This window comes from Bacteroides sp. 3_1_23 (assembly GCF_000162555.1).
Taxonomy (GTDB): domain Bacteria; phylum Bacteroidota; class Bacteroidia; order Bacteroidales; family Bacteroidaceae; genus Bacteroides; species Bacteroides ovatus.
In genome coordinates, this window is record NZ_GG774949.1 from 2,090,953 (window position 1) to 2,148,623 (window position 57,671).

The window sequence follows — 57,671 nt, forward strand, 5'->3', positions numbered from 1 at the left end:
TTTTTTATGTCTATACGTCACCTTCAATGAAAAATATAAAATTGAAAAGACATAATGTACCACTCTCTAAAGCATAAATTAAGGAGGATTGCAGATATAGACTGATCGTTCATTACGACTGAATCTATTCATGCAATCCTCCCATTTCTTATAGTTGGATTATTCCTACTTCAAGCGATGATAAATCAAAGAGCCTTCTCTATGGCATTTTTAATCAACGGTTCCATAATATCATATCCCTCGCTCGTTGGATGAACTCCATCTTTAGTATATTGAGGATTCAAGGCCTGATTTTCGTCAACCACCATTGCCTTGTAATAATTAACAAACGGAATTTTATTTGCTTTTGCATAAGCCTCTATCCGGTCATTTAAAGATTTAATTTTCTGCGGAACATCTTTTATTTCCATTCTCCACTTAAATGCAGCAGCAGGCAATACGGAAGTCAAAATTACTTTTATTTTATTTGCTTTTGCCAGTTCCGCCATAGAAACGATGTTTCCGAATGTATAATCTTCATTATACGCTTGTGTATTTTCAGCGACATCATTTGTTCCGGCATTAATCACCACTAAAGCAGGAGAAAGATTAATCACATCTTCCCGGAACCGTAACAAGAATTGATAGGAAGTCTGCCCACTGATTCCACGGCCAATGTAACCATTTGATTTGAAAAAATCCGGATGAGTCCTTACCCATCCTTCCGTAATGGAATTTCCCATAAAAATAACCCGTTTGTCTTTCTTTGTCGCTTGTGGAAGTGCAGCATTTTCTTTTGAATAACGACGTAGATTAGCAAAATCATTTTTCTGCGCATAGCTTTCTCCTATCGAGAAACTCAAGCAAACAACAGCCAATAATATCCATTGGCCCCATCTTCTTTTATCCATGTTTATATTAAGTATTAGTAATATTATATTTCATGCAAAGATAAAAAGAAAAGCGATGCACCATACTTTGTACGGCTATTTTTTGTGCATTTCCATGCCATAATGTGCTGATAAATGTCAGACGCGAGAGATTTTTTCTGCATATTTGTTATTGTTTTCAGGTTTCCAGCAAAAATACGCCATACGCTGGGAGCTTCTAAATTCATCGGTTCTTTTCAATTGGTTTCGGTTCTAAATAGTCATATACGTTCGCATATTAATAACCTTTCTTTGGGGAAGCAAAAGTTAGAGGCTTCATTTGCCTGAAACGAAGCCTCTGAATGTATCAAACAGAGGCTCTGCCGCATGGGTTTAGAGCCTCCATTTAGGGAATAAAAAGCGCCTTTTTGCCGAACGCATAGTGGAACACTCTCCAAAGGCAGATAACTCACTATATGACAACTGGTTACGCCTTCCTAAAAAGCCCCCTTGAACACTTACCGGTATTATTATAAATATATAAATAATAAACTATATATATTAAAATGTATAGTTCGATTTTTCTATTTTTGAATCTTTATAACGCAAATCGCATGTGCTAAAATTTATTTGTAGCTTTGCTTTTTTCGAATAAATTCAGCTGTTAAATCAGTTCATAGTAATTATTAAAAAAGTTGATGAAGAAAGAAAAATGGAAGCATACGCATTTATCTGTCGTCCAAAATATCGAATAACCGTTAAGGCGAAGGTACTTTTTCTTAATCTATGTTATATAACATGCGTTTTTTCTTGGATTATTTGCTAATTTCACAACAGTCCGTATCTTTGCATTGTGTTTTTCATAGTATTAGATTTAAGGTTAACAAAGGTTGGAGCAAGGCGTTGCTCCTTTTTTTATGTCTATATGCTTGATTTCCTAAAAAAGAATGGTATTTTTGTAAAGTCACAATTATTATCCGAAACATGAAACGCAAACTACTTTATACCACTCTAATAATAGCTATTCTGTGTGTAATCAGCATACTTGTATGTAACAGGACGATCAAGAAACACACAGTCTCCAAACTATATACGGAAGTAAATACTATCCCCTCCAACAATGTAGGATTACTTCTCGGAACTTCTCCCAAGTTGAAAAATGGAAATAACAATTTATATTTCGATTATCGAATTCTTGCAACAGTAGAGTTATATAAAGCCGGGAAAATTAAATATATCCTCATCAGCGGCGATAACCGTAAAGAGGATTACAATGAACCGGAAGAAATGAAGAAAGCACTCATACAAAAAGGTATTCCTGAAAAATTCATTTATTTAGATTATGCCGGATTCCGGACTCTCGACTCTGTTGTACGTGCCAAAGAAGTGTTTGGACAGAATCGTCTGACCATCATCTCACAACGTTTCCATAATGAACGAGCGATCTATCTTGCAGAGAAAAATGGAATAGACGCCATCGGGTACAACGCACAAAATGTAAATGCTTATGCCGGACTGAAAACTAACATCCGGGAATTACTCGCAAGAGTCAAAATGTTTATAGATTTAGGTATGGATAAACAACCTCATTTCTTGGGGGAGAAAATCATTATTGGAAACAATAAATGACTAAATACAAAATGCCATGAATAAACACAAAAGATAAAACCTATGAGACATCAACAAAATAAGAAAAAAACAGCCTGGAAGAAAAGTCGCACCTTTGGTGACATTAAAGGAGGAAGAATGCGAATCAAATTAAAGGATAATATAGTGAAAAGAGAACACTCTTTATTAAAACCAACTGAATTTGATAAATGCCCCATTTATATAATGGAAAATCCGTCCAGGGATTTCTATTTTCCAATAACAATAGACCATATTGAAAGTGTATTGAATCAATTACCCGAAAAAGATGTATCATGTATAACACACATATGGCTACGCAAGCCTAATTCTAAAGTAAATTGCCAAAGTTATTTTACTACGGGTAGTGGAGTATATGCCATCATACTGTATCCATTTCCCAAAAACAACAAAATATCCATAGGAAAGAGCAAACCCAGTCACAAACTACTAACATGGTATAAAGGCTATGCATCTGAACCTGTAAAAGAACGAGATAACTGGTATATTGAATTCACAGAAGAAAATGCAAGAAGATATTATCTTGAACGTTTATTAATGCATGAAATCGGACATTGTGTCAATGTATGGTTAGTTTATAATAAAGCAGCAAACTACAAATCAGAAAATAGTGCAGATAATTATGCTTTGAATAATAAACTTGAAATAACTTATTAAATTATGGAACAACAAATTCAACTCAACGATCACAATAAGCAGGAATACCCTCCTATGCATACAGCAGAGCATTTACTCAATGCAACCATGGTGAAAACCTTTGGCTGCCCACGTTCTCGCAATGCCCACATCGAAAGAAAAAAAAGCAAATGTGACTATATACTTTCGTCATGTCCGACAGCGGAACAAATCCAGTCTATTGAAGATAGAGTGAACGAGGTAATCAGTCAGAACCTACCTGTGACTGTTGAGTTTATGACTCATGAACAGGCCAAAGATATTGTAGATTTAAGTAAGCTACCTGCCGATGCAAGCGAAACTCTTCGCATTGTCCGCATTGGAGATTATGATGCCTGCGCCTGCATCGGATTGCATGTATCCCATACTTCTGAAGTGGGTACCTTCAAAATCATTAGTTATGATTATGACGAAGAAAGGCAAACACTAAGAATAAGGTTCAAACTGATCGAGAAGAAGTAAACAGGTTATCAAATTAATATCTATCTTATATAAAATAAATAAAAACAGGATACATTTTGTCATTTATATTGCAAAAATGACATTATAAAAATGACAAATAGACAATTTTAGTCTCTAAAATCTCTTGGCATAAGGTTTGCATTTATAGAAACGAACAACGGTTCGAGAGCGGACGATGGAAGGCGGGATAACCGATACCATCGGAAGTGAAAATGCCGAAGTTCTAAATTTATTAATTGAATGTTTAACTTAAAGATAGGAGACTAAAATTATGATGCCTGTTAGAAGAACTCAAAGTTGGTTACCAAGTATCTTTAATGATTTCTTTGATAACGATTGGATGGTAAAAGCAAATGCTACTGCACCTGCAATTAATGTTTTGGAAACAGAAAAAGAGTACAAAGTGGAATTGGCTGCTCCTGGTATGACGAAGGATGATTTCAATGTTCGCATTGATGAAGACAACAACCTCGTTATCAGCATGGAGAAGAAGACTGAAAACAAGGAGGAAAAGAAAGACGGTCGCTATCTGCGTCGCGAATTCTCATACTCTAAGTTCCAGCAAACAATGATTCTACCGGACAATGTGGACAAAGAAAAAATTGCTGCATCCGTAGAACATGGTGTTTTAAACATCGAACTTCCGAAACTCTCTGAAGAAGAAGTGAAGAAGCCCAATCGGCAAATCGAAATAAAGTAATACGGTAACCACTTGCTGTTCACCGGAAACGGTGATAAGAAGTAATAAAACAGCTCTTTCCCTGAAAAGGAAACGAGCTGTTTTTATATTATTATCCTTAGTTATTCTTCCGATAACTAATCACTGCCCAACTATTAAACACTACTGCAAAAAACAACAATACTCCAAACTGTGGCAGTAAATCAAAGAAACCACTCCCCTTTAAATACACCATTCGCATCACTTCCATAAAATACCTCAAAGGATTGAGCCTGGTTATTATTTGAGCCCATTCCGGCATACTGCTAATGGGAGTAAACAAACCACTCATCAAAATTACAACCAACAAACAGAACCACATAACAAACATAGACTGTTGCATCGTTGCCGAGTAGTTGGAAATAACAAGTCCGAAACCGGACATTACCAGAACGAAAAGAACTGCGAAAAAGTAAATCAATAGAAAATGACCGACCGGCACTATGCCATAAATTAACCAAGCTAATATGAAACATACAGTCAGCACCACAAAACCAATCAACCAGTAAGGCAGGAGCTTTGCCAAAATAAAGATAAACTTCGGAACCGGCGTCACATTGATTTGCTCAATCGTTCCTACTTCCTTCTCGCTAACTATATTCAATGCAGGCAAGAAACCACAAATCAAAGTTAATAACATGACCATCAATGCCGGAATCATATAGAGTTTATAGTTCAGATTCGGATTAAACAACCCCTGTGTATCAATGCCTATCGAAGGGAAAGCACCGGAGACTGTAGCAGTTGCAGGATATTCCGAACGCAGCTCGGCTGCATAATCATTAATAATAGAAGATAGATAAGAACTCCCCAGCCCTCCTTTTGTCCCATTCACAGCATTGGCTGCTATCAGTATGTGGGTATCTTCTCCATTCATCCAATCCCGTTCCAGATGCCGCGGAATTTCCATCACAATATCCGCCGTTCCAATTTCAATATTCCGTAGGCCTTCTTCATACGAAACCGGCACTTCCACCAGACGGAAATAGGTAGAGGCGGCAATCTTATTGACTAAACGTTGTGAAATAGCCGAATGGTCATTATCCACAATATTCAGCTGTATATTCTTGATTTCCAGATTTACCGCCCAAGGCATCAACAGCATAATCATGCATGGAAATACAAGAATCAATTTCGGAAGAAACGAATTGCGAAGCAATTGTTTAAACTCTTTTTCTATCAGGAACTTTATCATAAATAATTCTTCCATTTATCAATCTGCCCATTAGCACACTGTATAGTATTCATACAACCAATTGGCATATCGACATATTATTCCAATCTATACTTAAATTTCTTGATACTGATCGTAATAAGTACCGTCGCCATCAATAACAAGATACCAATCTCTTTATACACCAATGCAACTGGTACTCCTTCAATCATCAGTTTACGCACAGCCTGTATATACCAACGTGCCGGAAGTATATCCGAGATCCATTGAAGTATCACCGGCATACTCTCTATAGGGAAAATCATGCCCGATAAAAGCATTGTGGGCATCATCAGCATCAATCCGGAAACCAGCATGGCCGCAACCTGTGTACGTGTGACTGATGAAATCAATAAGCCCAATGCCAAGGATACGAAGATAAACAGCAAAGATACGGTGATTAACCAGAACAAACTTCCTACCACCGGAACATCCAACACAAAGACCGAAAGCAAAAGGATCGTTATCAGATTGACAAACGACAGCACAAAATAAGGTACAGCCTTTGCCAAAATAATAAATAGCGGCTTCACAGGTGAAACCAATAATACTTCCATCGTGCCTGTTTCTTTCTCACGAACAATGGAAATCGAGGTCATCATGGCGCAAATCAGCATCAGGATCAAGCCCATCACTCCCGGAACAAAGTTATAAGCACTCTTCATCTGCGGGTTGTAGAGCAATTTGATATCAGGAGTCAGGCGGGCAGCCGACATATTCGGGGGAATCATCTCCTGGCCTACCATAGAAACGATTCCTGTCGCATAATTAACTTGCGAAGTCGACATATTGGGATCTGTTGCATCTACTATCAGCTGTACACGAGCATCACCCGTATAGAGATCATCCGCAAACCGTTCGCTAAAGACAATCGCCATATCAACTTCATTCTTTAGGAAAGCAGCTTCCATTTCCTGGGGCGAATGAAAACGTGCAGTAACGGTGAAATACTCACTGGCATCCAAACAATCAATTATTTTTCGCGTTACCACATCATTAGAAGGATCGAGCACCGCCAACCGAACATTCTTCACTTCCGTGCTGATAGCAAAACCGAATAGAATAATTTGCACGACAGGCATCCCCAACAAAATCAGCATGGTTCGCCGGTCACGGAAAATATGATAAAACTCTTTCTTTATAAAAGCTATAAACTGTCTCATAATCAATCTGCTTTGCGCACCGCACCGCGGGCTAATTTCTGAAAAACGTCATCCATCGTTTCCGCACCGAATTGTTGTTTCAGACGGGCAGGTGTATCAAGTGCTTTAATCTGACCGTCCACCATGATAGATATCCGGTTGCAATATTCCGCTTCATCCATATAATGGGTAGTGACAAACACGGTAATACCCTGATCAGCTGCCTGATAGATCAATTCCCAGAACTGTCTTCTCGTAGCAGGATCTACTCCACCGGTCGGCTCATCCAGAAAAACGATTCTCGGTTCATGGAATATTGATACTGAAAAAGCCAATTTCTGTTTCCATCCCACCGGAAGGCTCTTCACCAGAGTATCCCGTTCGGCAGTAAGCTCCAAACGATCCAACAATTCTTCTGTCTTCCGTTCTATCTCTTGTTCCTTCATGCCATAAATTCCGGCAAACAGACGGATATTCTCCCACACTTTCAGGTCTTCATATAGCGAAAACTTTTGGCTCATATATCCGATATGTTTCTTAACTTGTTCGGCCTCCCGGTAAATATCATATCCTGCCACCTTTCCGATGCCTGATGTCGGTTTACTTAATCCGCAAAGCATACGCATAGCTGTCGTCTTTCCTGCTCCATTAGCACCCAGAAAGCCAAATATCTCGCCTCGATTCACCTGAAAGGAGATATGATCTACTGCAGTAAAATCTCCAAAACATTTTGTCAACTGTTCCACTTCAATGACCGGAGCTACTTCATGCTTCACTTCCTCCCGCTCCAAAGAAGGAGGGCAAAGGATAGACGCAAATTGATGAAGAATACGTTCCGGGGTATCAATGCCATGAATCTGTCCATGATTGATGAAAGCAATCCGGTCACATTGCCGGGCCTCATCCATGATAGGAGTAGAAACGACAATGGTAATACCCTGTTCCCGTAAGTTTCGGAGCATTTGCCAGAATTCCTTACGCGACACGGGATCTACTCCGGTAGTAGGTTCATCCAGGAATAAAATATCCGGTTTATGAATCAAAGCACAGCTCAATGCCAGTTTCTGCTTCATACCACCTGACAAAGCCCCTGCCCTTCTTTTCCTGAACGGTTCTATCTGTTGATAGATATCTTTAATTAAATCATAATTCTCCTGAACTGTCGTATGGAACACGGTAGCAAAAAACTCCAGATTCTCTTCTACCGAAAGATCCTGGTAAAGTGAAAAACGACCGGGCATATATCCCACCTTCGTACGAATCTGTTTATAATCCGTTACCACATCCAGCCCGGCAACTATGGCCGTTCCTTTATCCGCCAGCAACAAAGTAGTCAGAATACGGAATAAGGAACTCTTACCGGCACCATCAGGCCCTATCAGCCCAAAGATTTCTCCCCGTTCCACAACGAAAGAAACGTCTTTCAGCGCCTCCACTGTTCCATAGTTCTTGCCGACTTCTTTCACAACCACTATGGGTTCTTCCTTTGCCATTCCCTTGCGTTTAATTTTTAATCTTCAATTTTTAATTTTTCAATGTCACTCCTCCGTACATGCCAATCTTCAATGCTCCGTCATTCTTCACGGCAATTTTCACTGCATATACCAGATTAGCACGTTCGTTTTTCGTCAAAATCGTTTTGGGAGTGAACTCCGAACGGTCGGAAATCCAGGTCACTACCCCCGGATAAGCTTTCTGCTCCGAGTTTCCATAATCAGCATACACAGTTACCTCATCTCCCAGTTTCACTTGCGACAACTGTTCGGAGGTGATGTAAGCCCTCAAATACATGCGATCCACTTCAGCCACTTTAAACAGCGGTTTACCTATTGCCGCCAATTCACCGGCTTCTGCATATTTTGCCAATACGGTACCTTCAATAGGCGACTGGACATGACATTTAGCTAATTGATCCTCCATCTGTGCAACTTGTATGGCAACCGAATTTCCTTGTTCTATCAGGCTGTTCGTACTATTCTGCAATGACGATTCCTGTGCGACAAGCTGCCTTTCAAGCAATTTGACTTGTGCGTCCCAGTCGTCCAACTGTTTCTGATTCGCCGCTCCAGCGGCAAGCAGGTTTTCCACGCGTTTCTTTTCACGTTCTGCTGTTGCTATTTGCTGTTTGGTAGCAGCTATCTGTTTAGCAAGATCCGGACGTTGGCTTTCCACTGATTTCATACTGGCCTCCAGTTGTAATTTCTTCAAATACAATTGCACCGTATCCACCAGCCCAATCTCCTCACCTGCTTTCAGTCTTGTTCCCTCTTCTACCTCCAGTCGCAACAGCTTTCCGGCAGCTTCGGCAGAGACTATCACTTCCGTGGCTTCAAACGTGCCGGTTGCATCATAGCCGGGTATTCCCTTACCACAAGCAGCCAACATAATCAATGCCACTCCATACATTCCTATCTTTGTCATTCGTTCCATATCTAAAGAAGTTATATTAATCATTCGTAGTATATTTCAATTGATAAATTCCCATTAACCGTTGAATTTCATGCAACGCTTTCGACTGACGTGCCAAACTCTCATTGGTCAATTCCCGAAGCATCTCGGTCACCGTCAATGTTCCATTCGCCACTTTGGCCTCTGCCGATTTGCGAATATTGGTACGCAAACGGATAATCTCATCATCATCCTGCATTTGCTTTTCCAATGATTGGATGGCCTGATCTTGTTGTGTCATCTCCAATCTTGTATTAAACAGAAACACATCCCGGTTATTATCCAATTGCCGGCGTTTATTTTCAATTACCTTCCGGTCATTCTTCAAGGTATACAAACTACCAAAATTCCATGAAAGGCGAACACCCGCAATATAGTAGGGAGAAAATTCATTTTTCAGCATATTCAATCCGGGGTTTCCATAAGCTCCCTGCACGAATAATCCGAACTGTGGAAGATGACGCACATTCAAAGCTTTCTCCTGTACTTGCAATCCTACTCCTTGCGCATTGAACAAAGATAATTCCGGACGACGAATCTCACCGACAGCCGAAATGTCATCTTGAGGAACAGGTTTCTCCAAAACCGTTTCCTGCGACAATTTCTCTCCTACCAAAAGTGAAAGCATCTTCAAATACGCCATACGCGATGAAGCCAGTTCAACTCTTTTCTGCTTTGTGTTCAACTGCTCCACTTTCACAGCATCCAAATCGGCCTGATTGGCAATGCCATTTTCTACGTAAGCAGTAATCTGGCGATAATTTCTCTCCAGTTCATCTTGCAACAATGCATTCTGTTTCAGTTGCTCGTCCAACAAAAGAATCCCAAAATAAAGGTCATTTACACGACTATTTAGCGCATACATATCCACATTCAGTTTTTCTTTCTCTATCTCCGCTTCCGCAGTCGTTTGTTTCTTCTGCATCCGGATTCCTCCACCATCCCAGATTTTCTGTTGTAACTCCAACATCACCTGATACTGATCTTTCGGCACTCCTTTCAAATCCACTCCGGGAAGCTTCACCGGAATTTCCGTTACCTCACTCTGATAAGAAGCTTTAGCCGAAAGGGCAAACTGTGGCAAATATCCTTTTGCCGCATTCTCAAGATTATATTCCTTTGTTTTCTCCACCAAGCCATACTGATGTACCAACGGATAATTTTCTTGCGTCTTCCGTTGACATTCTTCCAACGTTATCTGCGCATTTATTCCCGATACAAACAATAAAAAGGAGAAACTGAAAACCATTCTTTTCATACACATCATTTCTTTAATTTCTTCAAAAGACAAAGATAGAGGTTTCAAAGATACGTTCACATTCCGATAGTTAGTAAAAATGTTCCAATAGTTCGATAAAGAGAAAGAATAAAAGGCTATTTGCTGATTTTTATTATCTTTGGCGGAAAAAACAGATAAAGATGGAAAAGAAAATACCATTAAATATAGGTCTCGAAATCTTAGAAAATCCGGATATCGTCCGATTTAACGAATTTCGTTTCATATCTCCGCATTTCGGATTCGTAAACAGCTTCGCCAAAATAGAATCCAATCTTATCACAATAGATCAACCTTATCGTATCAAAGAGGGACGTATCGCAGTTATCAAACAGGGATATGCACGCGTATTAATCAACCTGATAGAAGAAACTTTTCAGCCGGACAAGCTACTATTAATTGTTCCGAATTCCATTCTTCAGATTATAGAAGTCTCTCCGGATTTTGATATGCAGATGGTAGCCATGGACGCGGAATTTCTTTCTATAGCCGGAAAAGACAATTTCTTCACTCATCTCTCACAGTTACAGAAAAACCTCATATTATCTCTGACCTCACATGAATACGACTTGTTTAAGAGTTATTTTGCTTTAATATGGAATATATTACAAGAACCGACGTTCCGACGGGAAGCTATTCAATATCTACTAATCAGTCTTTTGTGCAATATAGAATATCTTGTCAAAAACAACAATCAAAAAGAACAGAGCTGTCAGACACATCAGGAAGAGATTTTCCAGCGTTTCATTTCTTTAGTCAATGCTTATAGCAAGAAAGAACGTAATGTTAGTTTTTATGCGGATAAGCTATGTCTCACTCCTCGTTATCTTAATACGATCATCCGCCAAACCAGTCAACAAACAGTAATGGACTGGATAAACCAGTCCATTATATTAGAAGCTAAAGTATTGCTAAAACATAGCAATCTGCTTGTTTATCAAATTTCTGATGAATTGAACTTCCCTAATCCTTCTTTTTTCTCGAAGTTCTTTAAGCGAATGACAGGAATGACACCACATGAGTATCAATTCTCGAAATAAATTTTATTTCGAGAATTCCTTAATTCTTTGCTCTTCTTCCAGCTTGCAGATCAATAATGTGTTATCTTTCTCTGCAATGATATATCCATCCAAGCCTTGAATGACTACTCGTTTTTCTTCGCTGGCATGCACAATACAATTTTTACTTTCGTACAAACGGATATCGGTTCCTACGGTTGCATTTCCAGACTTATCCTGTGGAAGCAAACCGCGAAGTGCTCCCCATGTACCCAGATCTGACCAACCAAAAGAAGCGGGAAGTACATAAATCTCCTGTGCTTTCTCCATCACTGCATAGTCGATAGAAATGCTTTCGCAAGTAGGGAATAACTTCTTGATTGTTTCATTCTCTTTCTCTGTATAGAAATCGGGGAAAATGCGATCGAAAATTTGTGCGATGCCCGGAGCATATACACGCATCACGGAAGTAATAGTACGCACATTCCATACAAAGATTCCCGCATTCCAGAAGAAATTGCCTTCTGCCAGATACTTTTCGGCAGTCTCTTTATCCGGTTTTTCCTTAAATGCATCTACTGTATAAATCTCTTTATCTGTCTGGAGCTGATCGGCAGCAGCAATATATCCGTATCCGGTTTCCGGACGAGTTGGCCGGATACCTATCGTTACAATAGCGCTGCCATCATCTGTGAAACGAAGGGCTTTCTCCATCACTCTACGGAATTCTCCCGTATCAATGACTAATGCATCCGAAGGAGTTACTACAATGTTAGCATTCGGATGTTTTTTCTTGATCTTCCAGCAAGCAAAAGCAATGCAGGGCGCAGTATTGCGCGCACAAGGCTCCGCCAAAATATTACTTTCCGGAATTTCCGGCAACTGCTCCCGAACAATATCAATGTATTTTTCAGAAGTTACGACCCACATATTTTCCCTAGGGCAAACACCGTCGAAACGGTCTGCCGTCAACTGAATCAGCGACCGGCCACATCCCATTACATCAATAAATTGTTTAGGACATTCCGGAGTGCTCATCGGCCAAAAGCGGCTCCCTATGCCACCAGCCATTATTACAACATGATTATCCATACCTGTTATTCTCCTGTTAAAAAAATATTCTTTAAAATAGGTGTGCAAGGTACTTCAAAATGTCCAAAACAGCAAATAAAAATAAGAGTATTTGTAAGCTCCCGATAAAGTACCAATATTTATAATGAAGAAGTATTCAATATAAAAACGGAAGACAACAAAAGTGCTGTCTCCCGTTTTGAGTTGTATATTATCTAGTGATAATATCATTTCAAATATCAACGATCTTCACAGACAGTTGATATAATAGAAATCACATCGGATTTACACCGACATGAGGGCATTGATCAGGAATACACCGCCGTACATTTCCTGACCACAAAATGTAGGGTGCTTCATATGTGTAGCATGAAGTTAGGGACCTACATGTTCCATCTCACTTTTGTGTAAAGTATTAAAAGTACTCTATGACATTATTAACTTAAAAAAATCTCGATCACCAATAAAATATATATTGGCGAATTCTATGTCAAAGTTTATTAACCGCTATATTTTGGTTGAATTTATGACTCCTTGTCATGAAAATGTTCTCCATATCCATAACCGTAACCATAGCGCTTACCATAACCATAGAACTTGCCATATTTACCATAACCGTAATAATAACCGTATTTTCTTCTTTTCAGATCCAAACCATTAATTACAGTACACAGGCTAGGCAATTTATCTTTTTTAGCAAGTTCGTTGATCAAAGTATACTCGTTTTTATGAGTATAGTCTGCACGGCAGACATAAACAGACAGGTCAGCCACACGTCCTATCAACAAGGTATCAGTTACCATACCAACAGGAGCTGTATCCAGAATCACATAATCAAAATTCTTCTTAAGAGTTTCAATCGCTTTATCCAGTCCATCACGAGCCAATAATTCGGTAGGATTAGGAGGAACTGTTCCACCGGGAAGAATATAAAGATTCTTACTTACATCAGAAAGCTGTACTAAATCCATCAAGTTCTTTTCCGGATTAGCCAAATATTGAGTTATACCAACTTCTTTTCTCGGAATATTAAATACTTTATTCAAGCCCGGTTTACGAATATCAAGACCAACGATTACTACTTTCTTCCCTAATAAAGAAAGACTAATAGCAAGATTAGCAGAAATGAAAGATTTACCCTCACCACTAACCGTAGAAGTAACCAGAATCACCTTCTTGTCATTTTCAAGCATAAACTGAAGATTCGTTCGGATATTGCGGAAAGTTTCACTCATCAAGTTATTGTGATTCTCAAATACAGCAATAGTACCCTGCTTTTCATCAGTCAATGGAATATCACCAACAATAGGCACACAAGTAAGCTTTTCTACATCAGAACGACCTTCAATCTTGAATTTGGTTAATTCGAGCAGGTAAATAATCCCCACCGGAATTCCGATTCCTAACACTAAAGCAACCAGATAAATTATCTTGCCTCTAGGAGATACAGGAGTATCATCCGCTATAGCGTCATCTATAATCTTCGCATTATTGGCTGTAGCAGCCAGAGTTATCGCATTCTCTTCACGCTTCTGAAGAAGCATCAAATAAAGTCCGGCCTTTATCTCCTGTTGGCGAGCAATACTCACAAACTCACGCTCCTGACCAGGTGCCTCACGAATACGACGGGAATAACGATTCGCTTCACGATCCAAATCTGCCTTTGTAATCAACAATCCACGCAAAACCCTGTCTAAAGATACTTGTACATTCTCTTTCATGGCATGAATACTTGTATCCAAGTTTATAATGGTAGGATTATTCTCCGTTGATGTACGCAGCAAACGTTTTCTCTCAACAAGCACATCATTATAACGGTTGATGGCAGCCGCAAGATTCACATCCTGCAATCCGATATTACTAGGTAAAACCTCATAACCTTCATTTTGCATATATTTTTGCAAATCCTGCAGCAAATTAATCTGGGTTTGATTCTCCACACGCTTCTTTTCATATTCAGCACTACCCGTCAAAGCTATTTGTGCATCACTGGTCAAATCCGTAATACCCGCCCCACGTTTGAAACTTTCCAGATCCTTTTCCGTACTACCCAGTTCTTTAGAAATAATACTAATACGTTCATTGATAAATTCTGCTGTTTTCTGTGCCACTTCATTCTTATCATTATTCGTATTGATATTATACATCTCCAATAACTTATTGATAAAATCCTTGCCGCGTTGTACATTTGAGTTTTTCAATGATATGACAGCCACAGAAGTGGTCTTGGAAGTAGGCTCAATAGTCATATTTTTGCAATACCCTTTCGCTACAGCCAAAGGCTTATTAATTGTTGCTGTAATATTACGTGTAGTCTTTTCTGAATCTGTATTTTTTTCCAATATTCTTTTAGATAATACAGAATCCGGTGTCAGGAAAAAAGCCAATGTTCCTTTATCGGTAGGAAAAACAGCCGGTAACTTTTCGAAATGTTTCTGATATTCATCATCGCCAAGCTTCACATTCACATCCAGACTTCCTTGTGGTTGCAATATCATCTCCACAATTATCGGTTTCTCCAATAAATCGGCCTCCTGCGGAGTCATGCTCACTTGTACAGGTGAAGTTTTATACATATTCCTGGAAAGAAATTCATCCTCATCCGTATAAGAAATATAGAGGCCCAAATCTTCAACCACTTCTTTGACGATAGTCTTGGAACGGAGCACTTCAATCTCGTTATCAATATTCTGTGAAGAAGACATCAAACCATCCAATCCCAGACTCTCCAACCCGGAAAGCATTCCGGCACTACCTCCCTTTTTATCGTCCTTTATTAAAACCGTAGCAGATATGTTATACACAGGAGTAGCTATATACAAACAGACCCATGCTGTAATCAAACATACCACAACCGCCCCCACAAACCAAGGCCAATGGAGCAAATACTTAAACAGCAGTTCCTTGACATCTATACTTTCTTCCTTAGGCTCTTGTGTTCCGTTGAATTCTGTTTCTTTCATTGCAAATCGTTATTTTAAGATGTTTACTAATAGGCTGACAACGGATACCAAGATAGAGGTAGCGGAGAACCAGAGGCTGGTACTATTGCCCACATCAGAATTTCGAGCCTTTGCTTTATTGGGAGTTATATAAACAATATCATTCTGTTGTAACCAATAGTAAGGTGAAAGAATCGTTTCGGCATTATTTAAATCCAAAGTGACAATTTGCTGTTTGCCATTTGCGTCCTCACGAATCAGCTTCACATTATCACGAAGACCGTATACCGTCATATCACCAGCCATGGCCAATGCCTCCAATAGATTCACCTTCTCATTAGAAATAGTAAATGTACCCGGTCGAGCAACCTCTCCAATGACTGATATCTTATAATTTACCATACGTACTGTAACAATAGGATTTTCTTTCATATAAGGCTTCAATTTATCAACGATTAACTGCTCTGCCTGTTTTTTTGTAAGCCCTCCAACTGTCAGTGCTCCTAATACTGGAAAAGATATTTTCCCTTCATTGTCAACCAAATATTGTTGTAACACAGGCTGAGTAGTAGTGTACTGTATTGATAAATTAGACGGGCTGGCAATTGTCAAGTTAAAGGGTGCAGCTAGTTCCGGACTGGTACACGAAACCACAATTGTCAATAAATCTTTCGGCATGATCTTTGCATCATAAAGAGTTTCCTGCTGAGTAGCTTGATTGACTGCTTCCACGTCTTGCAAATAAGGTACCTTTTTATAAGATTGACATGCTGCTAATAAAAAAGACAACAATATCACACATATTAGTTTATTTACTTTTTCCATATTCTTATCATCTTATTCACTTTTAAAAGTAATATCATCTGTAGGGGGGTATATAAATTCAAACTCTAAAGTTCTTGCCAGCCCCTCTCCTAAAGAATAAGGAGCTTTAAAAACAGAAGAATGTATTTTAGCAGCATCAAATTCAGTTGTTGCACAAAACTTCTTCACACGCACAGAACTTACTGCCAATTTCTTACGAGTAATGCAAGCAAATATATCAAAACAATATCCTCCTATCATGCCCAACCAATAAGGGAAATGAGTAGCCGGAATATGTTTATTCATAACTTTGCTCACATGAGCCACTAGTTCATTCATTGTAAAATCCGGCTTGTCAACATAATTAAACACATTATAACCTGTCCGAACCTCATCAATCATGTATTTTACAAAAGCAACAACATTACCGACATAAGCCATTGACTTTTTATTGTTTCCAGAACCAATCATTAGAAACTTTCCACTCGCAATTTGCTTTAATAAATTGTACACATTGCCTCTGTTACGTTCTCCAAAAATGACTGTTGGACGAATAATATCAATATTCCAATCCGGATGTAACTTATACCATTCATGCAAAATTTGCTCTGCCTGCCATTTACTTTTCCCATAGTGATTAAACGGATCTGCCGGATATTCTTCATTTGGATTCTTTTTATTTAGACCATATACTGCAACAGATGAAAAAAAAATGATTCGTTTTATATTATTTTTCTCCATTGCTTTTAATGTCTTTTCTATACCACCTACATTTGTATCATAATAAAGAGATACCGGAACAACATCATCTCGATGCTGTGCTGCTAATAAAACAACACATTCAGCCCCTTCCAATTTCTTATCTAAATAATCCTGATCACGTACATCACCAATTGCTGTAACTTCTGGAAAGAAACGACTTTGTTGCAAATCAATATTCAACATCTCATATCTTTGTGCTTTTTTCAAAAGTGTAATCAAACGAGTCCCGACAAAACCTGACGCACCAATTAAAGTTATTTTCATGTTTTTTACTAATTATCTTTTTACTAACAATTTACAAATTACAGACATCTTTAAATTTCACGCATAGTTTCGCATAATCATATTTTTCGGCTGCTTTTTTCGCTTTATTACATATTGCCTGATACTCATCAGAAGGCAAGTTTTTAAGCGAAAGTATAGCAGCGGCATAATCCTGCGGATCAGTTAACTTACAGTCTATGCCGACACCCTCCTCTAATATGATACTGTATGGCATTCCCACATTACAACATAATGGTTTACCACTTGCCAGTCCCAAAAACATCTTATTCATACTGCCACCATACTTCCCGAAATTAGTAGAATAATTCAGAGCATTCACATCTGCTTTTGAAAGTATATATGGCACATACTCAGGTGATGTCCATTTTGCTTTAAATTTTACGTTTGTAATCTGTTGTTCTTCACAATAATGCTCTAAAAAAGCCCTATCCTCACCATCACCATAAATCAAGACCTGCACACTATTATTCTGCAATATTTTAGCTGAATCTATAAGCAGTTTAAGATTATTTGCCAATCGAATGCTTCCCAAATAAATAATATTGAAAGTTTTATCGTTTGCCAAATCAAAATCTTCTATTTTGTATCTTTGCATGTTAACATTAAACTCAGACAAATCAATACCATTATTTATATAATGCAATTTATTTAAATCAATTGTCCCCCCCTGATCACTATCCCATCCGTTTTCTCTCACATAATTAACTGCACCAGGCATAGAAAAAACAACGTTGTCTGCTTTACTATAAATATATCGTTCTAAACAATAAGCAATTTTCACGCATGGATTATTTTTTCCCAATAAGCCTAAGCTTACGAATGAATCAGGCCATAAATCTGTAACATCCACAATATATTTTGCTTTTACCTTTTTAGCAAGTTGATAAATTGGAATATCAAAAGGAATACGAGATGTATGAATTATCACATCCGGTTTCTCAAATTGTTTTCTATGGATGAATAATTTAACCGCAAACCTAAAATATGATATAATCCTTCTTATCCCATTAGTAGATCCACAACCTGCATTTACTAAAACAAAAGGGATATTATCATAAGTTTTCTCTTCAAATGTCTTATTAGAGTCAGACAAACATAAGTTTCTATTGTGAACATAACTAGAACAAAACAATTTCACATTATAGCCTTCTGATTGAAAATATTGTGCCAACTTTATTGTTCTCAAATGAGTGCCATAAAATTCAATAGGTGCTGCATCTTTATTTATGAACCAAATAGTCTTTTTCTTCATCATAAGATTATTACTTCCAAGCATTCAACACTTTTACAACCCTTTCAACCTCTTCCATAGATATAACAGGACTCATTGGAATACTCAATTCTTCAGCATGAATCAATTCTGTAATTGGAAAGCTAAGATCATTCCATTCTTTATAGCATTCTTGTTTATGAGGAGGAATAGGATAATGGATATTAGTTTGAATATCATTCTCTGCTAAATATTGTTGCAAGCCATCACGATCTGCACAACGAATTGTAAAAAGATGAAATACATGTGCATTCCAATCTTTCACAATTGGCAAAATAATCGCTGGATTCTCAATGTTTTCTATATAATATTTTGCAACTTCTTTTCTTAATTGTATATCATTATCAAGATAACGGAGTTTAACATCAAGAATAGCTGCCTGAATTTCGTCAAGACGACTATTACGCCCTACATATTGGAAAACATATTTCTTTGCAGATCCGTAATTAGCAACCGACCTTACTATATGTGCCAACTCATCATCATTCGTTGTCACAGCTCCTGCATCCCCTAATGCACCTAAGTTTTTACCCGGATAAAAGCTATGCCCTGCAGCATCGCCTATCGAGCCTGTCATTCTCCCATTAAATTTGCAGCCATGTGCCTGCGCATTATCTTCTACAAGCTTAAGATTATATTTTTCACATAATTCTCCTATTTTCTCAGTATACGCACACTGACCATAGAGATGTACTATAAGTATAGCTCTTGTACGAGAAGTTATAGCTTTTTCAATCTTAGAATCATCAATTTGATATGTTTCCAGATTGGGTTCAACCAACACAGGAATGAGTCCGTTCTCAGTAATGGCTAAAATAGAAGCAATATAGGTATTTGCAGGAACGATAACTTCATCTCCAGGTTTCATTATCCCCATTTCAATATAAGCACGGAAAATCCAAATCAATGCATCAAGGCCGTTAGCACATCCTATAGTATATTTAGTACCAATATATGAAGAATAATGTGTTTCAAACATTGCATTTTCTTTGCCTTGTAAATACCACCCTGAATCAACGACTCTCAATACTGCTTCATGAATCTCTTCTGCATATTTTGCAGTAACTTTCTGTAAATCTAAAAATTTAATCATATCCGTTTTATATTTTATGTTTAACTCCATTTTTATCACACATATTTAAGTCCAGGGCAATACCATCTTTAGTGATATACCCTTTTTTACATGCAGGATTACCAAACCAAATCTCATGTGCCGGAACATTTTTTGTAACAACACTTCCTGCCCCGACAAGAGCGTACTCACCAATAATCAATCCTCCCATTATTGTAGAATTGGCTCCGATCGAACAATGTTCCTCAAGTGTCGTCATTAGAAATTCACTTGGATAGACTTTTGAACGAGGAATCAAATCATTAATAAAAGAGACATTTGCTCCGATAAAAACATTATCTTTTACTCTTAGACCATCCCACAATTGTACTCCTGATTTTACAGTAACATTGTTACCTATAATAACATCATTCTCTACAAAAACATGGGCACATAAATTGCAGTTACTTCCAATAACAGCACCATTTAAGATGACACAAAATTGCCATATAGTAGTCCCGTCACCAATCAATTTACTTTGACAGTCAGCCAGTGGGTGTATCATATATTCCTCGCTTTATATATTTGTTAATACTTCAATGTATAGTTTAGCCTGACTTTCCCAGTTATACTCTTCTAAAACTGCTCGTCGACCATTTTGCCCCATCTGATAAGCCATTTCCTTATTTTCAACTAAATATTGAATAGCCTCCTTTATTTGCTGCGAATTATGTGGATCAACACAAATTCCACAATTATATTTTTCTACAATTTCACGATAGCATTTCACATCCGAAAGCAACACCGGTAACCCCGCCTCCATACTTTCAAATATTTTCAACACACCAAAAGATCCATTCGGACTGCCTGTCCGACTAAAATCCCGAAGAGTATTACTAATAGTCATTTTTGAAAAAACTGTTGATATCTCTTCTTTCTTAAACGGCCCTGCAAAATCCACATTCTTCCAGTTTGGAAAAGTTTCAAGAACATCAACATATCCTTCTTCAATCACACCTGCAACATAATATTTGATATCCGGCAATTCCGCTAAAGCTTTTAATACTTCTTTTTGACAACTAATCCAATAGACTGTTCCAATATATCCAAGAACATTTTTACGGGATAAATATTCCTCCTTGGATAAAGTAAACCTGGAAGATACAACAGGGAAATTTTTAATAACATAATGATTCTTTATTCCCCACTTTTCAAGGCGATTGTCAGTATCATCAGTTACAGTAAATACAGCATTATATTTCTTTAGAGATGACTTCAGATATTTCTCCATCAGCACTGCAATTACATTACGAGCTATTTTAGGCAAATATGCTTTATCATGAATGATGCCAGGATAAAACTCACGAAGATTAAATACAACTTTATATCCCTTATGTTTCAATTTAACCCCAAGAGATAATAGCTCCGGATCAGAAATTTGGTATACATCTGCATTTATCATCAGTGCTTTCCTATAAAGAAATTTCTTGGCATTCAGCATCCTCTCTATACGCGAGCATGGCTTATAGTTACACGAAATAAGCTCAATACCATCAATTGTTTCATTCGGTTCTAAGTCACAAACAACAATAGTAACTTTATAGCCAGCCATTGCCAATGCCTTCCCCTGACGGTCAAAGATCAATGGGTCTTTTCGAGAATAAAGCCCTGTGAGATAACAAATATGCATCATGGATTTAATTTTATATTTTCACGTTTGTCGTGCATTACTATATACATAGAAAATAGAAAGATATAATTAACAGAAAATAACCCAGGACGCTGATATAATGTAGCAAGTAGCAAGGTTATAAATATAAGAATATACCATATGGACTTTATACGATTTAAGGCATAAAGAACAAAGAAAAGCAGGTACATAATACAGACAACAGCTCCATTGGACAGAATTGCATTTCGATAACCAGCACTATCCGAGAAGTTTGCCAACTGTCTCTTATTATCTACCCCCCACCAATATTGACTTGTATCCTGAATAGAATTAAAATAACTTTTTAAACTACTATCAGCCCTATTATCCCCACTGATCATCCCTTGTGTTTTATCATATTCCAATCTATCCCAAATCAACAACCTAGTCATTGTATTTTGCATAGAAAAAACAATTAACAATGCCATTAAAGAAGAGATGAAGAATTTATATACGACCTTGACATTTCTAGAAAATAAAAAATACACTAAAAAAAATGGCAGAAAGGATATAGAAAAATAGAGACAATGAAAGAAGTCCAGAAATTAAAATAAATATATTCCTTTTATCCTTCAGATTAAAATTATCTATATACAGCATAAGTCCGGCGATAGTACCAACAACACCCGGCTCATCAAAAGGGCCACAAAATCTTAATGATTGAAAATAAACATCAAGACCTGCCCCTAAATAGTTGGGAATAACTAAAAATGGATATGTAATATAATTATATGTTTTTACAGCATTCAAAGGAGCTATTATTTTTCCAGGGACAGGAATACCAAAGAAAAGTAACAGCCATACCAAAATGGATATTCCAATTATTATAGAATATAACGTTTTGTACCTATCAAACACGTTAACCATAAATCTTTTCGATCCAAAAGGTACTGCTGCCAAAATAATCATAAAAAAGAATCCTATCAGATTACGATTTTGAGAAATAGAAGCTAACAAAAGGGTAAAAACAAAGAAAAACAGATACAGCACATTCAATCTATTCATTCTATAATTCCGCCAGAATAGAATCGCCAATGGGAAAAGAAATACAATTTGCGCATAAGACCCACTTAGACTCCAAGTAAAAAATGGCCTTAGAGTTAACAAAAGTAATATACCTCCTATAAAATAAGTTATATCATTACTTATTTTTAATCCTCATTATAATCAATCATTTTTTTCAGTTTATCAGTGCTGACAATGTAATCAGCATGTAAATCTACTGTACTATCAGAAATACCAGCTAAATACCGCATTTTAACATCGACAATATTAGCAATAGTCGAAAATATTGGAGAATAGTTTCTTATGGATCTAAAACAAATAACCTTACAACCGCTATGACAAAACAATAAATTTGTAAATGCAGCTCCAGAACCACCCACAATATAGTCAGCATTATTAAACAAGGCCATTTGCTCACAAAAAGTGTATGTTTCGGGAGCAACAACTTCAAACCCATATTCTTTAAGTATTCCCCAAACTTCAAATTCATTATAATGCCTCTTTTTTGTACTCTTCCGTGTCAGAAAAATGCGTTTCGGAGTTGCTAAATTAGACTTAAACAAGAGCAATTTATCACGCATTTGCAATGTTAAATGACAATCAAAAACAAACCCAAATAAATGATCAGGATCAGTAATATCTCTATAATGAGGTGCAATAGAATTCACAGCAGAAAGAGAATATAAAGTACCAAATTCTACTATTTCTTTTTCTCCTATAGTAATTATGTCACGTTGGGTTTCATTAAGAATCTCAAAAATCTTTTTAAAAGAATCTATTTTCATTACGATTTCATCGATTATCAACGGAGCATCTTTTGATATGTTTATTCTGTTGAAGACAAGCAGTTTAATGAGAATTTCATACAATTCATGATAGTAATTACATGAAAATTTCCCTGAAAGCATAATTCCAGACTTCAAATAACGACATTTCCCAATACCGCCATCGTTACGTAAAACAGCAACATTATTCTTTAACCGCAATAAAAGCCCATCAAACATCACATAGCGATCGTTCATATTATAACAGAAGTCGTTAATTACACACTTTTCTTTCACATTTAAGATAAAATCGGAATTTCCTTGTATTCTAACACCTTCATGTTTATAAATAAAAATATCTTGCATCGGAACTGATATCAGTTCTTTCTTCAAAGGCTCCAACTCATAGGTTAACTTACTTGTATACCCTACTCTATTAGTAATAAGTGGTATTATAGATGAAGTCAAATGCGATTTCGCATAGACATGATGACTAACAACTTCAAACGGTACAAACGAAACACAACGTAAAACCATATTATTCATCGCATATAAACAATGCCCCCAACTGTTCTTTTTTGAATGATAATAGAGTCTACATGATATACTTTCTATAGCATTTCCGATTCTTTTATTTATTGAATGTTTTATTTCGAGCAATATTTTCTTCATTATCCATCATATTAGTTTTTACGATGTAATTTGTTTATTATAACCTGCCTAATCCCTATCCTACGATCTAGTCCCGTATATGAATAATATGTCGTTAAAACTAAAAACACTGTCACCACTGCGTATCCACTCCAGCCAAACATTAATATTTTGCAGGTAAGGACTATGGCAGTGATACAAGAAAATAGTATAAATAATTTCATTATTGATCTGGTAAATTTGAGATTACATTTTATTCGACAAATGATCCATAGCTGCAAAAAATAGAATCCATATTTAATGAATGATGATATGCCAAGTCCTATTAATCCCCAATAGTAATACCCTATCATATTAAAAATTAATCCATAACAAACTGTAATAAATTCATTCCAAAAGTATACTTTGGAATCACCTTTCGCTAATAAACCATAAGACATACTCCACGCCATGGCTTTAAAAAACATGGCTGCCATTGCCCAATACATCATACCTTCAGTAGGTATAAACTTTGTAGAATAAAGTACTACTACAGCTACCCGTATATAAGCGATAAAAGCAATAATTATTGGAGCAAGCAACAGTAACGAAATCTCTGCCTGCTGATTAATCGCCCTAACAAATGAGTCATTATCCGAAGCTATCGCTGACAATCGGGGATAATAATCTGTTGCCATAGCCGTAAATACCAATCCAACATATGTGTTGACTATTGTAAACCCAGCATTGAACAACCCGACATCATCAATAGAACCCATACGACTTATGAAAATACGAATGAAATAGGAAGCTAATATTGCCAACATACCCTGAAGACTGATCAACACTCCCATCTTCAACATATCTCGCCCTTCAACTTTTATATCCGTAATGGTTATTTCTTCCTTCTCAATCTTTATTTTGCGGGCATATATATAAGACAGGATAAAAATCAAAGCATTCGAAAACAATAAAACAGGAACAATAGCATCTATCTTCCAAAAATAATATAACGGTATGATAAATATTAAACCGACTGCATTGCCAACTACATTGGCCTTCGCCAAATAACGATACTTCCGCATCCCCTGCATTAAAGCATTTTGCCCGGAAGTTAATTGCATCAATAAAACCGAGAATGAAAGTATTATAAAAGCAAAAGTAAAATCTGTATTTCCAAATGTCACTTGACTTAACAATGAAGCTGAAACCAAACAAATCAATGCACCTGTCAATCCGGTAATCCAAACCAATCTCCTAAATACAGAAATAATAAAAGCTATACGTTTAGTATCATTGGCTCCGTTAGCTTCTGCAATATTACGTACGGCACTGGTCCCTAAACCACAATTTGTAAAGGATGAAATCATTGTAATGGTAGAATTAAGCAATCCCATAACCCCCATCCCTTCAGGGCCTAATAATACTGCAGCAAATTTAGACCTGATGATTTGTATAAGTATATTAAAGATTTGACCCCCTCCAAACAATGATGTAGCTTTTAGGCTTTGTTTATACGAGTTCCTGTTTTCAGTGTCCATTGCTTCTGACATTCCTAGTATTATTGAATTAATCTTCCATAATTCTTCTCAAGAATTTTGCAGGTAACCCTACATGTATTTCAGAGTCTGGTATATCATGAGTAACCAAACTTCTTGCTCCTGCCATAGCAAAATTGCCAATCTTTCTCTTTTCTAAAACTGTAGCACCTATAGAAACATCAGCACACTTACCTATAACCACCAATGAACCGGTTATCGAACCCATTGCAAAATGACATAATGGTCCACATTTAACATCGTGTCCGATACAAGTATTGGATTTTACCATTGTCCCTATGCCCAGTTCTGTTCGAGGAGCAATATATGCATGACACATGACCACTACCCCTGGATGAAGAACCACGTTCTCTCCAATAAATGCTGTATAATGTATTATTGTTACTAATCTATCCAATGGAACATTTAGTCTCTTAAACAGTTCTTCTGTCAAGACATTTCGTCCTATCATATGTATTCCCCATATAAAATAATACCCTTCATCGACAAAATGCTGAATTCTATCAGTACCTCCCAAAACAGCATACTCATCTACATTATCTACAAAATCGTTCACAAAACCACAGATTTCAATATCTTCATCGTATCCGTTTTTCTGGTTATCTTTTATACAAGCTGCAATAACAGAACCATGTCCATTACCACCAATTATCAATACCTGCTTTTTCATTTTGTATTCTTATACTCCAAGAAATCCTTATATATTCGTATATAATCAGCTTCATCATAAGGCATTGAAGCAAGTACCAGACACACTGCTCCAGATGAAAAGTTATCCAGTTCTCTCCACATTCCCGGAACAATATATAAACCTTGATAAGGACGATTTAATGAAAAGGTACGTTTCACACTGCCATCATCAACTGTTACATTAAAACTACCGCTAGCAGCTATCACCAGCTGAAACAATTCTTTATGAGCGTGTCCACCACGCGCCTCGCCACCTGGTATATCGTATAGATAATAGGTACGTTTTACTTCAAATGGAACAGTTTTAACATTTTCAACCACAGTGATATTACCTTCATCTCTGTGATGCTTATCAAGCTCTATAATTGTGCAGTCATAGACTGTACTATTTTTACTCATAATGCAGTATTTTTGAAAGTTTCGTAATCACGTATATAATCATTTTCTCCATATGGAGTTGAAGATAATATTAAAGCTAACGAATTAGTAGAAAAATTATCCATCTGTCTCCATATCTGCTTTGGTACGTACAATCCATAGTATGAACGATTCAAATGGATTTTTCTCCTCTCTTTACCATCATCCAAGAGCACATCAAAACTACCGGAAAGTGCAATAATAAATTCCTGATTTTCTTTATATGCATGCCTCCACGTTTCTCTCCACCAGGGACATCGTATATCCAATATGTCCGTTCTATTTTAAATGGAATATGCTTAAATTCCTCGGCAAAAGAGAGATTACCTCTTTTATCCAAAAATTTTGGAAGATCAATCAACCTACAATCTGATACATTCATAACTTTTATATTTTGTACATACTTTCATAATACTTATTATACTCTCCACTCGCTATATTTTCCATCCATTCGTTATTTTCCAAATACCAGCGAACAGTTTTTTCAATACCTTCCTCAAATTGCAAAGACGGTTCCCATCCTAATTCTTTTTTCAACTTATTAGAATCAATAGCATAGCGTAAATCATGTCCTTTTCTGTCAGCTACATATGTAATCAACTTTTCGGAAGTACCGTCCGGATTACCCAATAACCGATCTACAGTTTTAATGATAACCTTAATTAAATCAATATTTGTCCATTCATTGAAACCACCAATATTATAAGTCTCAGCTATTTTTCCTTTATGAAAAATGGTATCAATAGCACGTACATGATCTACTACATACAACCAATCACGTACATTCTCACCCTTACCATAAACCGGTAAGGCTTTACCATGACGGATATTATTAATAAAAAGAGGTATAAGCTTTTCGGGAAATTGATAAGGCCCGTAATTGTTACTGCAATTGGTAACAATAACAGGCATTCCATATGTATCATGAAAAGCACGTACGAAATGATCACTACCAGCCTTGCTAGCAGAATAAGGACTATGTGGCTGATATTTTGTTTGTTCAGTGAAGAATGTTCCGTCAAAATCTAATGCACCATATACTTCATCTGTTGAAATATGATAAAAAAGTTTATGATCATATCCCGTTTCTGAAGTTTCCCAAGCCAACTTAGCTGCCTGTAATAATGAAAGAGTACCCATCACATTCGTTTGTGCAAAAATAAATGGATCTTTAATACTACGATCAACATGGCTTTCTGCTGCCAAATGTATCACACTATCAATATTATACTGTTTAAAAAGCTGTATTATTCTCTCAAAGTCACAAATATCAGCTTTTACAAAAGTATAATTCGGCTGACCTTCAATATCTTTCAAATTAGCTAAATTTCCAGCATAAGTCAACTTATCTAAATTTATAATATGATACTCAGGATATTTATTCACAAATAAGCGAACAACATGGCTTCCAATAAATCCTGCACCACCAGTAATCAATATATTCCGCTTCATCTTTCTATTTCTCTTTTAATTCATCTATTACATTCATCAAGTATTTCCCGTATTGATTCTTTAACATCGGCTGTGCCAATGCCATCATTTTTTCAGGAGTAATCCAGCCTTTCCGAAAAGCAATTCCTTCTAAACAAGCTATTTTTAACCCCTGACGTTTTTCTATCACTTCAATAAAATTACTAGCCTCTGATAAAGAATCGTGCGTACCAGTATCAAGCCATGCAAAACCACGTCCTAAAAGTTGGACTTTTAATTCTTTAGTATCCAAGAAACATTGGTTTACTGTAGTTATTTCCAATTCTCCACGTGCAGATGGCTTGCTATTCTTTGCTATTTTAACCACTTTATTGGGATAGAAATAAAGGCCCACTACAGCATAGTTTGATTTTGGGTGAACAGGCTTTTCTTCCAATCCTAATACATTACCGTTTTTATCAAATTCCGCAACTCCATAACGTTCGGGATCTGATACCCAATAGCCAAATACAGTAGCTTTGTTTTCTTCTTCAGCCATGCGTACAGCTTCTTTTAGTATATAAGTCAGCCCCTGACCATGAAAAATATTATCTCCTAGTACTAAGCAAACCGAATCATCACCAATAAATTCCTCTCCAATAATGAATGCTTGCGCAAGACCATCAGGCGAAGGTTGTTCTGCATATTCAAAACGGACACCGAAATCAGAACCATCACCTAATAATCGTTGAAAACCAGGAAGATCATACGGAGTAGAAATTATTAAAATCTCACGAATACCTGCAAGCATCAAAGCCGAAATGGGATAATAAATCATCGGTTTATCAAATATGGGAAGAAGCTGCTTAGTAACTCCCTTGGTAATAGGGTACAAACGAGTACCAGATCCACCGGCTAAAACAATACCTTTCATTTTAATATAATCTGTTTAAATGTGTGCGCTTATCTCTCACTTTATCCCACCAAAGATTTAAAGCAATCCAGGCTACAATATCTCCTATCAATATCACAGTATTATTCACCCATGGTATCAATAAAATATTTACAGCACTAAATGCACAGGATATTAATATTATAATAATCATAGCTTTACGGGGTGTAAATCCCATTGCCAAAAATTTATGATGAATATGATTCTTATCTGGTTCAAAAGGGCTCTTTCCATTACGCAAACGTACCATTACCACACGAATCACATCAAAAGCTGGAATTATTAGTGTACTAAAGGCTATAAGAAAAGTACCTTTGGTATTAGAAATTACCTCAGGATTGTTCTGACTATATTTGATAGCAAGAAAACTTAGTATATACCCCAAAGTTAAGCTGCCGGTATCTCCCATAAATATTTTCCGTGCCCGTTCTGCATTACCGAAAACATTATAATAAAAGAAAGGAACTAATACACCTAAGGTACTAAACGCAAGCATACTATACATCCACAGCCCTTTCTCTATAAACAAAAGGCCAAAGACCAAAAGCGCAACACTACTCAATCCTGATGCTAATCCATCAATTCCATCTATTAAATTAATAGCATTAGTAATGAAAACAATGGTCAATATAGTAAAAGGAATACCAATCCAATTTGGAATTGCATATATCCCCAATAACCCATATAAGTCATTTATCCAAAGCTCTGCGATAGAAAAAAAACAAGCACAGAGAATTTGTATCACAAACTTTTGGCGATAACGCACTCCAATAAGGTCATCTGTAATTCCTGTCAAATATAAAAGAGTCAACCCACAGACTAAAAACAAACATTCCAATAAAAAACAAGTTGCATGTAAATCTGAAATATAATATCCTGTTATAGTACGGAATGCCAATACCAAACAACAAGAAAATAATATCGTTGGGAAAAAAGAAACTCCCCCCAAACGTGGAATGGCACATGTATGGATTTTACGTTTATCTGGTATATCAAATAATCTCTTACGAAGAGAAATTAGTAATATGCGAGGTATGACAAATAACGCTATACAGACAGAAATAACAAAAGCTAAGATTATAAATATATAATTCATTCGAATAATTATTTCATGAATAAAGTTTAATATTAAGCCCCATTTAGTTGATGCAATAATTCATTTTTATACAGCAACTTGATTTTCAATCTTTTCCACATACCCAACCGGCATATCCGCACAAGCACACCCCAGCATATTCAACCGGACAGCAATCTTACTCCTGCCATCCACCGTGACAAGTTCTCCTACAAGACCAGTCAAAGGACCTTTGACAACACGTACTTTTTCACCACGTGCCAAAGGAGCGCTATTCATACAGATTGCCTCTTCGGAATAGTCGAGCATAAAACGGAAACGGGCCATTTGTTCATCAGGAATGATAGTCGGACTGCTCTCACCGCGCATTACCATATAACGACTAACGGTAGAAAAGGAAAGAACCTCTTTGCGTTCTTTAGGATCAGCATGTACAAAAACCATCATGGGAAGCAGCACGGATTCAACCACTTTACGGCGGTCGCTCCATTGATGTACTTCTTGCTGGACCGGTACAAAATTTTCAATCCCCATTTTGTCTAAACGTTCGGCTACCTTCTTCTCATGATGCATACGAACCAGAGCGACATACCAGCGTTTAGAGTGTGCTACGCCTTCCCCTGTCCCAATTTTAGGCCCAGCACTTAAAGTTTCTTTCGTTAGAATCATACTTTTTTACCCCTTAAGTTTCCGTTACTTCTTAGGTAACGGACAATACACACACAAGGCGCGCGTCTCTATAAAAATGGAAATCACATATAGGAATAGGGCACAAGAAAGGAACTGCCTAATACTCAACAGGAAAAATCCAGAGATTAGGCAATAAAAAGTTTAGAACATGAAAATAAAGTTATTTCATGTTCGGATAGTTTTTTTCCTATATTTCAGATAAAACGAAAAAAAGTGGAAGAATATTTGCTTACTATTTATGTTTTTGTCTATCTTTGCGTCAAATTTAAGTTCCGTTACCTAAGAAGTAACACACACTTTAGTTCTGAATACTAATACTTTGCACTTTTCATCCTGCCTACACAACAGTTTTTAATGTAAGATAAATTCCCTTTATTTACCTCTGTACGTTCTTTAAGTCCAAAGCCTTTCAAATAGATTTGTGTGGTTTTTATAGATTTATGGCCCAATGATTCACTAATCATTTCAATAGGTACTCCCCGATACTTCGCTGTCGTTGCCCAAGAATGGCGAAGTGTGTAGGAAGTGACGGGAGATTGCAAATGCAAGGCTCTTGCCAAGTCCTTCAAACGATTATTGAATTGGCGGAGAGCGGACTGATATTCCCGGTACCCTCTTTCATCCAGACGCTTTTGATCGCCGCTAAGAATGTCAAACAGATAATCCGGACAATCGGGTTGTGCATCTTCCCTATTGCGAAGCTGGTTAATCATTTCCCTGGCTGTATCAAGTACTTCCACACTCATCGGGGTTTTAGTTTTGATACGGTTGTATCGCAACACATTCTGTTCCAAAGCTGATTTCTCCAGATGAGCTAAATCAGCAAACGACATTCCACAGAACTGAAACATCAGGGCAGCAATAGCTTGCGTACGACGCAAACGCTCCGACTTGGGATCCTCATACAGAAGCTTATGCAATTCGACAGCAGGCAGGGCCTTCTTCTGGCGAACATCGACACCCGTATAAACATCATGAAACAGTCGCGGCACATAAAGCGCAATGCCCGCTTCCACTCCCCGATTATAAATACTACGAAGCATACGCATATACGTAGAAATCGTGTTGGGCTTCAAGCCACACTCGTAAAGATACTGCCCGTAGCGTCGTAAACTTCCCCGGGTGACTTGCCTGAACGACACATTGAGCGTGCCGCAAAACTTGCTGAAAGAGAAGAGAGCATTCTTGTAGACATGCGCCGTAGAATAGCGTCCCTCCTTTCGCAAACGGCCGATGTAGAACTCTGCACATCGGCTAAATCCATTTTTGTTCCTCATTACATCACTAGTTATTTTATATATTATGCCATTTGGCTAGCGGCAAAAGAACGAATCTTTTTGTGTGTTCCAGATAAACTTTTTAATAAATATAGTTAAAGAGTTTTTTGCCGTTTTTATTCTATTAGTAATAAAAAAAGTCATCCGGCTTTGCCCATCATGAGGATGAAACAAAGTCGGATGACCTTCATTTTGTACGCTATTATCTTATACGTATGTTTCCAGCAATTTCACACTTCCTCCTTCGGGAGTGATAGTGACATCTTGCGTGGTAGCAGGCAACAGGATAGATTCTCCTGCACTGACAGTCAGTTCATTGCCTTCATTGTCTCTCATCTTGCAGGATCCTTCCATACAGATAAAGATCACGAATGAATCGAGTTCGGAATAGTCGCAACTGATTTCTTCAGTCATGTCATACAGAGAAGTCGTGAAGTAGGTGCAGGCAACCAGTTCTACCGGTTCGTCCTTCAGTGGTTCGTATTTAGTACGATAGTCATCCAACACTTCGTAGTTGATGGCTTCACGGGCTAAATCGGTGTGAAGTTCACGGGTTTTACCATTCGCATCTTTACGGTTGAAATCGTAGATACGATAAGTTATATCAGAAGTTTGCTGAATCTCGGCGATGAAAGAACCTGCCCCGATGCTGTGCACGCGTCCGGCAGGAAGGAAGAATACATCACCCGGATGAATTTCATATTCCTGCAATACGTCGGTAATCGTATTGTTCAACACGCGTTCTTTATATTCTTTCGGGGTAATCTGTTCAGAGAATCCTGAACGCAATTTAGCTCCTTTGTCGGCATCTACCACATACCACATCTCGGTTTTTCCCATTGAATTGTGGCGTTTCTTCGCCAACTCATCTGTTGGGTGTACCTGGATTGACAAATCCTGTTTGGCGTCGATGAACTTAATGAGCAGTGGGAATTTATTGCCGAAACGGGCATAATTCGCTTCACCAACCAGTTCCTCACGATACTTTCTTACCATATCGGCCAAGGTTAAACCTTTATCCGGGCCATTAGCCACTACGGATTCATTGTTCTCAACACCGGAAATCTCCCAGCTTTCTCCTACTCCTTTCAAGTCTGAATTCAAATGCTTGAACGGAATAATTTTGTCGCCCCCCCAAAGCGTCTGCTTCAGAATAGGTTCGAATTTTAATGGATACATTTTTGTTTTTCTTGTTATAAACTTAGATTAAATTCGCTCGGATTGTTACAATCCGGGAACAAACATACAAAAAATAGTTCAGTTTTTAAGAAAAGGAGGATGAAAATTCATTTAAGAAATCATCTTTTGTCCTTGCATCCAAAGAAGATGAAGTAATAAAGCTAAACTTTCCTAAAGCACCTGTCATATTTAGTCGGAATAATTTGTGAGTAAGAAAGAATTTCCCTTTATTTGCAGGAAATTTTTAATAATACCAGACATGAATAACACATTCCCAACAGAAGGGAATCTATCAGGGCTCAGCCGGAAAGATTTCCAAAAGGATATAAATGATAAGAAAACTGATTTATTTATCCTCAAAAACACAAAGGGAATGGAAGTAGCTGTAACCAATTACGGATGCGCCATTCTTTCTATCATGGTACCGGACAAAAACGGTAAGTATGCTAATGTAATCCTCGGACACGACAGCATCGACCACGTCATCAACAGCCCGGAACCTTTCCTAAGCACTACTATCGGACGCTACGGCAACCGTATCGCGAAAGGAAAATTCACCTTGTTCGGCGAAGAACATGAACTCACGATTAACAACGGACCTAACTCTCTGCATGGTGGACCTACCGGTTTCCACGCCCGTGTTTGGGATGCTGTCCAGATTGATGAGAGCACAGTGCAATTCAACTATGTTTCTGCTGACGGCGAAGAGGGATTCCCCGGCAATCTGGAAGTGGAAATGACTTACCGCCTGGAAAATGAAGTAAATGCACTGACTATCGAATACCGCGCTACCACCGACAAAGCTACAGTCGTTAACTTGACTAACCACGGTTTCTTCAACCTCGCCGGTATTTCCAACCCTACTCCTACCGTTAACAACCACATCGTTACGATCAACGCTGATTTCTATACGCCTATCGACGAAGTTTCTATCCCTACCGGTGAAATTGCCAAAGTAGAAGGTACTCCGATGGATTTCCGTGCTCCGCACACTGTAGGCGAACGTATCGACGACAAATTCCAGCAACTGATTTTCGGTGCAGGATATGACCACTGTTATGTACTGAACAAGATGGAAAGCGGTTCGCTCGACCTGGCTGCCACTTGCAAGGACCCGGAAAGCGGACGTATCATGGAAGTATATACCACCGAAGCGGGTGTACAACTCTATACGGGCAACTGGCTCAATGGATTTGAAGGTGCACACGGAGCTACATTCCCTGCCAGAAGCGCTATCTGCTTTGAAGCACAGTGTTTCCCGGATACTCCGAACAAACCTCATTTCCCATCGGCTACTTTGCTGCCGGGTGATGAATACCAACAGATCACTGTCTACAAATTTACGGTAGAAGAATAAGATTTGAAAAATAACTAACCTAATTTTATAAACTAACATTTTTTTTGAACCATGACACAAGAAAAAAAGAACGGTAAAATCATTGCAATCATTACGATGATTTTCCTTTTCGGTATGATTTCATTTGTTACCAACCTCGCTGCTCCTATGGGTATCGTGTTGAAAAACCAGTTCGACGTATCAAACGCGTTAGGTATGCTGGGAAATTTCGGAAACTTTATTGCTTATGCAGTAATGGGTATTCCGAGCGGTATCCTGTTGCAACGCGTGGGCTATAAGAAAACAGCACTTATCGCAGTAGCTATCGGTTTCATTGGCGTAGGTATCCAATTCTTATCCGGTCATTCCAGCCCGGAAATGGCATTTGCCGTTTATTTGATTGGTGCATTCGTAGCTGGTTTCTCCATGTGTTTGCTTAACACAGTTGTAAACCCGATGTTGAACAAACTGGGTGGTGAAGGTAACAAAGGTAACCAGCTTATCCAGGTAGGTGGATCTTTCAACTCTGTAATGGCTACCATTACTCCGATGTTTGTAGGTATCCTGATCGCCGGTTCTATCGAAAAAGCAACTATTTCACAGATATTTCCTGTGATGTACACTGCTATGGCTGTGTTCGCTTTTGCTTTCTTCGTACTTCTGTTTGTACAAATCCCCGAACCTAACGCCAATGCCGCAACAGAACCTATCGGCAAATTGATGAAGGGTGCTTTAAAGTTCCGTCATTTCATCTTGGGAGCTATCGCAATTTTTGTATATGTAGGTATTGAAGTAGGTGTACCGGGTACTTTGAATCTATTCCTGACAGACCCTGTAGAAAAAGGCGGAGCAGGTATCGCTTCTACGATTTCAGGTTTCGTGGTAGGAACTTATTGGTTCTTAATGTTGATCGGCCGTCTGGCCGGCGCATCACTCGGTGCTAAAATTTCCAGTAAAGCGATGCTTACGTTTACATCTGCACTGGGTTTGATTTTAGTATTCCTTGCTATCTTCTCTTCTACCGGAACATTGGTTAACCTGCCTGTACTTCAACAGAGTGCTACCGGCGGTTTGTCATTCGGTTTTGCAGAAGTACCTATCAACGCTATGTATTTGGTATTAGTAGGTCTTTGTACTTCTATCATGTGGGGTGGTATTTTCAACCTTGCAGTAGAAGGATTAGGAAAATATTTGGCTGCTGCTTCCGGTCTGTTTATGGTATTGGTTTGTGGTGGAGGTATCCTGCCCGTTATCCAGGGTTGGGTGGCTGACATCGCTGGTTTCATGCCTAGCTACTGGGTTATCATCGCGGCACTTGCTTACCTGTTGTTCTACGGCCTGGTAGGTTGCAAGAATGTAAATAAGGATATTCCTGTGGAATAATCACCATAGAATAGAATTCAATTTATTCACCTTTAAAATATATAAATATCATGGATACAGAATACGTAAGAAGTCGATTCATTAAACACTTTGACGGAACTACTGGATTTTTATATGCTTCTCCGGGCCGTATCAACCTGATCGGTGAACACACTGACTACAATGGTGGATTCGTATTTCCGGGAGCCGTAGACAAAGGCATGATTGCTGAAATCAAACCGAACGGTACTGACAAGGTTAGAGCTTACTCTATCGACTTGAAAGACTATGTAGAATTTGGCCTGAACGAAGAGGATGCTCCACGTGCCAGCTGGGCAAGATATATTTTCGGTGTATGCCGTGAAATGATTAAACGTGGCGTTGACGTGAAGGGATTCAATACTGCTTTCGCAGGTGATGTGCCTCTGGGTGCAGGTATGTCTTCTTCTGCCGCTTTGGAAAGTACGTATGCTTTCGCACTGAACGAACTGTTCGGTGAAAACAAAATAGATAAATTTGAATTGGCTAAAGTTGGCCAGGCTACAGAACATAATTACTGTGGTGTGAACTGCGGTATTATGGACCAGTTTGCTTCCGTATTCGGTAAAGCTGGTAGCTTGATCCGTCTGGATTGCCGTTCACTGGAGTATCAGTATTTCCCATTCCATCCGGAAGGTTATCGTCTGGTTCTGATGGATTCAGTTGTGAAACACGAATTGGCTTCTTCTGCTTATAACAAGCGTCGCCAAAGCTGTGAAGCTGCTGTTGCCGCTATCCAGAAAAAACATCCGCACGTAGAATTCCTGCGCGACTGTACAATGGCTATGCTAGAAGAAGCGAAAGCTGATATCAGCGCTGAAGACTATATGCGTGCAGAATATGTAATCGAAGAAATCCAACGTGTACTCGATGTTTGCGAGGCATTGGAAAAGGATGATTACGAAACTGTAGGTAAGAAGATGTACGAAACTCATCACGGCATGAGCAAGTTGTACGAAGTAAGCTGCGAAGAACTCGACTTCCTGAATGACTGCGCTAAAGAGTACGGTGTAACCGGTTCACGCGTTATGGGTGGCGGCTTCGGTGGTTGTACTATCAACCTTGTTAAGGATGAGTTGTACGATAACTTCGTTGAAAAAACAAAAGCTGCTTTCAAAGCTAAATTCGGCAGAAGCCCGAAAGTGTATGACGTAGTAATCGGTGACGGTTCTCGTAGACTGGAATAAGAATTTATTCGAAATTAAATAAATAAGAAGGGCGGCTTCCGTGATGGAAGCCGCCCTTACTTTTTACACGGCATAATAACACACAACCTCAACTCTACTCTCTTAAAATGAGAATTTCTCTCATTTTAAGAGAATTATCTAAAACTATTCGTATCTTTGTCATGTTCTATAGAATAGACAACTTAATATAAAAACAATATGATAATCAATTTTACAGTAGGCAACTATCGTTCGTTCAAAGACAAAAAGGTTTTGAGCATGGAAGCTACCGCTATTAAGGAATTGAATGAATCTGTTATAGAGAAAGAAGGATATAGACTACTTCCATCAGCTGTTATTTATGGAGCTAACTCAAGTGGAAAAAGTAATTTATTGAAGGCAATTGGTAGATTTAAAAAGATTATCAATTCTTCTTCTAAATTAAACTCTACAGACAAATTAAAAATTTCCCCTTTCTTATTAAATCAAGAAACAGCCAAAGAACCATCATTTTTTGAAATTGAACTATTACTAGATAACGTAGCATATAGATATGGTTTCACAGCAAATAATCAAAAAGTTTATGAAGAATGGCTATATACAAAAGAGGGAAAAGCGAAAAAGGAAAAATGCTTATTTGTTCGTACGGAAGAAGGAATCGGAATAGCTGACGATTATAATGAAGGTAAAGGTTTAGAAGAAAAGGTACGTGACAATGGACTATTTTTATCGACAATTGATTCTTTTAATGGTGAAATTGCAAAAAAAATCATTTACAAAATTGATAATTTTTGGATAATATCAGGCATTAACCATGAATCTTGGTCTGGATTTACAAATGATATGTGTAATATTGAAAATCCGGATCTTAGCTTTCAACAAGAGATTCAAGACTTCTTGAAATCTATGAATGTAGGGTTTAACAGATTTGAACTTCCTGAAGATGAAAAGTTGGCTAAAGAAATCAAAGCATACACCATACATAATTTGTATAATGAACAGGGAGAAGTCATTGGAGAAACCCGCTTCTCCATGAAAGAACATGAGTCATCGGGTACTAACAAACTATTCGATTTGGCCGCCTTAGTTATTAGTCAATTGATGTTAGGGGATCTACTGGTTGTAGACGAACTCGATTCGAAGCTTCACCCACTGCTAACTCAACATATTATTAAACTTTTTAATAACCCCAAAACAAATCCCAAGGGAGCTCAATTAATATTTGCTACCCACGACACTAATTTACTGAATGTAAAGACATTCCGTAGGGATCAGATTTGGTTTACGGAAAAAGATCATTCGGAAGCTACCGACCTCTATTCATTAGCAGAATTCAGAGAACCGGAAGGAAACAAAATTCGGAAAGACCGTAGTTTTGAAAAAGATTATATCAACGGACGTTATGGCGCAATTCCATATATTAAAGATTAATACACAATGAGTAGACTGCTGCCGAAACATCGGTTTGAGGAAATAAAAAGAGAACAAAGACAGGCAAAACTGGATAAAAGAAGAAAAGTAGCAATACGCAATGTATCTGTTAGTTTCCTTATCGTATGTGAAGGTGAAAGAACTGAACCTAACTATTTCAAGGCTTTAATAAAAGACCGTTATTCGGATATCCGTGAAGTTACAATTGAAGGTAAGGGACAAGGTACAGTCAGTCTTATCAAAGAAACCATAGCTATTCGTGATAAATCAAATAAAGAGTTTGACAGGGTATGGGCTGTTTTTGATAAAGATGACTTTAATGATTTCAATAACGCCATACAGCTTGCAAAAAAGAATCATATTCTTTGCGCATGGTCTAATGAGTCATTCGAACTTTGGTATTATCTACATTTTCAATATTTGGATACTGGCATATCCCGTTCTCAATACATTGAGAAAATAGAAAGGGAAATCCAAAATAGAACAAATGATTCAAACTACCGATATAAAAAGAAATCACCGGAAACTTTCGACATATTACAACGTATAGGAGATGAATCATTAGCTATCAAACATGCTCAACGCTTAAGAGAATCATTTTCGGGAACAGATTATGCAGCTCACAAACCTTGTACTACTGTATATGAGCTAGTAGAAGAACTAACTCATCCTGAAAAGTTATTATGATCATAACATAACTATACATCAAGAAGGGCGGCTTCCGTGATGGAAGCCGCCCTTACTTTTTACAATTAACAAAAATCTAAAACCTATTGATCTAATAACATCTAATTAGTTCTACTTATTTCTTCGTAAATTTATATACTGCAAACGTAGTGGGTTCCAATTCGGTAGTAAACACATTGCCTTCAATAGATACCGGAGTTTCCTGCGGAACGATGGCAAAAGGTTGTTCAAGTGTATTATCCTTATCCAAATCAAGCGAACGAAGTTTGATACAACGACCATTAGACAGTACATCTTGTTTCTTCAATCCTTCAAAATTCAAGGAAATCGGTTGAGCTGTGGCGGAGGTATTGGCAACCTTTACAATCAGTTCATTCTTATCCTTATCGTAAACAGCACTGGCAAAGAGTCCGTTCTGCCCTTCGGCTCCCGTTACATTTTTCTTATTCATGGTAAGGGGAAGCACATTTGTTCCTTTATTCTGCGCATACAGTTGTTGTACATAATAGCTAGTGGTACGCACAGAGTTCAGGTTATCGAACCAAATCATATCAGGACGCCATTGCCATCCTTCCACATGAGCGAAAAGCGGAGCATAGGTAGCCATGTGAACGATGTCAGCATTACGTTCCAATCCGGTCATAAAAGCAGCCTCTAGCAAAGCAGCATGGTAATGATTCCATTTCTTTCCTTTTCCATGGCAGGCATATTCACCGGCAAATACTTTCGGACCTTTACGGTCATAGTTGTCATAGCGGGCGCCTTGAGCCAGAAACCAGCTTTCAGGACGATAGAAATGTTCGTCCACCAAATCAACTTTCAGGCGTTTCATTTCAGGCCACAGATAATCAAAATCTTTTCCTTCGGAATTCGGACCGGAGCTACCTACTATTTTGATTTCCGGGTGAGCTTTACGAATGGCTTTGATAAACGGTTCGAGACGTTCGGGATATTCTTTCCCCCATTGTTCGTTACCGATACCGATAAACTTCAGGTTAAACGGAGCAGGATGTCCCATATCGGCACGTACTTTTCCCCACGTAGTATTCACGTCTCCATTAGCAAACTCAATCAGGTCGAGTGCATCCTGAATATAGTTATCCAAATCACAAACTGCTACGTGAGCTTTCGGATCATTATTCTGATATTGGCAGGAAAGTCCGCAATTCAGAATCGGCAGAGGTGCCGCACCCATTTCTTCAGACAGCAGGAAATATTCGTAGAATCCCAATCCATAGCTTTGATAATAATCAGGGAAGAATCGGTGAGTAAAAGTATACTGCCAACGATTTTCATTTAAGGGACGGTTTTCTACCGGGCCAACTGATTTTTTCCAGTCGTAACGAGTTTCCAAGTCGGTACCTTCTACGATGCAACCACCGGGAAAGCGGAAGACTCCGGGATGAATATCCGCCAATGCTTGTGCCAAATCTTTACGAAGCCCATTTTCATGTCCTTTCCAGGTATCAACCGGAAAAAGGGAGACGTGCTCCAAATCTACTGTTCCTTTGGAGGTAAGGAAAATACGGAGTACGGATTTCGGATGAGTACTGCCGGGCTTCAAGATCATCTGGTATTTTTTCCAGTCCTTAGAATCAATCGTAAGATTCCCTGCAACAAGTGCCTGACGTTCGCCCATTGATTGGGTATCTACAAGTTCGATTCTCAATGTTTCTTTCGTACTTCCTTGCGGCAAACGCGCCCAAACAGAGAAACGATATTCCTCTCCCTTCTTGACACCGATGCCGAAGAAACCTTCGTTATCCAATCCGGTATGCTTATGTGCGTGTCCGGGGTCGGAAAGGCGCACATAATGCGGATTACGCTCAAAAGGACCATCGTTCATTAATGACACTTTTCCATACGTTTTCCATCCCATCAGGTGTTGTGGAAACTCAAAGGAACGATTCTTCACCAGTTCGGCATAAAGTCCGCCGTCGGCAGCGTAGTTGATGTCCTCAAAAAAGAGTCCATACATAGTAGGTTGGATTTCTGCACCCAGCTTCTTCGTCTGTATCACCAACTCATTGGTTTGCGCATGAAGGGCAAGGTTAGTAGACAAGGCTAATACTGCCAATAAATTTGCGTATCTTCTCATGGTTCTCAATAAAAAATTATATATAGTTAAAATGCAAAGATAATCAGATTCTCTATTTTCTCCGTACCCAAATTTATCATTAATAGGTGTTTATCGGTCAAAAAGGATCAAATTCCATTCATTTGCACAATTTTCCATCCGCATCTGATATTTATAATACGAAACCAGATTAAAAAGCACCTATTTGCACGCTCTATTATATGAAAAACAAACGGATGGAAAGCGTACATTTATATATATAATAAGGTGTATGGAAAATCATAAAATACACCATTTATGCTGCACAACATATAAGAGTGTATTTGATACACCAAACGAAAGTGTTACTTTTACACCCAAAATAAGATAAGCATCTCATTTACATTAAAAATAAAACCATGAAAAAACATTTTCTACTTGCAGGATTTGCCGCGCTGATGCTGGCTGCGTGCAATAACAAGCCGGCTTCCGAGCTGACCTTGTCCGGTCTCGACCCGGTAAAATTTCAAACAGAAGTGAACAATGCCCAAACAGCTCTTTATACCTTAAAGAACAAGGCAGGTATGGAAGTATGCATCACTAACTTCGGAGGACGTATCGTGTCTGTCATGGTACCCGATAAGAACGGTAAGATGCAGGATGTAGTTTTAGGTTTTGACAGCATTGCTGACTATATTAATGTACCCAGCGACTTTGGTGCTTCTATCGGACGCTATGCAAACCGTATCAACCAGGGACGTTTCGCATTGGACGGTGATACCATCCAACTGCCGCAAAACAATTTCGGCCACTGCCTGCATGGAGGTCCGAAAGGTTGGCAATACAAAGTTTATGAAGCTAATCTGATTGATCCGACAACGTTGGAACTGACACTTGTCTCACCGGACGGAGACGAAAACTTCCCGGGGAATGTAACAGCTAAAGTGACCTATAAACTAACTGAAGACAACGCTATCGACATCAAATATAGCGCAACTACCGATAAAAAGACGATCATCAATATGACCAACCATTCTTACTTCAACCTGGCTGGTGATCCGTCAAAAGCTTCAACTGACAACATACTGTATGTGAACGCAGACTATTATACTCCGGTAGACAGTACTTTTATGACTACAGGCGAAATCGCTCCGGTAAAAGACACTCCGATGGACTTCACCACTCCGAAAGCGGTAGGTAAAGAGATCAACAATTATGATTTCGTTCAACTGAAGAACGGAAAAGGGTATGACCACAACTGGGTGCTCAACACTAAGGGAGATCTTTCTCAAGTAGCAGCCAAACTAACTTCACCTGAAAGCGGCATCACTCTGGAAGTATATACCAACGAACCGGGTATACAGGTTTATACCGGTAACTTCCTCGATGGAACGGTAACCGGCAAAAAAGGTATCGTTTATAACCAGCGTGCTTCTGTTTGTCTGGAGACACAACACTATCCTGACAGTCCTAACAAGGCAGACTGGCCGTCTGTTGTACTGGAACCAGGACAAACTTATAATAGCGAATGTATTTTCAAATTCTCTGTAGAGAAATAATATTAACTTATAAATCATATTTATTGTGGAAGCATTAGATTGGCTAGTAATCGGAGTCTTTTTTCTGGCTCTGATCGGTATTATTGTTTGGGTAGTCAGACAAAAACAAAATGACTCGGCGGATTATTTTTTGGGTGGACGCGACGCAACATGGCTTGCAATCGGTGCCTCTATCTTTGCATCAAACATTGGTTCGGAACATTTGATCGGACTGGCAGGAGCCGGAGCATCCAGTGGTATGGCTATGGCACACTGGGAAATCCAGGGATGGATGATCTTGATTTTGGGATGGGTATTCGTTCCTTTCTATACACGAAGCATGGTATATACAATGCCGGAATTCCTGGAGCGTCGTTATAATCCTCAATCACGTACTATTTTATCTGTTATTTCTCTTGTAAGTTATGTATTGACCAAAGTAGCCGTAACTGTTTATGCCGGTGGCCTCGTATTCCAACAAGTATTCGGTATCAAAGAGCTTTGGGGAATTGATTTCTTCTGGATTGCAGCTATCGGTCTGGTAGTGTTAACTGCGCTTTATACTATCTTCGGTGGTATGAAATCAGTTCTTTACACTTCTGTTCTTCAAACCCCTATCCTACTGCTAGGATCATTAATAATTCTAGTGCTCGGTTTCAAAGAATTAGGTGGATGGGACGAAATGATGAGAGTCTGCGGTGCTGTTACTGTAAATGATTACGGTGATACAATGACTAACCTGATTCGTAGCAACGATGATGCAAACTTCCCTTGGTTGGGTGCTTTGATCGGTTCGGCTATTATCGGTTTCTGGTACTGGTGTACCGACCAGTTCATCGTACAACGTGTACTTTCAGGTAAAAATGAAATGGAAGCTCGTCGTGGTACTATTTTCGGTGCTTATCTGAAACTGCTACCCGTATTCCTTTTCTTGATTCCTGGTATGATTGCATTTGCATTACATCAAAAATATATCGGTGCCGGTGGTGAAGGTTTCTTACCGATGCTGGCTAACGGAACAGCAAATGCTGATGCCGCCTTCCCGACATTAGTAGCCAAATTACTTCCTGCGGGCGTGAAAGGTTTGGTAGTATGTGGTATTCTTGCCGCTTTGATGAGTTCCCTTGCATCTCTGTTTAACTCATCAGCCATGTTGTTTACTATCGACTTTTACAAACGTTTCAAACCGGAAACTCCGGAAAAGAAGCTGGTGGGTATCGGTCAGATTGCAACAATTGTAATCGTTGTTTTAGGTATTCTTTGGATTCCTATCATGCGTAGTGTAGGTGATGTACTTTATACTTACTTGCAGGATGTTCAGTCTGTATTGGCACCAGGTATCGCTGCCGCTTTCTTACTGGGGATCTGCTGGAAACGTACTTCCGCCCAGGGTGGTATGTGGGGATTGATCTCCGGCATGGTAATCGGGTTGACCCGCCTCGGCGCAAAAGTATATTATAGCAACGCAGGTGAAGTAGCTGATTCTACATTCAAATATTTGTTCTATGACATGAACTGGTTATTCTTCTGTGGATGGATGTTCCTGTTCTGTATTATTGTAGTAATCGTAGTCAGTCTGGCAACAGAAGCTCCAACTGCAGAAAAGATTCAGGGACTAGTATTCGGTACGGCTACTAAGGAACAAAAAGCCGCTACACGTGCAAGCTGGAATCACTGGGATATTATTCATACGGTAATTATTCTGGCCATTACTGCTGCTTTCTACTGGTATTTCTGGTAAAAATAAGCTTCTCTTTCAACCCTCCTCTTAGGGAAGGGTTGAAAGAGAAGCCTGAAAATAGTCTTATCTACGGAAAGACTGTTTTATTATAACTAAAATCACAATCTAAATGGATAAAGATAATTCACAAGAGCCAATGATAACCTCTAATTCCCCCTCTTTGGAAAAGGGGCGGGAAAAGATTTATTATAGCTCGAATCCGGCCTTCTATGTCGGCATAGACTGTATCATTTTCGGTTTCTACGAAGGGGAAATCAGCCTGTTATTGTTAAAGAGAAACTTCGAGCCGGCAATGGGTGAATGGTCACTGATGGGAGGATTTGTACAAAACAATGAAAGTGTGGATGATGCCGCTAAACGTGTATTGCATGAGCTTACCGGACTGGAAAACGTTTACATGGAACAGGTAGGAGCTTTTGGAGCTATCGATCGCGATCCGGGTGAACGGGTTATCTCCGTGGCTTATTATGCATTGATTAACATCAATGAGTATGACCGGAAACAGGTTCAGAAACACAATGCTTACTGGGTGAATATAAATGAACTTCCCCCGCTTATCTTCGACCATCCTGAAATGGTAGAAAAAGCACGGGAACTGATGAAACAGAAAGCATCTGTAGAGCCCATCGGTTTCAATCTATTGCCGAAGCTATTTACATTATCCCAATTACAAAGTTTATATGAAGCCATTTACGGTGAAACAATGGATAAACGGAATTTCCGTAAAAGAGTAGCTGAAATGGATTATATAGAAAAGACTGATAAAATTGACAAACTGGGTTCGAAACGTGGTGCTGCCTTATATAAGTTCAATAGCAAGGCTTACCGCAAGGACCCGAAATTTAAATTATAATCATTATGCTGGAAGAACTAAAAGAAAAAGTATTTCATGCCAATCTCGAATTGGTAAAGCATGGATTAGTCATCTTTACTTGGGGAAATGTTTCTGCCATCGACCGTGAAAGCGGATTGGTAGTAATCAAACCCAGTGGTGTAAGTTATGATGATATGAAAGCCGAAGATATGGTAGTAGTGGATCTGGATGGCAAGGTCGTTGAAGGACGGCTGAAGCCATCCTCGGATACTCCTACTCACGTAGTACTTTACAAAGCATTTCCGGAGATCGGAGGAGTGGTACATACGCACTCTACCTATGCTACAGCCTGGGCACAAGCCGGATGTGACATTCCGAATATCGGAACCACTCATGCAGATTATTTCCATGATGCCATTCCCTGCACAGCGGATATGACAGAAGCGGAAGTGAAAGGTGCTTACGAGCTGGAAACCGGTAATGTGATAGTGAAACGTTTTGAAGGCTTGAACCCTGTACATACACCGGGAGTATTGGTGAAAAATCATGGTCCTTTCTCTTGGGGAAAAGACGCGTATGATGCCGTACACAATGCTGTGGTTATGGAACAGGTAGCTAAAATGGCAAGTATCGCTTATGCGGTGAATCCCAATTTAACAATGAATCCGCTGCTGATAGAAAAACATTTCAGCCGCAAGCATGGTCCGAATGCTTATTACGGACAGAAATAATTAAAGATTAAAAATTAGAACAATAACAATTAAAGCAATAACATTATGAACGCATTTAATCAATATGAAGTATGGTTCGTAACAGGAGCACAGCTTTTGTACGGAGGTGACGCAGTAATCGCAGTAGACGCACACTCTAATGAAATGGTTAACGGATTGAACGAATCCGGTAAACTTCCTGTAAAGGTGGTATACAAAGGAACAGCTAATTCTTCTAAAGAAGTGGAAGCTGTTTTCAAAGCAGCCAATAATGACGAAAAGTGTGTCGGTGTTATCACTTGGATGCATACGTTCTCTCCTGCTAAAATGTGGATTCACGGCTTGCAACAGTTGAAGAAGCCTTTGTTACACCTGCATACTCAATTCAACAAGGAAATTCCTTGGGATACAATGGACATGGATTTCATGAACCTGAACCAGTCTGCTCACGGTGACCGCGAATTCGGACATATCTGCACCCGTATGCGTATCCGTCGTAAAGTAGTGGTAGGTTACTGGAAAGAGGAAGAGACTTTGCATAAGATTGCCGTTTGGATGCGTGTTTGTGCCGGTTGGGCAGATTCACAGGATATGCTGATTATCCGTTTCGGCGATCAGATGAACAACGTAGCTGTAACCGATGGTGATAAAGTGGAAGCTGAACAACGTATGGGTTACCACGTAGATTACTGTCCGGTAAGCGAATTGATGGAATATCACAAGGATATCAAAAATGAAGAGGTAGATGCATTGGTAGCTACTTACTTCAAGGAATACGATCACGATGCTTCTCTGGAAGATAAATCAACTGAAGCTTACCAGAAAGTATGGAATGCTGCCAAGGCTGAACTGGCTATACGCGCTATCCTGAAAGCAAAAGGTGCCAAAGGATTTACTACCAACTTCGACGATTTGGGCGACATTGAATACAATGGTTTCGATCAAATCCCGGGTCTTGCTTCACAACGTCTGATGGCGGAAGGTTACGGATTCGGTGCTGAAGGTGACTGGAAATCGGCTGCTCTGTACCGCACTGTATGGGTAATGAATCAGGGTCTTCCAAAAGGCTGTTCATTCCTGGAAGATTACACACTGAACTTCGATGGTGCAAACAGCTCTATCCTTCAGTCACACATGTTGGAAATCTGTCCGCTTATCGCAGCCAACAAACCTCGCCTGGAAGTACATTTCCTCGGTATAGGTATCCGCAAGAGTCAGACTGCACGTTTGGTCTTCACTTCAAAAGTAGGTACAGGCTGCACTGCTACTATTGTAGATATGGGTAACCGTTTCCGTCTGATCGTGAACGACGTAGAATGTATCGAGCCGAAACCGCTGCCTAAGTTGCCGGTTGCTTCTGCTCTCTGGATTCCGATGCCAAACCTTGAAGTAGGTGCAGGTGCATGGATTCTGGCTGGTGGAACTCACCACTCTTGCTTCTCTTACGACCTGACAGCAGAATATTGGGAAGATTATGCTGAAATCGCAGGTATCGAAATGGTACATATCAACAAGGATACTACGATCAGCTGCTTCAAGAAAGAACTGCGCATGAACGAAGTTTATTACATGTTGAATAAAGCACTTTGCTAAAAACAATTATTCAAGTTTCGCATGGCTTAATTATTTCGTTAAGTTTTTGCGAAACTTGATTTTTTTATAATGATCGTTATACCTTAAAATATTGATTTCAACATGAAATTAGATGCAAAATCAACCATCGAGGCAGGTAAAGCAATTCTTGGTATAGAACTCGGTTCTACACGAATAAAAGCTGTCTTGATCGACCAGGAAAACAAGCCTATTGCTCAAGGTAGCCACACTTGGGAAAACCAGTTAGTTGACGGACTTTGGACGTATAGCATTGAAGCCATCTGGTCAGGGCTGCAAGATTGCTATGCCGATCTTCGTACTAACGTAAAGAATGCATACGGCATAGAGATCGAGACTCTGGCTGCCATCGGTGTCAGCGCTATGATGCATGGTTATATGCCATTCAACAAAAAAGAAGAAATCCTCGTGCCTTTCCGCACTTGGAGAAACACCAATACAGGTCGCGCAGCGGCTGCTTTATCCGAACTATTTGTCTATAATATCCCTCTGCGTTGGAGCATTTCCCACTTGTATCAGGCTATTTTAGACAATGAATCACACGTTAATGAAATCGACTTCCTGACCACTCTGGCAGGTTATGTGCATTGGCAGATCACAGGCGAAAAGGTGCTGGGAATAGGTGATGCATCAGGTATGCTTCCTATTGATCCGACTACCCATAACTATTCGGCTGAAATGGTGGCTAAGTTCAACAAACTGATTGCTCCGAAAGAATATAACTGGAAACTGGAAGATATTCTGCCTAAAGTATTGTCAGCTGGTGAAAATGCCGGTGTCCTCACTCCGGAAGGAAGTAAAAAACTCGATGCATCGGGTCATTTGAAGGCAGGAATACCGGTTTGTCCGCCGGAAGGAGACGCAGGTACCGGAATGGTTGCGACTAACGCAGTCAAACAACGTACCGGAAATGTATCCGCAGGTACCTCTTCATTCTCAATGATTGTATTGGAGAAAGAACTGTCGAAGCCATACGAAATGATTGACATGGTGACAACTCCTGACGGAAGTCTGGTAGCCATGGTGCATTGCAACAACTGCACTTCTGATCTCAACGCATGGGTTAACTTGTTCAAGGAATACCAGGAGCTTCTGGGCATACCTGTAGATATGGATGAAATCTATAGTAAACTCTACAATATTGCGCTCACTGGTGATACTGATTGTGGAGGTTTGCTTTCATACAATTATATTTCAGGCGAGCCTGTAACAGGACTTGCTGACGGAAGACCTTTGTTTGTACGTTCGGCAAATGACAAGTTCAACCTGGCAAACTTTATGCGGACTCACTTGTATGCTTCGGTAGGAGTACTCAAGATTGGTAACGACATCCTGTTCAACGAAGAAAAAATCAAAGTGGGCAGAATTACTGGTCACGGAGGATTATTCAGAACAAAGGGAGTAGGCCAAAGAATACTTGCTGCAGCCATCAACTCGCCTATTTCCGTGATGGAAACAGCCGGTGAAGGTGGTGCCTGGGGTATTGCCCTGTTAGGTTCTTACCTCGTGAACAATGAAAAGAAACAATCTCTTGCCGATTTTCTGGATGAAAGCGTATTTGTCGGTGACGCGGGTATCGAGGTATCACCTACGCCCGAAGATGTAGCCGGCTTCAATGCATACATCGAAAATTACAAGGCAGGATTGCCTATCGAAGAGGCAGCAGTCAAATTTAAATAATTGACAGTCGGCAATCCATTGTTGTTCATCAGAGATTGCCGATAAATCCCTGTTTATCAAGAGCCAATTCTAACTAAGTATTAACATTAATTATCTCCACCCCTCTCCTCTTTTGGAGAGGGAGATGGGGAGACTATTATCATGAAAACCACCTCGTTCATACTTGCACTTGTCCTGTCCACCTCACTGGCCAAAGCTCAAAACGCTCCACAGGTGTCTTACTTCCCTTTACAAAATGTGAAACTATTGGATAGTCCGTTTCTGCAAGCTCAACAGACTGATCTACATTACATACTTGCATTAGACCCCGACCGTCTGCTCGCTCCTTTTCTCCGCGAAGCAGGGTTACAGCCTAAAGCCCCCAGCTACACCAATTGGGAAAATACCGGATTGGACGGACATATCGGCGGACATTATTTATCCGCACTTTCCATGATGTATGCCGCCACCGGAGATACCGCAGTCTATAATCGCCTCAACTACATGCTGAATGAGTTGAATCGGGCACAGCAAACTGTCGGCACAGGATTCATCGGAGGAACTCCGGGAAGCCTTCAACTTTGGAAAGATATAAAAGCAGGAAAGATCCGTGCCGGAGGTTTCGACCTTAACGGTAAATGGGTACCTCTATACAATATACATAAGACTTACGCTGGATTGCGGGATGCATATATCTATGCAGGAAGCGACCTTGCACGCCAAATGCTTATCGCTTTTACAGACTGGATGATTGATATCACTTCCGGCTTGAGCGACGAACAAATGCAGGATATGCTTCGTAGCGAACATGGCGGATTAAACGAAACGTTCGCTGACGTGGCCGAAATCACAGGCGACAAGAAGTATCTGGAACTGGCACGCCGTTTCTCTCACAAGCTTATTTTAGACCCGCTTATCAAAGAGGAAGACAAATTGACGGGGATGCACGCCAACACACAGATTCCGAAAGTGATCGGCTACAAGCGAATAGCCGAACTTTCACAAGACGACAAGAATTGGAATCATGCTGCAGAATGGGATCATGCCGCCCGTTTTTTCTGGAACACGGTAGTCAATCACCGTTCCGTCTGCATCGGAGGAAATAGCGTCCGCGAACATTTCCATCCGTCGGATAACTTCACGTCCATGCTGAACGACGTTCAAGGACCGGAGACCTGTAATACTTACAACATGCTCCGTCTTACCAAAATGCTTTATCAGAATTCTCACAATCCGAATCAAACAAACGAACCTGATCCCAACTACGTAAACTATTACGAACGTGCGCTTTACAATCATATCTTAGCGTCACAAGAGCCGGATAAAGGTGGATTTGTCTACTTCACTCCTATGCGTCCGGGACACTATCGTGTATACTCACAACCGGAAACATCCATGTGGTGCTGTGTAGGTTCAGGCTTGGAGAATCATACCAAATACGGCGAATTTATCTATGCGTATCGGAAAGATACGCTGTATGTCAATCTCTTCATTCCTTCACAACTGACCTGGAAAGAGCAAGGCATTATTTTGACACAGGAAACCCGTTTCCCTGATGACGACAAGGTAACTTTGCGAATAGATGAAGCGCCTAAGAAAAAACGTACTTTAATGATACGTATTCCGGAATGGGCGAACCAATCCAAAGGATATAGCGTCAGCATCAATGGAAAAAGAAAAATATTCGTTATGGCAAAAGGTAACCAGTATCTTCCCCTCTCCCGCAAATGGAAAAAAGGAGATGTCATTACTTTCCACTTGCCTATGAAAGTCAGCGTGGAACAGATTCCCGACAAGAAAGATTATTATGCTTTCTTATATGGTCCAATCGTTCTTGCAGCTTCCACAGGCACTGAACATCTTGATGGTTTATATGCCGATGACAGCCGTGGCGGACATATCGCTCATGGCAAACAAATTCCTTTGCAAGAAATCCCGATATTGATAGGAAATCCTGATTCAATCTGCAAATCTCTTCAGAAAGAACAGAATAGCCGGATTACTTTCAGCTATAACGGAGAGGTTTATCCTGCACAAGGCAAAGCATTGAAACTCGTTCCGTTCTTCCGCCTGCATAATTCCCGTTATGCCGTTTATTTCCGGCAGGCAAGCGAAGAGCAGTTTAAAGCGATTCAGGAAGAGATGGCAACGGCTGAACGAAAAGCAACAGAATTGGCTAATCAAACCATTGACCTTATCTTCCCTGGCGAACAGCAGCCGGAGTCTGACCATGGCATCCAGTATGAACAGGCAGAAACAGGGACGAATAAAGACCGGCATTTCCGACGTGCCAAAGGTTGGTTCGGCTATCAGCTGAAAGTGAAAGAGGAAGCAAGCCGCATACTGATTACAATACGGAAAGATGACCGCAATAAAGTGGCTATTCTTTTGAATAACGAAAAGTTGGCTGTTCATCCGACTATCAGTGAAGCAGATAAAGACGGTTTCATTACTCTTTCTTATGTTCTGCCTCAAAAACTGAATACGGGTAGTTGTCCGATACGTTTTATCCCTGACGGGACGGAATGGACCTCTGCCGTTTATGAAGTTCGTTTACTAAAATAGAAGTCACCACAGATTACACGGATTAACACAGATTATTTATTGATAGTAGTCAGAATAAAATCAATCTGTGATAATCTGCGTAATCTGTGGTAAAAAATAATCATTAAACAAATACCATTTATGAAAGCAAAACTATTAGTCAGCACGGCTTTTCTGGCAGCATCTGTATCTCTTTCTGCACAAAAGAGTGCTACCATAACCGTACATGCCGACCAAGGCAAAGAAATCATACCGAAGGAAATTTACGGCCAGTTTGCCGAACACCTGGGTTCATGTATCTACGGCGGTCTTTGGGTAGGCGAAAACTCGGATATTCCCAATATTAAGGGATACCGCACAGATGTATTCAATGCACTGAAAGACTTGTCCGTTCCCGTCCTTCGCTGGCCGGGCGGATGCTTTGCCGATGAATACCACTGGATGGACGGCATTGGTCCGAAAGAGAACCGTCCGAAGATGGTGAACAACAACTGGGGCGGAACCATTGAAGATAACAGTTTCGGAACACACGAGTTTTTGAATCTTTGCGAAATGCTGGGTTGCGAACCATACGTGAGTGGAAATGTAGGTAGCGGTACCGTAGAAGAACTCGCCAAATGGGTGGAATACATGACCTCCGACGGGGACTCTCCCATGGCCAATCTTCGTCGTAAGAATGGTCGTGACAAAGCATGGAAACTCAAATATCTGGGAGTAGGAAATGAAAGCTGGGGCTGTGGTGGCAGCATGCGTCCGGAATATTATGCGGACTTATACCGTCGTTATTCTACTTATTGCCGCAATTATGACGGCAACCGTCTGTTCAAGATTGCCAGTGGCGCAAGTGACTATGATTACAAATGGACAGACGTATTGATGAATCGTGTAGGACACCGGATGGACGGTCTTTCTCTGCACTATTATACCGTAACCGGATGGAGTGGCAGCAAAGGATCAGCCACTCAATTCAACAAGGATGATTATTACTGGACGATGGGCAAATGTCTGGAAGTGGAAGATGTACTCAAGAAACATTGTACCATCATGGACAAATATGACAAGGACAAGAAAATCGCTCTCTTACTGGACGAATGGGGAACCTGGTGGGATGAGGAGCCCGGAACCATCAAAGGACATCTGTATCAGCAAAACACGTTGCGTGATGCTTTCGTGGCTTCTTTAAGTCTTGATGTATTCCACAAATATACAGACCGCCTGAAGATGGCAAACATCGCACAGATTGTCAACGTACTTCAATCCATGATTCTGACGAAAGACAAAGAAATGGTGCTCACTCCTACTTATTATGTCTTCAAGATGTATAAAGTACATCAGGATGCCACTTATCTTCCCATCGACCTGACTTGCGAAAAGATGAGTGTACGTGATAACCGCACCGTTCCGATGGTAAGCGCCACAGCTTCCAAAAACAAAGATGGAGTGATCCACATTTCTCTGTCCAATGTAGATACTGACGAAGTACAGGAAATCACCATCAATCTGGGTGATACGAAAGCCAAAAAAGCAGTCGGAGAGATTCTGACCTCTGCAAAACTGACCGATTACAATTCTTTTGAAAACCCTAATATTGTAAAACCGGCACCTTTCAAAGAGGTAAAAATCAATAAAGGTACAAATGAAGGTAAAACTTCCTGCTAAGTCCATTGTTACTTTAGAGTTACAGTAATTTTAGGGCAATTACTTATTGTATCACAAACAAGAAGACCGTAAAATTGTCGATAAAAAAGATAGCTCTTTGGGATTGTTAAATCCACATAAAGAGTTATCTTTGCGAACAATCTGATAGAAATCAATTAAATTTTAATGATATGAACGATAACAAACTTATGAATCGTGCAGCGGATAACATCCGTATTCTTGCTGCTTCAATGGTTGAGAAAGCCAATTCCGGTCACCCGGGTGGCGCCATGGGTGGTGCTGATTTTGTAAATGTACTCTTCTCTGAGTTTCTAGTATACGATCCTGAAAATCCCCGTTGGGAAGGACGTGACCGCTTCTTCCTCGACCCGGGCCACATGTCTCCGATGCTTTATTCTACGCTGGCATTGACAGGAAAATTCACTCTGGACGAGCTGAAAGAATTCCGTCAATGGGGAAGCCCTACTCCGGGACACCCTGAAGTGGACATCATGCGTGGCATCGAAAATACTTCCGGTCCGCTGGGACAAGGACACACTTTTGCAGTAGGTGCTGCCATCGCTGCCAAATTCCTGAAAGCCCGTTTCAATGAGGTGATGAATCAAACAATCTATGCTTACATCTCTGACGGTGGCATCCAGGAAGAAATCTCTCAAGGTTCCGGACGTATTGCCGGTGCACTGGGATTGGACAACCTGATTATGTTCTATGACTCCAACGATATTCAGCTTTCTACAGAAACGAAAGACGTAACCGTTGAAGATACTGCCATGAAATATGAAGCATGGGGATGGAACGTACTTAGTATCAACGGTAATGATCCTGACGAAATCCGTGCGGCAATCAAAGAAGCACAGGCTGAAAAAGAACGCCCGACGCTGATTATCGGTAAAACCGTAATGGGTAAAGGTGCACGCAAGGCAGACGGCAGCAGCTATGAAGCTAACTGCGCTACACACGGTGCTCCTCTCGGCGGCGACGCTTATGTAAATACAATCAAGAATCTGGGTGGTGATCCTACTAACCCGTTCGTTATATTCCCGGAAGTAGCCGAACTGTATGCAAAAAGAGCAGAAGAACTGAAAAAGATCGTTGCTGAAAAGTATGCAAAGAAAGCTGCATGGGCGAAAGCAAACCCGGAACTGGCAGCAAAACTGGAACTCTTCTTCTCGGGCAAAGCTCCGAAAGTGGACTGGGCTGCTATCGAACAAAAAGCAGGTAGCGCTACTCGTGCTGCATCTGCAACCGTATTGGGCGCACTTGCCACGCAGGTAGAAAACATGATCGTTGCTTCGGCCGACCTTTCTAACTCTGACAAGACTGACGGTTTCCTGAAAAAGACTCATTCTTTCAAGAAAGGCGATTTCAGCGGAGCATTCTTCCAGGCAGGTGTATCTGAATTGTCAATGGCTTGTATCTGTATCGGTATGTCTTTACACGGTGGTGTAATCGCTGCTTGCGGTACATTCTTCGTATTCTCCGATTACATGAAACCTGCCGTACGTATGGCTGCTTTGATGGAACAACCGGTGAAATTCATCTGGACACACGACGCATTCCGCGTAGGTGAAGACGGTCCTACTCACGAACCGGTAGAACAGGAAGCACAAATCCGCCTGATGGAAAAACTGAAGAACCATAAGGGACACAACTCTATGTTGGTACTACGTCCGGCCGATGCAGAAGAAACAACTATTGCATGGAAACTTGCCATGGAAAATATGTCTACTCCGACAGGATTGATCTTCTCTCGCCAGAATATTGCCAACTTACCGGCAGGAACTGATTACGAACAGGCAGCTAAGGGTGCTTATATCGTAGCAGGTTCTGACGAAAATCCGGATGTAATCCTGGTAGCTTCAGGTTCTGAAGTGGCTACATTGGTAGCCGGCACAGAGTTGCTTCGCAAAGATGGTGTAAAGGTACGCATTGTATCTGCTCCGTCTGAAGGTCTGTTCCGTAACCAACCGAAAGAATATCAGGAAGCTATCCTTCCGGCAGATGCGAAGATTTTCGGTATGACTGCCGGTCTGCCTGTCACTCTTCAAGGTCTGGTAGGTTGCCACGGTAAAGTTTGGGGATTGGAATCTTTCGGTTTCTCTGCTCCTTACACTGTATTGGATGAGAAACTTGGATTTACTGCCGAGAACGTATATAACCAAGTAAAAGCAATGCTCTAATGAAAACAATCGGATTAGCATGCGACCATGCCGGTTTTGAACTGAAAGAATATGTTCGCGGCTGGCTTGAAGCAAAAGGCTGGGCTTACAAGGATTTCGGAACCAACTCTACCGCTAGCGTAGACTATCCGGATTATGCTCATCCGCTGGCTCTTGCAGTGGAATCGGGAGAATGTTATCCCGGTATCGCTATCTGTGGCAGTGGAAACGGAATCAATATGACGCTGAACAAGCACCAGGGAATTCGTGCCGCTCTCTGCTGGAATGCAGAAATCGCACACCTGGCTCGTCAGCACAATGACGCTAATGTACTGGTTATGCCGGGACGCTTCATCAGCACTGAAGAAGCGGATATGATTTTGACAGAGTTCTTCTCTACCAAATTTGACGGCGGACGCCATCAGAACCGTATTGATAAGATTCCAGTAAAATAAAGCTCGAAGATAAATCAAATAGGTGTAAAGCTGTTCTTCTTTTTGAAGGACAGCTTTATTTTTATACTAGTATAAGATTTTATCATATACGAGATTACAAAAGAAGGGCAACTTCGTCTTTATTACAAGACGATATTAAAAACTGAAATTATGGGTAAACTGAATATGAAAGAATGGATCAGCCAAACGATCCAACGTAAGGAAACGATTGCAATTCCGATCATGACACATCCGGGTATCGAATTTATCGGGAAAACGGTGCATGATGCGGTAACAAACGGGCAGGTTCATTATGAGGCTATCAAAGCTCTTTGTGACAAGTATCCGGCTGCGGCAGCAACCGTTATCATGGATCTGACGGTAGAAGCGGAAGCTTTCGGGGCAGAGATTATCTTTCCGAAAAATGAGGTGCCCAGTGTGTCCGGCCGTTTACTGGCGGATGAAGCTGCTATTGAAAAGCTGGAAGTTCCGGCGTTGAATAAAGGAAGAATCCCGGAATATCTTAAAGCAAATATGCTGACAGCCAGAAATGTTACAGACCGTCCGGTTTTTGCCGGTTGCATCGGTCCTTATTCGCTGGCCGGACGTTTGTATGATATGTCGGAAATCATGATGCTGATTTATATTAATCCCGATGCAGCCAATACGTTATTAAGAAAATGCAGTGACTTCATCACCCGCTATTGCATGGCATTGAAAGCAACCGGTGTGAACGGTGTAATCATGGCTGAACCTGCTGCAGGACTGTTATCCAACGAAGATTGCCTGCAATATTCTTCTTTATTTGTGAAAGAAATAATAGAGAAGGTACAGGATGAGCACTTTGCCGTAGTGCTTCATAATTGCGGAAACACAGGGAATTGCACGCAAGCGATGGTTTATACCGGTGCAGCCGCTTACCACTTCGGGAATAAAATTAAGATGGAGGAAGCGTTGAAAGAGGTTCCGACCGATGCACTGGCAATGGGAAATCTGGACCCGGTGAGCCTTTTCAAGATGGCAGGCCCGGAGACTATGAAGGAAGCGACTTTGCAACTATTGGAGACTACCCGTGCATATCCTAATTTCGTATTGTCAAGTGGTTGTGATATTCCGCCACATACGTCTTCTATTAATATAGACGCATTTTATACCGCATTGGAAGAGTTCAATAATGGTTGAACAGGAACTTACTTACCAGAAACTGCAAATCCCATCGTCCGATATCTACGAAGCGATGGGATATAAAGATTCTATGCCGGATGGAATGGTTATAGAAGAAATAAATACGTTACTTGACCGTATCACTCCCCTTCTTCGTCCCCGTTTTTTCTTTTTCCTCACTGACGGACTGCTTGACACTGAAAAAGCAACACTGACTGTAAAAGATACGGTTCTCTCAATCAGTAAAACCATTGCCCGCCAACTACGGGGTTCGGAAGCCTTTGCCTTTTTTACTGCAACTGCCGGAGTTGAATTTGAGAAGTTTCAACATCTGCTTCAGCAAGAGGACGACATGGTGAAAGTATATATAGCAGACTCATTAGGGAGCATCATTGCAGAAAAGGCTGCTGATTGCATGGAAGAGAAGTTGGCTGCATTTATCGAAAAGAGAGGTTGGAAGCACACTAACAGATACAGCCCCGGCTATTGCGGATGGCACGTATCGGAACAACAAAAACTATTCTCCTTATTTCCGGTCGCTTCGCCCTGTGGTATTCAGTTGACAGATTCCAGCCTGATGATTCCCATCA

The 57,671-nt window shown here is 39.8% G+C and carries 48 protein-coding genes and 2 pseudogenes (1 of these 50 running past the window's edge); 22 read left to right on the plus strand and 28 right to left on the minus strand.

Annotated features, from left to right (window positions below):
- Positions 1 to 185: 185 nt before the first annotated feature.
- A complete protein-coding gene (locus tag HMPREF9010_RS15985) occupies positions 186 to 890 on the minus strand; it encodes an SGNH/GDSL hydrolase family protein (RefSeq protein WP_004309262.1) in 705 nt (234 codons plus the stop codon).
- 942 nt (positions 891 to 1,832) lie between these two features.
- On the opposite strand from HMPREF9010_RS15985, the gene HMPREF9010_RS15975 reads away from it, so the two are divergent.
- From HMPREF9010_RS15975 to HMPREF9010_RS15960, 4 genes are all read left to right on the plus strand, one after another.
- A complete protein-coding gene (locus tag HMPREF9010_RS15975) occupies positions 1,833 to 2,477 on the plus strand; it encodes a vancomycin high temperature exclusion protein (protein WP_004309264.1) in 645 nt (214 codons plus the stop codon).
- 42 nt (positions 2,478 to 2,519) lie between these two features.
- A complete protein-coding gene (locus HMPREF9010_RS15970; RefSeq protein ID WP_004309265.1) occupies positions 2,520 to 3,152 on the plus strand; it encodes a hypothetical protein in 633 nt (210 codons plus the stop codon).
- A 3-nt stretch (positions 3,153 to 3,155) separates the two neighbouring features.
- Complete coding sequence (locus tag HMPREF9010_RS15965) at positions 3,156 to 3,632, plus strand: hypothetical protein (protein ID WP_004303639.1); 477 nt, start codon at positions 3,156 to 3,158, stop codon at positions 3,630 to 3,632.
- A gap of 271 nt (positions 3,633 to 3,903) precedes the next feature.
- Entirely contained in the window at positions 3,904 to 4,332 is a 429-nt protein-coding gene (locus HMPREF9010_RS15960; RefSeq protein WP_004300008.1) for an Hsp20/alpha crystallin family protein, read from the plus strand.
- A gap of 97 nt (positions 4,333 to 4,429) precedes the next feature.
- Here the strand turns inward: HMPREF9010_RS15960 and HMPREF9010_RS15955 are convergent, their stop codons facing one another.
- The 5 genes from HMPREF9010_RS15955 to HMPREF9010_RS15935 form a co-directional block, all read right to left on the minus strand.
- Positions 4,430 to 5,545, minus strand: a complete 1,116-nt coding sequence (locus tag HMPREF9010_RS15955; RefSeq protein WP_008776607.1) for an ABC transporter permease — start codon at positions 5,543 to 5,545, stop codon at positions 4,430 to 4,432.
- A gap of 77 nt (positions 5,546 to 5,622) precedes the next feature.
- On the minus strand, positions 5,623 to 6,726 hold the full coding sequence (locus HMPREF9010_RS15950) for an ABC transporter permease (RefSeq protein ID WP_004309268.1): 1,104 nt from the start codon (positions 6,724 to 6,726) through the stop codon (positions 5,623 to 5,625).
- Positions 6,727 to 6,728: 2 nt separating this feature from the next.
- Positions 6,729 to 8,198, minus strand: coding sequence for an ATP-binding cassette domain-containing protein (locus tag HMPREF9010_RS15945; RefSeq protein ID WP_004309269.1), 1,470 nt, complete (start codon positions 8,196 to 8,198; stop codon positions 6,729 to 6,731).
- Positions 8,199 to 8,229: 31 nt separating this feature from the next.
- Complete coding sequence (locus HMPREF9010_RS15940) at positions 8,230 to 9,135, minus strand: HlyD family secretion protein (protein WP_004325720.1); 906 nt, start codon at positions 9,133 to 9,135, stop codon at positions 8,230 to 8,232.
- 16 nt (positions 9,136 to 9,151) lie between these two features.
- Entirely contained in the window at positions 9,152 to 10,411 is a 1,260-nt protein-coding gene (locus HMPREF9010_RS15935; RefSeq protein WP_022199077.1) for a TolC family protein, read from the minus strand.
- Between the two features lie 161 nt (positions 10,412 to 10,572).
- Here HMPREF9010_RS15935 and HMPREF9010_RS15930 point away from each other — a divergent pair, with 161 nt between their 5' ends.
- Positions 10,573 to 11,469, plus strand: coding sequence for a helix-turn-helix domain-containing protein (locus tag HMPREF9010_RS15930; protein WP_004300016.1), 897 nt, complete (start codon positions 10,573 to 10,575; stop codon positions 11,467 to 11,469).
- Between the two features lie 3 nt (positions 11,470 to 11,472).
- Here HMPREF9010_RS15930 and HMPREF9010_RS15925 read toward each other — a convergent pair whose 3' ends face one another.
- From HMPREF9010_RS15925 to HMPREF9010_RS15835, 21 genes and pseudogenes are all read right to left on the minus strand, one after another.
- Positions 11,473 to 12,519: a mannose-1-phosphate guanylyltransferase gene (locus HMPREF9010_RS15925; protein ID WP_004325717.1), complete on the minus strand. Its 1,047-nt coding sequence runs from the start codon at positions 12,517 to 12,519 to the stop codon at positions 11,473 to 11,475.
- Positions 12,520 to 13,022: 503 nt separating this feature from the next.
- Positions 13,023 to 15,461: a GumC family protein gene (locus HMPREF9010_RS15920; RefSeq protein ID WP_008648227.1), complete on the minus strand. Its 2,439-nt coding sequence runs from the start codon at positions 15,459 to 15,461 to the stop codon at positions 13,023 to 13,025.
- Positions 15,462 to 15,470: 9 nt separating this feature from the next.
- Positions 15,471 to 16,265 (minus strand): polysaccharide biosynthesis/export family protein, encoded by a 795-nt coding sequence (locus HMPREF9010_RS15915; RefSeq protein WP_004309275.1) that lies wholly within the window; start codon positions 16,263 to 16,265, stop codon positions 15,471 to 15,473.
- Positions 16,266 to 16,277: 12 nt separating this feature from the next.
- Positions 16,278 to 17,270: an NAD-dependent epimerase/dehydratase family protein gene (locus HMPREF9010_RS15910; protein ID WP_004300024.1), complete on the minus strand. Its 993-nt coding sequence runs from the start codon at positions 17,268 to 17,270 to the stop codon at positions 16,278 to 16,280.
- Between the two features lie 31 nt (positions 17,271 to 17,301).
- The gene (locus HMPREF9010_RS15905) at positions 17,302 to 18,546 is read right to left on the minus strand and encodes a glycosyltransferase family 4 protein (RefSeq protein WP_232284328.1); all 1,245 of its coding nucleotides are present in this window, start codon (positions 18,544 to 18,546) and stop codon (positions 17,302 to 17,304) included.
- Positions 18,547 to 18,553: 7 nt separating this feature from the next.
- Entirely contained in the window at positions 18,554 to 19,654 is a 1,101-nt protein-coding gene (locus HMPREF9010_RS15900; protein ID WP_004309278.1) for a DegT/DnrJ/EryC1/StrS family aminotransferase, read from the minus strand.
- A 7-nt stretch (positions 19,655 to 19,661) separates the two neighbouring features.
- Positions 19,662 to 20,177, minus strand: coding sequence for an acyltransferase (locus tag HMPREF9010_RS15895; protein ID WP_004300033.1), 516 nt, complete (start codon positions 20,175 to 20,177; stop codon positions 19,662 to 19,664).
- 12 nt (positions 20,178 to 20,189) lie between these two features.
- Positions 20,190 to 21,305, minus strand: coding sequence for a glycosyltransferase (locus tag HMPREF9010_RS15890; RefSeq protein WP_008648229.1), 1,116 nt, complete (start codon positions 21,303 to 21,305; stop codon positions 20,190 to 20,192).
- On the minus strand, positions 21,302 to 21,751 hold the full coding sequence (locus HMPREF9010_RS26515; RefSeq protein ID WP_232284329.1) for a hypothetical protein: 450 nt from the start codon (positions 21,749 to 21,751) through the stop codon (positions 21,302 to 21,304). Before HMPREF9010_RS26515 ends, HMPREF9010_RS15890 begins: the two co-directional genes overlap by 4 nt.
- A 40-nt stretch (positions 21,752 to 21,791) precedes the next feature.
- Positions 21,792 to 22,328: a hypothetical protein gene (locus HMPREF9010_RS26520; protein ID WP_008648230.1), complete on the minus strand. Its 537-nt coding sequence runs from the start codon at positions 22,326 to 22,328 to the stop codon at positions 21,792 to 21,794.
- Between the two features lie 146 nt (positions 22,329 to 22,474).
- Positions 22,475 to 23,764, minus strand: coding sequence for a glycosyltransferase family 61 protein (locus tag HMPREF9010_RS15885; RefSeq protein ID WP_008648231.1), 1,290 nt, complete (start codon positions 23,762 to 23,764; stop codon positions 22,475 to 22,477).
- An 11-nt stretch (positions 23,765 to 23,775) separates the two neighbouring features.
- On the minus strand, positions 23,776 to 25,275 hold the full coding sequence (locus HMPREF9010_RS15880; protein ID WP_008648232.1) for an O-antigen translocase: 1,500 nt from the start codon (positions 25,273 to 25,275) through the stop codon (positions 23,776 to 23,778).
- Positions 25,276 to 25,291: 16 nt separating this feature from the next.
- Positions 25,292 to 25,951 (minus strand): acetyltransferase, encoded by a 660-nt coding sequence (locus tag HMPREF9010_RS15875; RefSeq protein ID WP_004300042.1) that lies wholly within the window; start codon positions 25,949 to 25,951, stop codon positions 25,292 to 25,294.
- A complete protein-coding gene (locus tag HMPREF9010_RS15870) occupies positions 25,948 to 26,370 on the minus strand; it encodes a sugar 3,4-ketoisomerase (protein WP_004300044.1) in 423 nt (140 codons plus the stop codon). Before HMPREF9010_RS15870 ends, HMPREF9010_RS15875 begins: the two co-directional genes overlap by 4 nt.
- A 65-nt stretch (positions 26,371 to 26,435) precedes the next feature.
- Positions 26,436 to 26,770 (minus strand): annotated as a pseudogene (locus HMPREF9010_RS15865) (sugar 3,4-ketoisomerase); the annotation flags it as partial.
- Between the two features lie 5 nt (positions 26,771 to 26,775).
- On the minus strand, positions 26,776 to 27,840 hold the full coding sequence (gene rfbB, locus HMPREF9010_RS15860; protein WP_008648235.1) for a dTDP-glucose 4,6-dehydratase: 1,065 nt from the start codon (positions 27,838 to 27,840) through the stop codon (positions 26,776 to 26,778).
- Between the two features lie 4 nt (positions 27,841 to 27,844).
- A complete protein-coding gene (rfbA, locus tag HMPREF9010_RS15855; RefSeq protein WP_008648237.1) occupies positions 27,845 to 28,732 on the minus strand; it encodes a glucose-1-phosphate thymidylyltransferase RfbA in 888 nt (295 codons plus the stop codon).
- Between the two features lies 1 nt (position 28,733).
- A complete protein-coding gene (locus tag HMPREF9010_RS15850; protein WP_004317895.1) occupies positions 28,734 to 29,846 on the minus strand; it encodes an MraY family glycosyltransferase in 1,113 nt (370 codons plus the stop codon).
- A 66-nt stretch (positions 29,847 to 29,912) separates the two neighbouring features.
- Positions 29,913 to 30,494: a UpxY family transcription antiterminator gene (locus HMPREF9010_RS15845; RefSeq protein ID WP_004300054.1), complete on the minus strand. Its 582-nt coding sequence runs from the start codon at positions 30,492 to 30,494 to the stop codon at positions 29,913 to 29,915.
- Between the two features lie 332 nt (positions 30,495 to 30,826).
- Positions 30,827 to 31,792: a tyrosine-type DNA invertase cluster 3b gene (locus HMPREF9010_RS15840; protein WP_008648239.1), complete on the minus strand. Its 966-nt coding sequence runs from the start codon at positions 31,790 to 31,792 to the stop codon at positions 30,827 to 30,829.
- 207 nt (positions 31,793 to 31,999) lie between these two features.
- On the minus strand, positions 32,000 to 32,971 hold the full coding sequence (locus HMPREF9010_RS15835; protein ID WP_004297466.1) for a type I phosphomannose isomerase catalytic subunit: 972 nt from the start codon (positions 32,969 to 32,971) through the stop codon (positions 32,000 to 32,002).
- A 259-nt stretch (positions 32,972 to 33,230) separates the two neighbouring features.
- Between HMPREF9010_RS15835 and HMPREF9010_RS15830 the strand changes: the two genes are divergently transcribed.
- The 5 genes from HMPREF9010_RS15830 (at position 33,231) to HMPREF9010_RS15810 (ending at position 38,992) form a co-directional block, all read left to right on the plus strand.
- Positions 33,231 to 34,328, plus strand: a complete 1,098-nt coding sequence (locus HMPREF9010_RS15830; protein ID WP_004307294.1) for an aldose epimerase family protein — start codon at positions 33,231 to 33,233, stop codon at positions 34,326 to 34,328.
- A gap of 51 nt (positions 34,329 to 34,379) precedes the next feature.
- Positions 34,380 to 35,690: an MFS transporter gene (locus tag HMPREF9010_RS15825; protein WP_004307295.1), complete on the plus strand. Its 1,311-nt coding sequence runs from the start codon at positions 34,380 to 34,382 to the stop codon at positions 35,688 to 35,690.
- Positions 35,691 to 35,740: 50 nt separating this feature from the next.
- Positions 35,741 to 36,895 (plus strand): galactokinase, encoded by a 1,155-nt coding sequence (gene galK / locus HMPREF9010_RS15820; protein WP_008648242.1) that lies wholly within the window; start codon positions 35,741 to 35,743, stop codon positions 36,893 to 36,895.
- Positions 36,896 to 37,153: 258 nt separating this feature from the next.
- Entirely contained in the window at positions 37,154 to 38,305 is a 1,152-nt protein-coding gene (locus tag HMPREF9010_RS15815; protein WP_229065835.1) for an AAA family ATPase, read from the plus strand.
- Between the two features lie 6 nt (positions 38,306 to 38,311).
- Entirely contained in the window at positions 38,312 to 38,992 is a 681-nt protein-coding gene (locus HMPREF9010_RS15810) for an RloB family protein (RefSeq protein WP_004307298.1), read from the plus strand.
- A 115-nt stretch (positions 38,993 to 39,107) separates the two neighbouring features.
- Here HMPREF9010_RS15810 and HMPREF9010_RS15805 read toward each other — a convergent pair whose 3' ends face one another.
- Positions 39,108 to 41,090 carry an alpha-L-arabinofuranosidase C-terminal domain-containing protein gene (locus HMPREF9010_RS15805; protein WP_008648244.1) on the minus strand — a complete coding sequence of 661 codons (1,983 nt, stop codon included), beginning with the start codon at positions 41,088 to 41,090 and terminating at the stop codon, positions 39,108 to 39,110.
- A gap of 377 nt (positions 41,091 to 41,467) precedes the next feature.
- On the opposite strand from HMPREF9010_RS15805, the gene HMPREF9010_RS15800 reads away from it, so the two are divergent.
- The 12 genes and pseudogenes from HMPREF9010_RS15800 to HMPREF9010_RS15745 form a co-directional block, all read left to right on the plus strand.
- Positions 41,468 to 42,607, plus strand: a complete 1,140-nt coding sequence (locus HMPREF9010_RS15800; protein WP_008648245.1) for an aldose epimerase family protein — start codon at positions 41,468 to 41,470, stop codon at positions 42,605 to 42,607.
- A gap of 25 nt (positions 42,608 to 42,632) precedes the next feature.
- Positions 42,633 to 44,327 carry a sodium:solute symporter gene (locus HMPREF9010_RS15795; protein WP_004297459.1) on the plus strand — a complete coding sequence of 565 codons (1,695 nt, stop codon included), beginning with the start codon at positions 42,633 to 42,635 and terminating at the stop codon, positions 44,325 to 44,327.
- A gap of 136 nt (positions 44,328 to 44,463) precedes the next feature.
- Entirely contained in the window at positions 44,464 to 45,180 is a 717-nt protein-coding gene (locus HMPREF9010_RS15790; protein ID WP_008648246.1) for an NUDIX hydrolase, read from the plus strand.
- Between the two features lie 5 nt (positions 45,181 to 45,185).
- Positions 45,186 to 45,872 carry an L-ribulose-5-phosphate 4-epimerase gene (locus HMPREF9010_RS15785; RefSeq protein ID WP_008648247.1) on the plus strand — a complete coding sequence of 229 codons (687 nt, stop codon included), beginning with the start codon at positions 45,186 to 45,188 and terminating at the stop codon, positions 45,870 to 45,872.
- Positions 45,873 to 45,917: 45 nt separating this feature from the next.
- Entirely contained in the window at positions 45,918 to 47,444 is a 1,527-nt protein-coding gene (gene araA, locus HMPREF9010_RS15780; RefSeq protein WP_004307303.1) for an L-arabinose isomerase, read from the plus strand.
- A gap of 102 nt (positions 47,445 to 47,546) precedes the next feature.
- Positions 47,547 to 49,142: a xylulokinase gene (locus tag HMPREF9010_RS15775; RefSeq protein WP_008648248.1), complete on the plus strand. Its 1,596-nt coding sequence runs from the start codon at positions 47,547 to 47,549 to the stop codon at positions 49,140 to 49,142.
- A 141-nt stretch (positions 49,143 to 49,283) separates the two neighbouring features.
- Positions 49,284 to 51,686 (plus strand): glycoside hydrolase family 127 protein, encoded by a 2,403-nt coding sequence (locus HMPREF9010_RS15770; protein ID WP_008648250.1) that lies wholly within the window; start codon positions 49,284 to 49,286, stop codon positions 51,684 to 51,686.
- Positions 51,687 to 51,806: 120 nt separating this feature from the next.
- Positions 51,807 to 53,352: pseudogene (locus tag HMPREF9010_RS15765) on the plus strand (alpha-N-arabinofuranosidase).
- 142 nt (positions 53,353 to 53,494) lie between these two features.
- A complete protein-coding gene (locus tag HMPREF9010_RS15760) occupies positions 53,495 to 55,504 on the plus strand; it encodes a transketolase family protein (RefSeq protein ID WP_008648253.1) in 2,010 nt (669 codons plus the stop codon).
- The gene (gene rpiB / locus HMPREF9010_RS15755) at positions 55,504 to 55,938 is read left to right on the plus strand and encodes a ribose 5-phosphate isomerase B (protein WP_004307308.1); all 435 of its coding nucleotides are present in this window, start codon (positions 55,504 to 55,506) and stop codon (positions 55,936 to 55,938) included. Before HMPREF9010_RS15760 ends, rpiB begins: the two co-directional genes overlap by 1 nt.
- A gap of 150 nt (positions 55,939 to 56,088) precedes the next feature.
- Positions 56,089 to 57,099: a methylcobamide--CoM methyltransferase gene (locus HMPREF9010_RS15750; RefSeq protein ID WP_004297447.1), complete on the plus strand. Its 1,011-nt coding sequence runs from the start codon at positions 56,089 to 56,091 to the stop codon at positions 57,097 to 57,099.
- Positions 57,092 to 57,671 carry the 5' portion of a vitamin B12 dependent-methionine synthase activation domain-containing protein gene (locus HMPREF9010_RS15745; protein WP_008648255.1) on the plus strand. It continues 98 nt past the right edge of the window, so 580 of the gene's 678 nt are visible here — the first part of the coding sequence; it begins with the start codon at positions 57,092 to 57,094; its stop codon lies beyond the right edge, outside the window. Before HMPREF9010_RS15750 ends, HMPREF9010_RS15745 begins: the two co-directional genes overlap by 8 nt.

What these genes read in the sequence shown, in the direction of transcription:
- HMPREF9010_RS15805 (WP_008648244.1), bottom strand. Translation starts at nt 41,090, where the DNA reads ATGAGAAGATACGCAAATTTATTGGCAGTATTAGCCTTGTCTACTAAC.
- HMPREF9010_RS15840 (WP_008648239.1), bottom strand. Translation starts at nt 31,792, where the DNA reads ATGAGGAACAAAAATGGATTTAGCCGATGTGCAGAGTTCTACATCGGC.
- HMPREF9010_RS15775 (WP_008648248.1), top strand. Translation starts at nt 47,547, where the DNA reads ATGAAATTAGATGCAAAATCAACCATCGAGGCAGGTAAAGCAATTCTT.
- HMPREF9010_RS15900 (WP_004309278.1), bottom strand. Translation starts at nt 19,654, where the DNA reads ATGATTAAATTTTTAGATTTACAGAAAGTTACTGCAAAATATGCAGAA.
- HMPREF9010_RS15830 (WP_004307294.1), top strand. Translation starts at nt 33,231, where the DNA reads ATGAATAACACATTCCCAACAGAAGGGAATCTATCAGGGCTCAGCCGG.
- HMPREF9010_RS15970 (WP_004309265.1), top strand. Translation starts at nt 2,520, where the DNA reads ATGAGACATCAACAAAATAAGAAAAAAACAGCCTGGAAGAAAAGTCGC.
- HMPREF9010_RS26520 (WP_008648230.1), bottom strand. Translation starts at nt 22,328, where the DNA reads ATGAATAGATTGAATGTGCTGTATCTGTTTTTCTTTGTTTTTACCCTT.
- HMPREF9010_RS15815 (WP_229065835.1), top strand. Translation starts at nt 37,154, where the DNA reads ATGGAAGCTACCGCTATTAAGGAATTGAATGAATCTGTTATAGAGAAA.
- HMPREF9010_RS15750 (WP_004297447.1), top strand. Translation starts at nt 56,089, where the DNA reads ATGGGTAAACTGAATATGAAAGAATGGATCAGCCAAACGATCCAACGT.
- HMPREF9010_RS15920 (WP_008648227.1), bottom strand. Translation starts at nt 15,461, where the DNA reads ATGAAAGAAACAGAATTCAACGGAACACAAGAGCCTAAGGAAGAAAGT.
- HMPREF9010_RS15945 (WP_004309269.1), bottom strand. Translation starts at nt 8,198, where the DNA reads ATGGCAAAGGAAGAACCCATAGTGGTTGTGAAAGAAGTCGGCAAGAAC.
- HMPREF9010_RS15955 (WP_008776607.1), bottom strand. Translation starts at nt 5,545, where the DNA reads ATGATAAAGTTCCTGATAGAAAAAGAGTTTAAACAATTGCTTCGCAAT.
- HMPREF9010_RS15880 (WP_008648232.1), bottom strand. Translation starts at nt 25,275, where the DNA reads ATGTCAGAAGCAATGGACACTGAAAACAGGAACTCGTATAAACAAAGC.
- HMPREF9010_RS15960 (WP_004300008.1), top strand. Translation starts at nt 3,904, where the DNA reads ATGATGCCTGTTAGAAGAACTCAAAGTTGGTTACCAAGTATCTTTAAT.
- galK (WP_008648242.1), top strand. Translation starts at nt 35,741, where the DNA reads ATGGATACAGAATACGTAAGAAGTCGATTCATTAAACACTTTGACGGA.
- araA (WP_004307303.1), top strand. Translation starts at nt 45,918, where the DNA reads ATGAACGCATTTAATCAATATGAAGTATGGTTCGTAACAGGAGCACAG.
- HMPREF9010_RS15965 (WP_004303639.1), top strand. Translation starts at nt 3,156, where the DNA reads ATGGAACAACAAATTCAACTCAACGATCACAATAAGCAGGAATACCCT.
- HMPREF9010_RS15885 (WP_008648231.1), bottom strand. Translation starts at nt 23,764, where the DNA reads ATGAAGAAAATATTGCTCGAAATAAAACATTCAATAAATAAAAGAATC.
- HMPREF9010_RS15895 (WP_004300033.1), bottom strand. Translation starts at nt 20,177, where the DNA reads ATGATACACCCACTGGCTGACTGTCAAAGTAAATTGATTGGTGACGGG.
- HMPREF9010_RS26515 (WP_232284329.1), bottom strand. Translation starts at nt 21,751, where the DNA reads ATGGCATTGTTAATTGTTTTTTCTATGCAAAATACAATGACTAGGTTG.
- HMPREF9010_RS15875 (WP_004300042.1), bottom strand. Translation starts at nt 25,951, where the DNA reads ATGAAAAAGCAGGTATTGATAATTGGTGGTAATGGACATGGTTCTGTT.
- HMPREF9010_RS15910 (WP_004300024.1), bottom strand. Translation starts at nt 17,270, where the DNA reads ATGAAAATAACTTTAATTGGTGCGTCAGGTTTTGTCGGGACTCGTTTG.
- rfbB (WP_008648235.1), bottom strand. Translation starts at nt 27,840, where the DNA reads ATGAAGCGGAATATATTGATTACTGGTGGTGCAGGATTTATTGGAAGC.
- HMPREF9010_RS15760 (WP_008648253.1), top strand. Translation starts at nt 53,495, where the DNA reads ATGAACGATAACAAACTTATGAATCGTGCAGCGGATAACATCCGTATT.
- HMPREF9010_RS15950 (WP_004309268.1), bottom strand. Translation starts at nt 6,726, where the DNA reads ATGAGACAGTTTATAGCTTTTATAAAGAAAGAGTTTTATCATATTTTC.
- HMPREF9010_RS15985 (WP_004309262.1), bottom strand. Translation starts at nt 890, where the DNA reads ATGGATAAAAGAAGATGGGGCCAATGGATATTATTGGCTGTTGTTTGC.
- HMPREF9010_RS15770 (WP_008648250.1), top strand. Translation starts at nt 49,284, where the DNA reads ATGAAAACCACCTCGTTCATACTTGCACTTGTCCTGTCCACCTCACTG.
- HMPREF9010_RS15905 (WP_232284328.1), bottom strand. Translation starts at nt 18,546, where the DNA reads ATGATGAAGAAAAAGACTATTTGGTTCATAAATAAAGATGCAGCACCT.
- rfbA (WP_008648237.1), bottom strand. Translation starts at nt 28,732, where the DNA reads ATGAAAGGTATTGTTTTAGCCGGTGGATCTGGTACTCGTTTGTACCCT.
- HMPREF9010_RS15785 (WP_008648247.1), top strand. Translation starts at nt 45,186, where the DNA reads ATGCTGGAAGAACTAAAAGAAAAAGTATTTCATGCCAATCTCGAATTG.
- HMPREF9010_RS15850 (WP_004317895.1), bottom strand. Translation starts at nt 29,846, where the DNA reads ATGAATTATATATTTATAATCTTAGCTTTTGTTATTTCTGTCTGTATA.
- HMPREF9010_RS15810 (WP_004307298.1), top strand. Translation starts at nt 38,312, where the DNA reads ATGAGTAGACTGCTGCCGAAACATCGGTTTGAGGAAATAAAAAGAGAA.
- HMPREF9010_RS15890 (WP_008648229.1), bottom strand. Translation starts at nt 21,305, where the DNA reads ATGATGCATATTTGTTATCTCACAGGGCTTTATTCTCGAAAAGACCCA.
- HMPREF9010_RS15845 (WP_004300054.1), bottom strand. Translation starts at nt 30,494, where the DNA reads ATGATTCTAACGAAAGAAACTTTAAGTGCTGGGCCTAAAATTGGGACA.
- HMPREF9010_RS15800 (WP_008648245.1), top strand. Translation starts at nt 41,468, where the DNA reads ATGAAAAAACATTTTCTACTTGCAGGATTTGCCGCGCTGATGCTGGCT.
- HMPREF9010_RS15975 (WP_004309264.1), top strand. Translation starts at nt 1,833, where the DNA reads ATGAAACGCAAACTACTTTATACCACTCTAATAATAGCTATTCTGTGT.
- HMPREF9010_RS15935 (WP_022199077.1), bottom strand. Translation starts at nt 10,411, where the DNA reads ATGAAAAGAATGGTTTTCAGTTTCTCCTTTTTATTGTTTGTATCGGGA.
- HMPREF9010_RS15925 (WP_004325717.1), bottom strand. Translation starts at nt 12,519, where the DNA reads ATGGATAATCATGTTGTAATAATGGCTGGTGGCATAGGGAGCCGCTTT.
- HMPREF9010_RS15825 (WP_004307295.1), top strand. Translation starts at nt 34,380, where the DNA reads ATGACACAAGAAAAAAAGAACGGTAAAATCATTGCAATCATTACGATG.
- rpiB (WP_004307308.1), top strand. Translation starts at nt 55,504, where the DNA reads ATGAAAACAATCGGATTAGCATGCGACCATGCCGGTTTTGAACTGAAA.
- HMPREF9010_RS15915 (WP_004309275.1), bottom strand. Translation starts at nt 16,265, where the DNA reads ATGGAAAAAGTAAATAAACTAATATGTGTGATATTGTTGTCTTTTTTA.
- HMPREF9010_RS15940 (WP_004325720.1), bottom strand. Translation starts at nt 9,135, where the DNA reads ATGGAACGAATGACAAAGATAGGAATGTATGGAGTGGCATTGATTATG.
- HMPREF9010_RS15790 (WP_008648246.1), top strand. Translation starts at nt 44,464, where the DNA reads ATGATAACCTCTAATTCCCCCTCTTTGGAAAAGGGGCGGGAAAAGATT.
- HMPREF9010_RS15870 (WP_004300044.1), bottom strand. Translation starts at nt 26,370, where the DNA reads ATGAGTAAAAATAGTACAGTCTATGACTGCACAATTATAGAGCTTGAT.
- HMPREF9010_RS15930 (WP_004300016.1), top strand. Translation starts at nt 10,573, where the DNA reads ATGGAAAAGAAAATACCATTAAATATAGGTCTCGAAATCTTAGAAAAT.
- HMPREF9010_RS15835 (WP_004297466.1), bottom strand. Translation starts at nt 32,971, where the DNA reads ATGTATCCATTAAAATTCGAACCTATTCTGAAGCAGACGCTTTGGGGG.